Raw genomic sequence first — 56,408 nt, 5'->3', positions numbered from 1 at the left:
TCGCGGGCGAGTCACCGTCCTGCCAACCATGTGCTGGCGCTTTGAGAGGAGAAGGCTCCCCGGGAGATCTTGGCGGGGGTCGCGCGGAGCTCCGCTTCCAACTCGGCGACCAGGTGCTGAATCGTGGCCTTCATCCGGAGGCGGCGTCCGTTCAGTTCCTCGCCGAAGGCGCGGGCCGTTGACCCCACCCACACCGGGTGCCCTCCGAACAGCGCGCAGACCTGGTCAAGCGACGTCTCCAGGACCCGGGCGTGCTCCCGCACCGTGGCGAGCGCAGCCTGGAGATCGTGGTATTCCGGATTTGGCACCAGATCATCGTCCGTGGGCACGTTTCGGGCTCCCATATCAATGGCCGAAAGTGAGATGGTCGCGCAGCGCTGACACCTGAGATTATGTGGTCGCATATGGTCCCGGCCAGACACGGAGGCGGATTCGATGCTCGGCGCGCCCCTTCCCGCATGGATACGCCCCATCGCCGGCGCGCTCCTGCTGGCGCTTCTTGCCCCGGTGGCCTGTTCTCCGCAAGAAACTCCTACGGCAGCGGAAGCGGGTCAAACGCTCAAAGCGCACATTCTGCAACTATTGAAGGAACGCAACGCGCAGAACGTGACCATCACCGACCCCGGCGGCAAAGACATCCCCTGCGGCGACGGCAAAGCCAAACAAACCTTCGCCGCCACAGGAGAAGATCTACCGGCGCGCGGTTCGGATGCGCTGACAGATGCCCTTCTGGGGGCTCTGAAGCGAGTCGCTCCATATGAGCTCGTCGCCTCCGGGAGGCCGGGCGAGCCGATGCGGGTACGGAACTCTGCGTCTCATACCTCTCTGACGCTCGCTTCTTCTGAGAGCGGTCAGTACGTCGTTCGCGGCGAGACCGAGTGCCTCACGAGTCACTAGAGCGATGCGCGAACAGACGTGCACGGCTCCACGCCGCCGTCTTCCGGCCATCGAAACGATCTCCCAGGAACCTGCTCACGTCTCCCAGCGATTTCTTGTCACCGCCCATGCCGTTGGTGATGAACCATTGGTCGAGGGCGCGCAGGCCTTCGGTGCCTGACTGGGCTATGTCGGCGAAGGGGCGGAGGCCGCCCTTGTCGTCGGCGATGGCGACGCCGGGCGGGCAGGTGGCCTGGTAGTCCTTGGGCGACACGGTCGCGGGAAACCCGGCGCCGAGGAGGAGGGCGGCCACCGTGTGCTGACGGCCCAGCGTCTCGGCGTCGTCGTCGCCGCGCAACTCCTCGACGTGCGTCTTCCCGTCCGGACCCGCGTTCTTGTTCAGCTCCCGGCCCTGATCCAGAAGCAGCCACAGCACCTCCAGCTCGGGCACGGCCTTGCCCAGCACCAGTTGGCTGACGTCCCATGCCATGTCATTCGCCAGCTCGTTCCGCTTGTCGAGGTCGTCGAGGGTTTGCAGGTGCTTCTCCGCGGCGGCGAGTTCGAAGCCGCGTACGTTGCCGAGCGCCGCGAAGACGTCGTCCAGACGCGAGGGGTCCCCGGTCTTCAACATCGGCGGCACGTTCACCCCGACGAGGCGCCAGGCGAGGTCGCCCATGCCCCGGTCGAAGGGCCTGCGGTCCCCCGCGTCTCCGGCGAAGGTGAGCAGGAACCGGAAGGTGTCCTCCGGGCTGAGCCGGAACGCCGGCGACAGACCCGGCACCCGCGACTCGACCGGGCCGAACCCGCTCGGCAGCAACTGGTTGGAGTCGCCGAGGTTCGCGCCCTCGGCCATCTCCGTGGCGTACGCGCCGGCGATCTCGGCGAGGTGGACACGCGTGGGCGGGGCGAAGCGGAAGTCCGAGGTGCCGGTGACGACGGCGTACGCGAACCGAGCCGCGACGTCGCTGTGCGCCCCGTCCCTCTCGTCGTACGCGCCGGACGCGGCGGCGAGCAGGCGCCCGAACGCGTCCGCCGACTCCGCGTCCCCGGACGCACGGCGGTTCAGGTTCCGCAGGAACGCCACCAGGCCGGGGCGCCGGTCGCGCCTTCCGCCCACGTGGGCGAGCAGCGCCGCGGTGTCCCGGGGGAGCGGGCTGTCCCCGGTCGCCAGCGCGATCGCGAGCCGCGCCGCCGCGGGGTTCTCGCTCAGCGCCCTGAGGTACGGCGTCAGCGTGGCGCCGTTCGACTCGTCGCCGGGCAGGAACATCTGGGTGACCACCACCTCGGCCAGCCACTCGGTGGGCAGGCGCCCGGTGGACAGCAGGTCGCCGATGCTCCCGCGGTCCTCGTCCCGGTCCGCTCTGGCGCGCACGGCGGCGGTGACGGCCGCGAACCCGGGAACCACCGGCCCGCCACTCACCGCCGAGCCGAACGCCCGGCTCACGGTCCGTACGGCGTCGTCCACGTTCTCCTGCAGGATGTGGCGCAGGCGCCGGGGCAGCTCCACCGTGCGGCGCGCACCGATGCCGGCGAAGAAGGCGGCGGTGAACTCGGCGTCGTCGGCGTGGGCGGCCAGCCTCTCGACGATCTGGCGATACTCGTCGACGAGGTGGAAGTCGAACAGCGCGTCCGGATCGGCGTCCCGGTACGCCGCGGCGAGCGCGCCCCCCAACCGGCGGGCCTCGGCCGCGCCGAGGAAGCTCGTCTCGTCGTACGGGACGAGCGCGGAGGAGGCCGTGAGCCGAGCGGGCGACCAGCCGGGCGTGTTGGCGAGGTCCACCGCCAGGCGGTGCCGGCGGCGCAGCTCCGGCAGGCGGTCGTCGATCCATCGCTCGATCTCGCTGACCGGGCTCAGGGACGCGGCGGGCAGGCCCCTCGCGGCGAACTCCCGCCGGATCGCCTCGGCGCGTTCACCGATGAGCCCGCGGGCGTGCTCCAGGTCCCTGACGAGACGCTCCATGAGCGCGGGGGTGATGCCGGTGAAGTCCGGCGACAGGGGGCCGGTGCCCGGCGCTTCCGCTCCCACGTCCCGGCCTCCCGAAGATCGCGTACCGTCGCCGTCCATCGATCGGTGTCCTCACCGTACCTCCCATCGTGGCGGGCCGTCCGGGATTGGCGGCGGTGCCGCTGGGTAGCCGTCCAGTAACGGCACAAACGGGATGGTGATTTCGAAATGGCGAATATCGTCCAGCGCATCAGGGACTACCTGCAGACCTCCAAGGGCCGCGAGAACATGGAGAAGGCCAAGACGATGGCCCGCGATCCCGAGAAGCAGCAGCGGCTGCGCCGCCTGATGGACCAGGTGCGCGGCCACCGTACGCCGCGCTGAGGCCGTCCGGCCGTCCGGTCGTACGGCGGAGCGGCGGGGGCGGTGGAGCCGAGGGGAGCGCACGACTGGACATCGGCCCACAAGTACCGAAAACATGCGGCACAAGGGGTAGGTTCGCGTATCGGGAAGAGCTGATCGCCGAGATGGAGAAGGCGTCCGCGGCACACCGGCACCGGCGCGTGGCGCCGGGGCGGTGACCGCCGTGACCAGGCCGGACGCGCGCACGCTGATCGCGCGGGTGCTCGACCCGCACTCGTGGAAATCGTGGGACGGGCCGCCGCTCGACCGGGCCGCGCCGGGGTCGGAGTACGCGGCCGAGCTCGCCCGGGTGCGGGCCAGGACGGGATACGACGAGTCGGTCGTCACCGGGGAGGGGACCCTCGACGGCCGCCGCGTCGCCGTGATGGCTTGCGAGTTCTCCTTCCTGGCCGGTTCGATCGGGGTGGCGGCGGCCGAACGGCTCGTGCGGGCCGTCGAGCGGGCCACCTCCGAACGGCTGCCACTGCTCGCCGCCCCGGCCAGTGGGGGCACCCGGATGCAGGAGGGCGCCCTGGCCTTCACCCAGATGGTGAAGATCACTGCCGCGGTCGGCGCGCACCGCGCCGCCGGGTTGCCGTACGTCGTCTACCTGCGGCACCCGACCACGGGCGGGGTGTTCGCGTCGTGGGGCTCGCTCGGGCACGTCACCGCCGCCGAGCCGGGAGCGCTGATCGGCTTCCTCGGGCCGCGGGTGTTCGAGTCGCTGCACGGCTACCCGTTCCCGGAAGGCGTCCAGGTCGCGGAGAACCTCCACGCCCACGGGCTGGTCGACGCCGTTGTCTCGGCCGAGGACGCCCGGGAGATCGCGATCAGGGCGCTGGCCGTGCTCTGCGCGCCCCGCTCGGGGCTGTCGCCCGGCCCGGAGCCCGAGGAGGCGGCCGAGCCGGTCCCGGCGTGGGAGGCGGTGACCCGCTCCCGGCGCGACGACCGGCCCGGCATCCGCGAGCTGCTGAAACACGGGGCGCACGACGTCACCCCGCTGCACGGCACCGGCACCGGCGAGCGCGACCCCGGACTGCTGCTCGCGCTGGCGAGGTTCGGCACGGCGCCCGCCGTCGTCCTCGGTCAGGACCGGCGGCGGCGCGGCGGCAGCGGGCTCGGCCCCGCCGGTCTGCGGGTGGCCCGGCGCGGCATGCGCCTGGCCAGCGAACTGGGCCTTCCCCTGGTCACGGTCGTCGACACGGCCGGAGCGGCGCTGTCCAGGGCGGCCGAGGAGGGCGGCCTCGCCGCCGAGATCGCCCGCTGCCTGGCCGACCTCGTCATGCTCGACGCGCCGACCGTGTGCCTGCTGCTGGGGGAGGGCGCCGGCGGCGCGGCGCTGGCCCTGCTCCCGGCCGACCGGGTCGTCTGCGCGCAGCACGCCTGGTTGTCCCCGCTTCCGCCCGAAGGCGCGTCGGCGCTGCTGTACCGGACCGTCGACTTCGCCCCCGAGATCGCCGCGGCGCAGGGTGTCCGCGCCACCGACCTGCGACGGAACGGGATCGTCGACCGGGTGGTCCCGGAACGTCCCGACGCGGCGTACGAGCCGGAGGCGTTCTGCGGCCGGGTCGCCGGGACGCTGGAGCACGAGATCGCCGGCCTGCTCGCCCGCCCGGCGGAGGAGCGGGCGGCCGTCCGGTCCGCCCGCTACCGCGCCCTCGGTCTCTGACCGGCTTCTGTCCGGCTTCTATCCGGAACGCGGTGTCACCGGTCGCCCGGCTCCCGGCCGTCCGGCCGGTCAGGGCCGAGCGGCACGGGCACCCGTTCCACCCGGACGGCGTGCACCTCGTCGCGGGGCACCACCACCTCGTACGCGCCGTGGTCCACCAGCCAGTAGCCGAGCGTCTCGGCCTTGAGGCCGTTGTGGCCGGTGTAGGCGATGTGGAGGCCGCCCTCCCCGCCGTCGCCTCCGTCGTCCTCGTCCAGCACCAGGCAGGGCTCCCCGCCGAAAGCCCCGACCGTGCGCAGCAGGGTGAGCCGGCCCAGCGCGGACCGCTCCACCCGCAGCCGCCAGTAGCCGCCGGCGGCGGCGAAGCCCTCCTGCGGCGCCTCGCTGAACAGCACCACGTCGTCGCTGCCCGGCCCGAGCGCCGCCGCGTACTCCCGGTCCCGGTAGAGGGCGACGAACCCGAGGCCGACCGGCTCACCGCCGTTCGCCGGGCCGGTCACAGGGGCGCTCATCGGGCCGGCCGCCAGGTCAGGCCGTCGTACGCGGCGAAGGGGCGCGCACCGGCCGGCGTGAGGTGCACGATCTCCGCGCCCGCGGGGATCGGCATCGGCATCGTGTGGAACTGCGGCACCACCTGCTCGCGCGAGGCGGTGAACCCGTTCCCCGTGAAGGGTGGTGCATCGCTCCAATCCCCGCCCATGTGCTGGCCGTACGGGACGACGTAGGTGTCGATGTCCCGGGCGTCCCACCGCATGACGTACAGCTCGGGCACATCCGGCGTGAGCTCCGACCCGTCGAAGCCCAGATCGAGGGCTTCGACGAGCGCGGCGGGCGAGGTGAGGCGGTCGCAGTCCTGCACCCGGTAAACGTACCCGGAGATGATCGTGCGCCGGCCCGACAGGTACGGCACGAGCAGCCGCGGCGGAATCACCTTCTGCATCCGCGTCCTGTGTCCCGGCTCGTTCATGGGGGGTAGTTTACGATCTGCCGACACCCAGCCGTCGATGTTCCAGCGAGGGGACGGTGGCGCGTGCGGTCGCCGTCCAGGCGGGGTCGATCTCCGCGACCAGCACGCCGGGGCCGGGCCCCAGGTCGTGGCGGGCGACGCCCATCGGATCCACGAGCATGCTGCGGCCGACGCCGAACCCGTCCGGTATGGCGGGGTTGGGCGCCTGGCCGACGGCGATCGTGCAGGTGGTGTTCTCGATCGCCCTGGCCCTGACGAGCGTGGTCCAGTGGTCCTCCTTGAGCGGCCCCGAGCCCCAGGCGGCGATCACCGCGAACGTGTCCGCGCCCAGGTCCACCAGTGCTCGCGCCAGTTCGGGAAACCGGACGTCGTAGCAGGTGACCAGGCCGATCCTGAGCCCGGCGAGCTCCACGACCACCGGTTCGTCCCCCGGCGCGACCAGGATCGACTCCTTCGCCCCGAAGGAGTCGAACAGGTGGATCTTCCGGTAGGCGGCGGCGAGCGAGCCGTCCGCCCGCAGGGCGACGGCGGTGTTCCACACCCGGCCGTCCTCGGCGGGTTCGAAGACGCCGGCGATGACGGCGACGCCGTGCTCACGCGCCGCCTCGGCGAGGCCGGTGACGAACGGTCCGTCGAGCGGTTCGGCCGTGTGCGTCACGCCCCGCCCGAACCGGGTGAGCGTGGCCTCGGGGAACACGGCGAGGTCCGCTCCCGGCACCCGGGCGAGGGCGTCACGCACGGTCTCGAGGTTGGTCTTCGGGTCGTGGTCGACGGGGATCTGGCACAGCGCTATGCGGGTCACGGCTCCCAGTCTGCCCGGCGGGCGGCTCTCCCCACCAGGTGAGCGTCCGCCACACCCGCTCCAGCGGGCCGTACCGGTGGCGGGCCAGCCACCACCGGCTGAAGGCGGCCTGCGCGGCCAGGATCACGACGGTGAGCCCCACGACGACGGCGCCGGAACCACCGCCGGACGGCCGCGGCGGCACCACCGCGATCACCAGTGTGCCGGTGACGTAGTTGGTCAGCGCCATCCGTCCCAGGGCTTCGAACAGGGCCGTCCGGCGGGCGAGCAGCAGGAACGCCGCCGCGTAGGCGGCCGCGCCGCTCACCGCCGCCGCCTGGTAGACCCCGCCCCCGGGCGGCGCGTGGTTCCACCACCAGGTCAGCCCGGCCGTGAGCGCCCCCGCCGCCGCGCAGACGGCCGCGAGGACCCACGTCCGGCCCATGCCCCCCACGCCGTCCGCCACGCTCGGGGCGGCGGCCAGGCCGAGCAGGAACAGCGCGGTGATCAGCACGTACGGCTCGGAGCCGAGCAGGGCGGCGGCCAGCGTGCCGCAGCCGAGCAGGAGCACCGTCCACCGGGGGAGCAGGCTCGCCGGGAGCAGGACCGCCACTCCCAGCACCGCGTACGGCAGCAGCACCCCGCCGGGATGGACCACGGTGTGCGCCGCGCCCAGCACGGCCAGCACCGCGAGGCGCCGGAGCAGGACGACCCGGGGACGGGCGGTGCGCTTCCGCGCCGCGCCGAGGAACAGCGCGAAGGACAGACCGAACAGGAACGCGAAGATCGGGTAGAAGCGGCTTTGGACCAGGTTCTCCATCACCCAGCCGAAAGGGGACGGGTCGCGCCCCACCGCCGTCCGCTGCCAGGTGTTCACCAGCATGATCCCGCAGACGGCGAACCCGCGCAGCGCGTCGACCCGCCGGATCCTCTCCACCGTCACGCTCCGGTACGCCGGCGGCTCCGGCCGTTCGAACGGCATCAGGTGCACCCGCCGCGCTACTCTCCACCATCCATCCGGTGCTGGTCTCCCAGGCATTCCCGCACCCCGTTCTCGGCTGCGGTGAAGGACGGATGACTCTCACCCACGACCTGCCGAGCCAGTCTCAGTGACTCTTCGTACAGGTGGAGGGCAGGGGTCGTGTCGCCGAGCAGGCGCATGACCCGGGCGAGGTTGTTCATGGAGACGAGGTTCGCCGGATGAGCCTCGCCCAGAACCTCGCGCCGCAGCGCGAGGACCTTCTGATGGAGAGCACGCGCATCTTCCAAATCGCCTCGCGCGCGCAACACCTCCGCGAGGTTGTTCATCCGCACGAGATTGTCGGGATGCTCCTCTCCCAGCAGTTCGCCCCCGAGCCTCACTGTCTCCGCGGCGAGAGTATGGGCCGTGGAAAGGTCCCCAAGACGGCGGCACGCCTTGCCGAGATTGTTCATGGCGATCAGAGTTTCATTATCGCGTTTACCAAGTGTGCGCAACCGTGTGGAAACGACCTGCTCGTACAGGTGTCTCGCCTGGGGGAGGTGCTCCTCCTGCTCCATGAGGACACCGCCCAAGTTGTTCATCGTCTGGATGGTGTCCGGGTGATCCTCTCCGAAGGCGCGGCGGTAAACAGGGAGAATCTGCTCATAGAGATCTCTCGCTTCGCCCAGATTCCCGAGTCCGTGCGTGACCTGGGCAAGACAGTCCGTCATTCGCAGCAGGCGTGGGTCCGCGTCGGAGAGTTTTCCCTGACCGATGCGCCAGGCTCGGCGGCACAACTCTTCGGCCACCGCGTAGTCGCCGCTCCGGAAGAGTCGAATGCCAAGCTCGCCGAACAGTTGTGCGGCGAGAACCAACTCTCTGCCACGAGATGTCGCCGCTCCGTTCGTGAGGTACGTCCAGACCTTCTCCGCATGAGGAAGGAGGATGGAGGCGCGCCTCCACCCATCCGGGTGCCGTTCGTCTACTTGGGCTCCTGCCCACAGAAGAGCCAAAGCCGCGTTCACCCAGCGTGCGACGCTCCAGGACGAGGACGGGTCTCTCCCCGGTACGACTTTCGCCTGCAAGACGCGTAACCATCGCAAGCCGCGGTTGCCATCGGCTGTGATCCTGTCCCGGAGCACGTCGGAGATCAACTGGTGAACACGGATGTGCTCGGCGGTGGCCGAGGTGAGAAGGGACGCCTGGAGGAGCGTCGCGATGGTCTGATCGAGCCCCACGACATCGGCACAGGCGCGCGCGAGCGCGCGAGGAAGTGCGGACGGGTTCATCGCGGGCAGACCTCGGGGAACCTCCGTCGGCGCCATCACCGAGAGAACGCGAAGGAGCTGAATGGCCGCGGTATCGCGTCGCGCGACCCAGTCGAAGGAGAGCTCTAGCGTCGCCTCCACGCTGACGCGATTGAGACCTGAGCCATGCCGGAGCAGGCGTGCCCGACTGGAGTCGTAGCGCTGCAGGTAGTCACGGAGACCGATGCCGGAGTCGCGGCAGTAGGCGCCCGCCTGCTCCAGTGCGAGAGGCAGGCCGCCAAGCCTCGCCGCCAGTTTCGCGGAGGAGTCCTGGTCGGTGTCGCCGGCGCGGTTGCGCAAGAAACGAGAGGCCTCTTCCTGTGGAAACACCTGTAGGAGCAGCGTCTCGGCGAGGCGATCGAATTGCGGGTTCCTGGACGTTATGAGGACCTGGCCGCCTGACGTGACGGGTACCAGATCCAGCAGGTCCTCGCCGATCCTGGCGTCGTCGAATATGAGTAACCATCCCGCTCGCTCGCTGAGCAATCCAACAACTTCCTTCGCTGTGGACTCGGCGGTCGCGGAGGTCAGGTTCAGTAGGCGGCCGAGCTCTGCCAGGGCAGAGATCGCCGACGTTCGGCTCCCCGCCGGGATCCACCATCCCAAAGATACCGACGAGCGTTGGCGATGTGCGTAAGCGAGAGCGAGCTGTGTTTTCCCGACACCTCCCATGCCGCACAGCAGAAGCGCTCGGCCGCTTCCTCGCATCAATATCGTGCCGATCCTGCGAAACTCCGCTCTCCGGTTGCTGAATTCCTTTGCGGGAGCCGGGATGTTCCAGAGTTGGGCGTCGCCGTTAGGGACAACCGTAACCGGGGGAGATGTATGTCCGGCAGGCATGCCGTGCCGTGTGCGCAACTCCATCACCAGCACGGGAATCGCGAGCAGTATGCAGATGGGCCACGCAAGCCACAGGCTCGATCGCCAGGAGTCGGGAAGAGCATTCGAAGCGACATTCGTCGTCGCCGGCAGCAGCACGACGGCGATGACCGATGTGGTCAGAAGCCAGGAGGTCCGACGAGGTGGCAAGATCGACTCCTTCGAGTGCCCTTCGGGGACGGCCTCCGCTGCCCCTCACAGATTACTTGGGGAGAGCGCCCGTGACGACGTTGCCGGGCAGGTGAAGAGCTACAGATCGGGCAGCGCTGGCGGACGAGTCGGGAGGTGGCCTCTGGGCTGAATGTAGCGATTCAGCCTGTCCGAACGGCGGAACGAACTCTTCATCGTTGTGGCTGCCACCCTCCGGTGCTCTGTGTTGGTCCGTAGGCGGCTGAATGCGCAGAATGAGGGCGTCGTTCCTGGAATGCCTGCTAAGGCGTTAGCCAGGGCTTGCGGGCGTGTGGCGGAGGACTGCTCCAGATGAATTATGATTAGCGGGCTTATGCCCTGACATTGGGCTATTGAGGCTTTCTCACCTTATCGCCTGCATCTTGAGGTTTCAGGTAGGCTCACGGCGTGAGAGAGCCTCTGGTGCGGCGGATGCGGGAGTTCGGCACGACCGTGTTCGCCACGATGACGAAGCTGGCCGTGGAGACGGGCTCGATCAATCTGGGGCAGGGTTTCCCGGACACCGACGGGCCGGAGCGCATGCTGGAGCGGGCGGCCGAGGCCGTCCGGGGCGGCCTCAACCAGTATCCGCCCGGCCCCGGCCTGCCCGAGTTGCGCCAGGCGGTCGCCGAGCATCGCAAGCAGTGGTACGGCCTCGCCTACGACCCCGACGACGAGATCCTCGTGACCGTCGGCGCCACCGAGGCCATCGCCGCGGCGATCCTCGCGCTGTGCGAACCGGGCGACGAGGTGGTCGTCTTCGAGCCCTACTACGACTCCTACGCCGCGGCCGTCGCGCTCGCGGGCGCCGTGCGCAGGGCGGTCACGCTGCGCGTGGACGCGGGGCGGTTCACCTTCGACCCGGCCGAGCTGGAAGCCGCGATCACGCCCCGCACCCGCGCGATCCTGGTCAACTCGCCGCACAACCCCACCGGGACCGTGTTCACCCGGGAGGAGCTGGAGTGCGTCGCCCGCGTGTGCCGCGAGCATGACCTGGTCGCCGTCACCGACGAGGTCTACGAGCATCTCGCCTTCGACGGTGTCGAGCACGTGCCGCTGGCCACCCTGCCCGGCATGCGCGAGCGTACGATCATGATCTCGTCGGCGGGCAAGACCTTCAGCGTCACCGGCTGGAAGACCGGCTGGCTGTGCGCCCCGGCGCCCCTCACCGCCGCCGTGCGGACGGTCAAGCAGTTCCTCACCTACACGGCGAGCGCCCCCTGGCAGGCCGCGACCGCGTACGCGCTGCGCGAGGAGATGGACTGGGTCGAGGCCCAGCGAGTATCCCTGCAGGCCAAGCGTGACCGGCTGATGACCGGGCTGGAGGAGGCGGGATTCGGAGTGCTGCGCCCCGCTGGCACCTACTTCGTGCAGACCGACATCCGGCCGCTCGGCTTCACCGACGGGCTCGACCTCGCCCGGCGGCTGCCCGAGCTGGCGGGAGTCGTCGCGATCCCCACCCAGGTCTTCTACGACCACCCGGATCGTGGCCGGCACTTCCTGCGCTTCGCCTTCTGCAAGCGGGACGAGGTCATCGACGAGGCCGTCACCCGCCTCCGCCGCCTTGGCGGCTGACGGATTTGATGACTTAGCGTTAGTGGCTCTATACTCTCGGCTGATGGTATCACTGTGATACCGACCCGTACTATCGGAGGCATGGCAATGACGCTGCGCCTGAGTGACGAGCAGACCGAGGCCCTCCGCCGGCGCGCAGAAAGGGAAGGGCGGAGCATGCAGCAGATCGCCCTTCACGCGATCGACGACTACCTCGTTCGCGTCGCCGACGACGAGTACACCGACCTGCTGGCCGAGAAGGGGGCGCAGCGTTTCGCGGACCTCCTGCGCAGGCTGGGGGAGTGATCCGCTACATCTCCCTTGAGCAGGGGCTGAGTATCGCCCGCCGGGCGACGGGAGCGCCGATTGAGGTTCGGGACATCGGGCTTCTGGAGGCGGCACTGCTGCGCCCGCAGACATCGGTGTTCGGACGGGACGCCTACCCCGATGTCTTGACGAAGGCGGCCGCCATCCTGCACTCGATCGTGTCCAATCATCCGTTCGTAGACGGCAATAAGCGCGCGGCGTGGCTCACGATGTACGTCTTCTGCGCGAAGAACGGGCTGGAGATCGATCCGCAGGATGACGACGCCGCGTACGAGTTCGTGATCGCGGTGGCTTCGGGGAAGCTCAACGAGGTCGACGAGATCGCGGACGTCCTGCGCGGCTTCATCGCCTCCTGAGGACCCAGACAGTCCCGGCGAGCTGCTCGGTGATGGGATCGGTTGCCGAAGAATGGGCGATCGATAGGCGATTTTCGCCAATGAAGGCCTGCGTGGGGCTGGATAGTTTCCGGATGTGGGCGGACGCGTACTGATCGCACTCGGCGGCAACGCCATGACGGCTCCGGACGGGAGCGCGTCCCCGGCGGACCAGCACCGGGCGGTCGGCGAGGCGATGACCCACGTGGCGGCGCTCATCCGGGCCGGGCACGAGGTGGTGCTGACCCACGGCAACGGCCCCCAGGTCGGCAACATCCTGCTGAAGAACCAGCTCAGCGCGGGCGTCGTGCCGCCCGTGCCGCTCGACTGGTGCGTGGCGCAGACGCAGGGCACGATCGGCGCGCTCGTCATGAACGCCCTGCAGCGGGAGCTGGGCCACGCGCGGGTCGCCGCCGTCGTCACGCGCACGCTGGTGGACGCGGACGACCCGGCGTTCCGGGACCCGGTCAAGCCGATCGGGCGCTACTTCGGCGAGGACGAGGCGCGCCGGTTCGAGGGGGAGGGCCAGGTCTGGCGGCGCTTCGAGCGCGGCTGGCGGCGGGTGGTCGCCTCGCCCCGGCCGGTGGAGATCCTCGACGCCGCCGCGGCCGTCACGCTCATCGAGGCCGGGTTCACGGTCGTCGCCGCCGGAGGCGGGGGAGTGCCGGTCGTACGCCGGCCGGACGGCGTGCTGACCGGGATCGAGGCGGTGGTCGACAAGGACCTCGCCGCCGCCGCGCTCGCCGTCGCCGTCGGCGCCACCGACCTCGTGATCGCGACCGACGTGCCGTACGCCTCGGTGGACTTCGGCACGCCCCGGGCCCGCCCGATCGGGGACGTCGGCGTCGCCGCGCTGCGCGCGTTGCAGGCGGCCGGTCACTTCGCCGGGGGCAGCATGGGCCCCAAGGTCGAGGCCGCCCTGCGCTTCGCCGAAGAGGGCGGCAACCAGGCGGTGATCACCTCGCTGCACCACATCGGTGCCGCGTTGTCGGGAAATATCGGGACCAGGGTGTCCAGAGGGGTGGAGGGATAGTGCCGGATCCGATCGAGGTACGGAAGGTCCCCATCGAGAGCGTCACCGACGCCTCCGGGCTCGCGAAGCTGATCGACGACGGGGTGATCGAGGCGGACCGGGTGCTTGCGGTCGTCGGCAAGACCGAGGGCAACGGCGGGGTGAACGACTACACGCGGATCCTCGCCGACCGGGCCTTCCGCGAGGTGCTGGCCGCGAGGGGCACCCGTACGCCGGAGGAGATCGCGCAGGTGCCGCTGGTGTGGTCCGGCGGGACCGACGGCGTGCTCAGCCCGCACGCGACCGTCTTCGCGACGGTCGACCCCGCAACGGCCGTACGCACCGACGAGCCGAGGGTGAGCGTCGGCGTGGCGATGAGCGAGGTGATCCTCCCCGAGGACATCGGCCGGCCCGCGATGGTCGAGAAGGTCGCCGCCGGGGTCCGGGAGGCCATGAAGCTCGCCGGGATCGACGACCCGGCCGACGTCCACTACGTGCAGACCAAGACCCCGCTGCTCACGCTGTCCACGATCACCGACGCGAAGGAGCGCGGGCGGACGGTCGTCACCGAGGACACGCTCAAGTCGATGGACATCTCCAACTCGACCACGGCGCTCGGCATCGCGGTCGCGCTCGGCGAGATCGGTATGCCGTCGGCCGAGCAGATCCACAAGGACCTGTCGCTGTACTCGTCGGTGGCCTCGTGCTCCAGCGGCGTGGAACTCGACCGGGCCCAGATCGTCGTGGTGGGCAACGTCCGCGGGATCGGCGGGCGCTACCGCGCCGGTCACTCGGTCATGCGGGACGCTCTGGACGGCGACGGCATCTGGGCGGCCATTGCGAACGCCGGGATCGACCTGCCCGAGCGCCCCCGTACGGACGACCTCGGCGGCCGGCTGGTCAACCTGTTCATCAAGTGCGAGGCCGACCCGTCGGGCCGCGTACGCGGGCGGCGCAACATCATGCTCGACGACTCCGACGTCCACTGGCACCGCCAGATCAAGGCGACGGTCGGCGGGGTGGCGGCGAGCGTGACCGGAGACCCGGCCGTGTTCGTCTCCGTGGCGGCCGTCCACCAGGGGCCGTCCGGCGGAGGCCCGGTCATCGCCATCGCGGACCTGGGCTGACATCCGGGGCCCGGCCCGGAAGGTAGGGTCGGGAGACGTGCCATCCATTCCGCAGCCCCTGCGCCCCGACGACGAGGGCGGCGCCGACGCGGCCGTGGCGGCGGCGCTGTCGGCGTTCGAGGCCGGTACGGCGACCGCCGCCGACGTCCTGGCGGCGCTCGCCGGGAGCCGGCTGCTGGTGCCCGTGGTCGCGCTGCTCACCGAGTCGGAGGTCGGCGAGCACGGCCTGCGCCAGGAGAAGGAGAGCGAGATGGCTCTCCCCAAACTGGTGGGAAAGGACGGCCGCGAGGCGGTGCTCGCCTTCACCGGCGCCGAGCCGATGCGCCGGTGGCGGGCGGACGCCCGGCCGGTGCAGGCGACCGCGCCCCAGGTGTGCCAGGCCGCGCGGCACGAGGACGCCGCCGCGGTGGTCGTGGACGTGGCCGGGCCGGTCCCGTTCGTGATCGAGGGCGGCATGCTGCAGGCCCTCGCGACGGTGGAGGAGGCGAGGCGCGACGCCGGCGCCGTCGACCGCCTCACCCGGGAGGTGCCGGACGCGACGGTGGCCCGGTTCGGCGCCGCGGAGGACGCACCCCGCCGCCGCTGGTGGAGCCGCCGCCGCGCGTGACTCCTCAGCGGAAGGGATTGCGCCCGGTGACCGTCAGGTAGAGCGGGAAGAAGACGACCCACAAGATGAGGCATCCTGCGAACCATGCCTCGGGCGTCGCTATCCGTACCGGCCCGAGGGCGAAGACGGCCGGTTCACCCCGCCTGACGTGCTTCCTGGCATCCGCATAAACCCAGCTGTCAACCGCCAGCGCCACCAGCAGCACGAGAAGCGGCACCAGCACGGTGAGGGATGGCCCGGTCATTTCGCCACCCTTCTGGATGAGAAGGTCGGAACCTGTCGCGATCAGCGTACTCATTCCGGCCGCCGCAGGCCGTTTTCCACCGGAGAGCGGTCGTCCACAGGGACGTAGGGGGATCGGGCGGGGGCCGGCGTGCGGGCGTTAGGGTCGGCCGCGTGTCCCTCCCCGTCATCGTCGTCTCCGCCGTCCTCGGCCTGATCGCGGGCGCGTACGCCCGGGCGCTCGCCGCAGGGTTCGACGCGCGGCCCGACGCGCAGTCCGAGGCGCGGCCGGAAGCGCAGACCGACGCTCAGCCCGAGGCGGGGGCGGAAGCGCGGTGCGATGCCAATTCCGAGGCGCGGCCCTGGGAGGAGCCAGACCCGGGCCCTGAGGTGTGGAGTGAAGCGCAGTCCGGCGCGCGGGGCGGGGTGGAGCCGGGCGGCCGCCGGGCCGAGGTGGTCCGCGCGTTCGCGGCGGCGGTGCGCGCGGTGCCCCTGCCCCGCCCGCCGTACCTGCTCGAAGGCGCGACCGCGCTCGCGGCCGCCCTGGCCGCCTGGGGGATCCACGACGGCTGGGTCCTGGCGGCGTGGGCGTACGCCGTGCCGGTGGGCGCGGCGCTCACGGAGATCGACCGGAGGACCTGGCTGCTGCCCGACGCGATCACGCTGCTGTCGTACCCGATCCTGCTGGTCCTGCTCGCGCCGTCGGGCCGTCTGGTGCCGGCCCTGGTGTCGGGGTGCGCGCTCGGGGCCGTCTACGCCGTGCTGTGGCTCATCCGCCCGACCGGTCTCGGGCTCGGCGACGTCAAGCTGGCCGGGCTGATCGGCCTGCTGACCGGCGCGCTCGGCGCGCAGTCCGTGGTCGTCGCCGGGATGGCCGGGCAGGTGCTCGGCGCGCTGTACGCCGTGGGACTGCTCATGACGCACAGGGCCACCCGGACGACCGAGTTCCCGTTCGGCCCGTTCATGATCGCGGGTGCGCTGTTCGCGCTGTGTCTCATCAACTGGGCCTGACGAACCGTGCCTCACGAACCGTGCCTCACGAACCGGGCCTCACGAGCCGGGCCTCACGAACCGGGCCCGACGAGCCGGGCCCGATCAACTGTGTCCGACGTACCGGGCCGGGCGGACCTGGCCTGATGTGGGGGGAGTGCGCACATGGGTGTCGGGGTGACGCCGCAGTCGGGCGCACATGGAAGACTGGTCGTCATGCTGCGCTGGTTGACCGCCGGGGAGTCACACGGCCCCGAGCTTCTCGCGATCCTGGAAGGCCTCCCCGCCGGGGTGTCGGTGACCACCGCCGACCTCGCCGAGGCGCTGCGCCGTCGCCGTCTCGGATACGGCCGCGGGGCACGGATGAAGTTCGAGCAGGACGTGGTGACGATCTCCGGAGGCGTACGGCACGGCCGCACCCTGGGATCACCCGTCGCCATCCGCGTCGGCAACACCGAATGGCCGAAGTGGGAGACCGTGATGGCCGCGGACCCGGTGGACCCGGCCGTCCTGGAGGGCCAGGCGCGCAACGCGCCGCGGTCCCGTCCCCGTCCCGGTCACGCCGACCTCGCGGGCATGCAGAAGTACGGCTTCGACGACGCGCGGCCGGTGCTCGACCGGGCCAGTGCGCGTGAGACGGCCGCCCGGGTGGCGCTGGGTCAGGTCGCGCGCTCCTTCCTCAAGCAGGCACTCGGCGTCGACATCGTCAGCCACGTGGTCGCGATCGGCGAGGCCGTCGCGCCCCGCGACGTGATCCCCGGCCCGGCCGACCTGGAGGCGGTGGACGCCGACCCGGTGCGCTGCCTCGACCCGGGCGGGAGCGCCGCGATGATCGCCGAGATCGACAAGGCGCACAAGGACGGCGACACACTCGGCGGGGTCGTCGAGGTCGTCGCCTACGGCCTGCCGCCGGGCCTCGGCAGCTACACGCACTGGGACCGGCGCCTCGACGCCCGTCTCGCCGCCGCGCTGATGGGCATCCAGGCGATCAAGGGTGTCGCGGTCGGCGACGGCTTCGAGACCGCCCGCCGCCCCGGGTCGCGGGCCCACGACGAGATCGAGAACACGGCCGAGGGCGTCCACCGGATCACCAACCGGGCCGGCGGCGTCGAGGGCGGCATGACCAACGGCGAGCCGCTGCGGGTCAGCGCGGCGATGAAGCCGATCTCCACGGTGCCCCGGGCGCTCGCCACGATCGACGTGCTGACCGGCGAGGCGGCCAAGGCCCACCACGAGCGCTCGGATGTGTGCGCCGTCCCCGCCGCCGGGATCGTGGCCGAGGCCATGGTCGCGCTGGTGCTCGCGGACGCGGCGGTCGAGAAGTTCGGCGGCGACTCCGTCGAAGAGGTGGCGCGCAACCTGGCGGGCTACCTGTCGTCCCTGGTGATCAAGTAATAAGGTCAGTGATCATGCAATCGGCGTCCAACGGCCCGGCCGCGGTCCTCATCGGCCCGCCCGGCTCGGGCAAGTCAACGGCCGGTCGGCTCCTCGCGGACCGTCTCGGCCTGCCGTTCCGCGACACCGACGCCGACGTCGAGGCCGCCGCGGGCAAGAGCGTCAGCGACGTGTTCGTGGAGGACGGCGAGGAGCGGTTCCGCGAGCTGGAGGCGGAGGCGGTGCGGTCCGCGCTGGCCGATCACCCCGGGGTGCTCGCGCTCGGGGGCGGCGCGATCCTGCACGAGGCCACCCAGGAGCTGCTGGCCGGTCACCGGGTCGTCTACCTCCAGGTCGGGCTCGACCAGGCGGTCAGGCGGGTCGGGCTCGCCTCGGCCCGGCCGCTGCTCGTGCTGAACCCCCGCAGCCGCCTGCGGGCGCTGATGGAGGAGCGCCGCCCGATCTACGAGCGGCTCGCCGCGGTCGTCGTGAAGACCGACGACCGCGAGCCGGAGGACGTCGTGGCCGAGATCGAGGCGGCGCTGTGACCGCGACCCGGATCACCGTGCGGGGTGACAACCCCTACGACGTCGTGGTCGGCACCGGCGTGCTGCCGGAGCTCCCGGGCCTGCTCGACCCGAAGGTCCGCACGGTCGCCGTGATCCACCCCGCCGGGCTGCCGGAGATCGCCAGGCCCGTACGCGAGGCCCTGGAGGCCGCGGGGCTGGAGGTCGTCGCGCTGCCCGTGCCGGACGGCGAGGAGGCCAAGACCGTGCACGTCGCGGCCGAGCTGTGGTCGGCCTTCGGCCGGTACGGCATCACCCGGTCCGACGCGGTCGTCGGAGTCGGCGGGGGAGCGACCACCGACCTGGCCGGGTTCGCGGCGGCGACGTGGCTGCGCGGGGTGCAGGTCGTCCAGGTGCCCACCACGCTGCTGGCGATGGTCGACGCGGCCGTCGGCGGCAAGACCGGCATCAACACCCCCGAGGGCAAGAACCTGGTCGGGTCCTTCCACCCGCCCAAGGGCGTGCTGTGCGACCTGGCCACCCTCGCGAGCGTGCCGCGCGACGACTACGTCGCGGGACTCGCGGAGATCATCAAGGGCGGGTTCATCGCCGATCCGACGATCCTGCTGCTCGTCGAGGACGATCCCGCCGCCGCCCGCACCCCCGAGGGCGAGCACACCCGCGAGCTGGTCGAGCGCAAGATCCGGGTGAAGGCCGACGTCGTGGGCGCCGACCTGCGCGAGAGCGGCCTGCGGGAGATCCTCAACTACGGCCACACCCTCGGCCACGCCATCGAGCGGGTCGAGGACTACCACATCAGGCACGGCGAGGCGGTGGCCATCGGGCTCGTCTACGCCGCCGAGCTGTCCCGGCTCGACGGCCGGGTCGGCCGCGACGTGGTGGACCGGACGCGCTCCATCCTGGAGTCGGTCGGGCTCCCCACCACCTACCGGGCCGGGGCCTGGCCCCGCCTGCGCGAGCACATGCGGGTGGACAAGAAGGCCAGGGGAGCCGTGCTGCGGTTCGTCGTGCTCGACGACGTCGCGCGGCCGGCCCGCCTGGAGAACCCCTCCGAGGAGCTCCTGGAGGCGGCGTACCAGGAGGTGGCCCGATGAGGCCGGTGCTCGTCCTGAACGGCCCCAACCTGGGGCGCCTCGGCAGCCGGGAGCCCGACGTCTACGGCGCGCACACCTTCGAGGACCTGTCGGCCCTGTGCCGCGACATCGGCCGCGAGCTGGGCCTGTCGGTCGAGGTCAGGCAGACCGACGACGAGGCCGAGCTGGTCGGCTGGATCCACGAGGCCGCCGACGGCAAGACCCCGGTGGTGCTCAACCCCGCCGCGTTCACGCACTACTCCTACGCCCTGCGCGACGCGATCGCGCAGCGTACGGCGCCGCTCGTGGAGGTGCACATCTCCAACCCGAACGCGCGGGAGGAGTTCCGCCACACCTCGGTCGTGGCGGCGGTGGCGACCGGGACGATCGCGGGGTTCGGCATGCGGTCGTACGAGCTGGCGCTGCGCGCGATCGCCGACATGGGCGAGTGACGAAAGAAGGATCATGGGGTACCGGTCGTACGTGGCGGTCGGAGACAGCTTCACCGAGGGACTGGGCGACCCCCTCCCGGACGCGCCGCCTCCGGCGCCGGGAGAGGTGGTCCGTTACCGGGGGTGGGCCGACCGGGTGGCCGAGCGGCTCGCGTCGGTGGAGCCGGAGCTGCGCTACGCCAACCTGGCCGTGCGGGGCAAGCTGATCGACCAGATCGTCGCCGACCAGGTGCCCCTGGCCGTCGAGATGAAGCCCGACCTGATCAGCTTCTGCGCCGGCGGCAACGACCTCATCCGCCCCGGCAGCGATCCCGACCGGATGGCCAAGAAGGTCGCCGCGGCCGTGCGCGACCTGCGGGCCACCGGCGCGGATGTCGTGCTGTTCACCGGCACCGACCCCCGCGACACGCCCATCATGCGGCGCGTGCGCGGCAGGTTCGCGATCTTCTACCTGCACGTCCGTTCTATCGCCGACCTGTACGGCTGCCACCTGGTGGACATGTGGTCGATGCAGGGGCTGCGCGACTGGCGGGCCTGGAGCGGGGACCGGCTGCACATGAACGAGGAGGGCCACCGCCTGGTCGCGGCCAGGGTCCTGCACGTGCTCGGCCTGCCCGGCGAGGACGACTGGCGCAAGACCTGGCCGTCACGGGAGGCGGTGGGCCCCAGGGCCAAGCGGCAGGAGGACGTCCAGTGGCTCAGGGAGCACTTCGGCCCGTGGATCGGCCGGCGACTCCGCGGCACCTCCTCGGGCGACGGCCTCGCCCCCAAGCGCCCCGATCTCAGCCCCCTGCCCCCGTTCACCACCTGACCGCGACGGCCGGACCATGACATCGAAGTGGCGGCGCTCGGGCTCGCGTGGCGGTACGGCCCGGTGGCGGGTGTGGCTGCTCGCCGCGCTCGCGGCCCTGCCGATCGCGACGGCCGCCGTCGTGGCCGTGGCCTACCCGGCGCTCGCCGCCGCCACCTGCCCCGGCTGTTACGGACTGGAACGGCTGGCGGAGAACGTCTACGCGGAATCGGGCCTGCCGCCGCACCGGAAGCGGCAGGTGGTCTCGGCCGTGGAGGAGGCCGAGCGGCGGGTCCGCGACTTCTACGGCGGCAGGCGGACCTCTCCGCGGATCCTCGCCTGCCTCGGCGACCGCTGCTACCGGCGCATCGGCGGCGGCGGGGAGCGTGGGGTCGCGGTGCTGGACCGCGTGGTGATGCTGTCGCCCTCCGGCGTGGACCCGGTCATCGCCTCGCACGAGATGTCGCACGTCGAACTGCACGACCGGCTGGACACGGGTGCTCAGGTGCCGCAGTGGTTCAACGAGGGCCTGGCCGTCCTGGTCTCCGGCGACCCACGGTATCTCGCGCCGGAAACCGCGCCGGAAACCGCGCCCGACACCGCCGCAGACACCGCGCCGGAAACCGCGCCGGAAACCGCGCCGGACCGCTGCCTCGTGAGCACGGACGCTTCGCTGCCTGTGACGCTGGACGCCTGGTTGCGGGCCGCCGGCGCCGACCGGAACACCTACGCCCGGGCGGCGTGCCGGGTGAGCCGATGGGTCACCGCCAACGGCGGGCCGCACGCCGTGCTCGACCTCGTCCGGCGGCTCAACGAGGGTGAGACGTTCGGCGCCGTCACGGGGATGTGAGGGAGCGCCCGCCGGCGGTCAGAGGTCGGCGGTCAGGCGGCGCAGGGCCTCGCGGACCTTGCCGGGGTCGGTGGTGCGCCAGTAGGGCGGCAGCGAGTTCAGCAGGAACCCGCTGTAACGGGCCGTGGCCAGCCGGGGATCGAGCACCGCGACGACGCCGCGGTCGTCCATCGAGCGCAGCAGGCGGCCCGCCCCCTGGGCCAGTAGCAGCGCGGCGTGGGTGGCCGCGACCGCCATGAAGCCGTTGCCTCCCGAAGCCGCGACGTGCCGCTGCCGCGCCGAGGCGAGCGGGTCGTCGGGGCGCGGGAACGGGATCCTGTCGATGATCACCAGGGTCAGCGACGGCCCCGGGACGTCGACGCCCTGCCACAGGGAGAGCGTGCCGAACAGGCAGGTGGCGGGGTCGCCGGCGAACTGCTTGACCGGCTGCCCGGTCGAGTCGTCGCCCTGGCAGAGCAGAGGCACGTCCAGCCGTTCGCGCAGCGCCTCCGTCGCGGCCTTGGCGGCCCGCATGGAGGAGAACAGGCCGAGCGTGCGCCCGCCGGCCGCCTCGATCAGCTCGGCGATCTCGTCGACGTACGCCTCCGGCAGGCCGTCACGGCCGGGCTGGGGGAGATGCGTGGCGACGTAGAGGATGCCGCGGCGCGGGTGGTCGAACGGGGAGCCGACGTCCAGGCCGGTCCACTCGCCCGGCCGCAGGCCCCACTGCCGGGCCAGGCTGTCGAACGTGCCGCCGAGCGCGAGCGTGGCGCTGGTGAGGACGACGGTCCGCTCGCCGAACAGCTTGTCCCGCAGCATGCCGCCCACCGACAGCGGCGCGACCCGCAGGGTCGGCGGGACGCGGCCGCGCCCCTCCTCCAGCCAGACGACCTCTGCCCGGTGGATCTCCTCGGCCTCCGCGTCGCCGCCCGCGCGGCCCGCCGGCCCCCCGGACGCCGAGGCGCCCGTACCTGAGGACCCCGTGCATGAGGCCCCTGAGTCCGAGGCCCTGGAGTCCGAATCCGCGGTTTCGGGCGCGTCGCGGCCCGAGCCGGTCCCGCCGGCCGCCGGGCCGAACGCGTCGAGCATCCGCTGCGCGGTGTCGTGGACGTCGTCGAGCATGGTGAACGCGGCCTTGCGCAGCCCGGCGTTCTCCGGGTCGTCCTTGTCCTTGTTGCGCGGCCCGAGCGCCGTGATGCAGGCGAACGCGGCGTCCCGCACCAGCGCGAGCGTCATCCCGAGGGACTGCGGCAGCGTGTCGACGCGGCCGGGCGGCGCGGCGGCCAGCAGGGCACGCAGGTCCTCGCCCGCCTCCTGCAGCCGGTCGGCCACCCCCTGCTCGATGAGCCGTCCCGCCCGGCGCACCGCCAGGCTCACCGTGGCCTCGGACAGCTCGCCGGTGACCACGGAGGTGACCCGGTCGGCGAGCTCGTGCGCCTCGTCCACGACGACCACGTCGTGCTCGGGCAGGACGGCGAAGTCCTCCATGGCGTCGATCGCCAGCAGCGCGTGGTTGGTCACCACGACGTCGGCCTCGCCCGCCCGCTCCCGGGCGAGCTCCGCGAAGCAGTCCGCGCCACTGGGGCAGCGCTGGGCGCCCAGACACTCCCGGGCGGTCACCGAGAACTGCCGCCAGGCCTGGTCGCTGACTCCCGGCACGATCTCGTCGCGGTCACCGGTCTCGGTGTCGTCGGCCCAGTCCTGGATCCGCTGCACCATCCGGCCGGTCGCGCTGACCTCGCGCGGGTCGAAGAGCTGGTCGTCCTCGTCCTCGGGCATGCCCGCCGCCATCTTGTGGCGGCACAGGTAGTTGCGGCGCCCCTTGAGGATCGCGAACTCGGGGCGGTTCGGCAGCAGGCCCTCCAGGGCGTCGGCCAGCCGGGGCAGGTCGCGGTCGACGAGCTGGCGTTGCAGCGCGATGGTGGCGGTGGACACCACCACGGCCTCCCCGCTCTCGGCCGCGTGCCTGATCGCGGGCACCAGGTAGGCCAGGGACTTTCCGGTGCCCGTGCCGGCCTGCACGGCCAGGTGCTCCTCGCTCTCGACGGCGTCGCGCACCGCCTGCGCCATCTTGACCTGGCCCGGGCGCTCGACGCCTCCCACCGCGGTCACCGCGGCGGTGAGGAGTTCTTCGACGGGCGGAAGCTCGGGACGGTCCTTTGGCACGGCAGAACGCTACCCCCTGGCACCGACATCTCGTGCGTGACGCGTTCACCACATCCTGGCGTTCCAGGAACTCCCTCCCGGCCCGCATGGCACACTGGATACCAGTGCTCTCAAGATCAACGGCGATCTTCCCAGTGAGGTCAAAGAGGACGAAACGGATATTGCGCCAGGGTTCCCGGGATCGAGTGGACGAAAAAGGGCTGGTAAAGGCACTATGACTGCCATGTCGGAAGTTGTCCCATTGCCATCGTTCGGCGAGGTGTTCTTCGACGCACGGGGTCAGGACCGCGTGCTCAGGGTCACCTGGCACGACGGCACGCTGGTGCTGAGTCTGTGGCGGGGCGAGATGTGCACGGCCAGTTTCCGTATGCCCATGGACGACGTGGGACGTCTGATCGACACCCTGGACGACGGGTACGCCGAGGACGACGTTCCGGACCAGGACGCCGGCACCGGGCCCTTCCCCCGGCAGGCGCCCGACCAGGACGGCTACGCCGCCGCCGGCCGGGAGGGATACCCGCCGCACGCCGCCCAGCGCCAGGAACACGGCCAGGAACACGGGCAGGAGATCGCGCAGGAGGCCCGGGGCCGGGACGCCTATCCCGCCCAGGACCCTTACGCCGCCCCGGATCCGTACGCCGCCCCGGACCCTTACGCCGCCCCGGACCCTTACGGCGCGCAGGCGCAGGACGCCTATCCCGCCCACGACCCGTACGCCGCCCCGGTCAGGGGCGCGTACGGCACGCAGGCGCAGGACGCCTATCCCGCTCAGGACCCGTACGCCGCCCCGGCGCGGGAGGCCTACCCGGCGCAGGCCGCGGACCCCTACGGCGCCCGGGCGCAGGACGCCTACCCGGCGGCCCAGACCCAGGACGCCTACCCGGCGGCCCAGGCCCAGGACGGCTACGCCACGCCGCCCGACGGGTACGCCGCCGGCCAGGCCGCGGACGGCTACGCCCCGCGCGACCCGTACACCGCCGACGATCCCTACGCCGCGCCGCAGCACTCCTACGGCCAGGCCCAGGACGGTTACGGCGCCGCCCGCGACGCGTACGCGCGGGGCGAGAACGGGTACGCCGCGCCGGACACCCACCGGGGACACGAGGCCGGCTACCCCGAGCAGCCCGCGCGTGGCGACTACCGGAGCGGTTACCAGAGCACCTACGAAGGTGACTACCAGGGCGACTACGAGTATCCCGACTTTCCCGGCACAGGGCAGTATGCCCGCCCGCCGGTGCCGCCGCCCGCTCCGGCCGCCGAGGCCCACCCGGCTCCGGTCGCGCTCGGCCCCAACGACGTGCTCGTCGCCCGGGGAACCCCCACGCAGGACCGCCTCGTCGCGTCCTCCGCGACCCAGACCGGGCCCCTGGCGGACCCGCGCCGGCAGCCTCCGGCGGTCGACCCGAACGATCCCCTCGGCCTCGGCGCCGTCCGGCCGTACGTGAACGAACCGCCGCCCTATCACACGGGCGAGCGACTGCGGCCGGACCAGCGGCCGGCGGGCCAGACTCCCGACCCGCAGGCGGAGCACGAGCGTCAGGGAAGACGGCGTTCCGGGCGGGCCACCGGAGAGAGCCAGGCCCAGTGGCCGGACGACGGCCAGGAGGCGTGGGAGGACACGCGGGGCTGGTAGACCGATATATGGGCCGGTGGTCAGCGGGGGTTCCAGCGGTAAGTAATCTCGTCGTCTGATGGACACCTCAACGGCACTGCAGTTCCTCCTCCTCCCCGCCGGCGCTCTCGCCGTCGCCGCCCTGGCCCGGTGGCGGGACTGGTCCTCCCCGCTGCTCCTGGTCTTCGCCGGGCTGGCCGTCTCGTACCTGCCCGGCGTCCCCGACTACAGCCTCGATCCCCATATCGTCCTGCTGGTCTTCCTGCCGCCGATGCTCTACTCGGCGGCGCTGGACAGCTCCTATCTGCGGCTGCGCGACGCCGCCCGGCCCGTCGGGCTCCTCGCGGTCGGGCTCGTCCTGATGACCACCGTGGTGGTCGGGTTCGTCACGCACGCCATGGTGCCCCAGCTTCCCCTGGCCGCGGCCTTCGCGCTCGGCGCGATCATCGCGCCGCCCGACGCGGTGTCCGCGGTCGCCATCGGGCGCCGGCTCGGCCTGCCGCGGCGGGCGCTGACCATCCTGGTCGGCGAGAGCCTGTTCAACGACGCCACCGCGTTGACCGCCTACCGGGTCGCGATCGGCGCCGTGGCCGGCACGGCCGGGGGAGTGCTCGACATCGGCGGGCAGTTCCTCCTGGCCGCCGGGCTCGGCCTGGTCATCGGCCTCGCCATCGCGCGGATCGCGGGCCTCGTGCTGCGGCGGCTCGGCGACGCGCTGATCGCCAACGGCGTCTCGCTGCTCGTGCCGTACGCCGCCTATCTCGCGGCCGAGGCCGTGCACGCCTCCGGCGTGATCGCCGTGGTGATCGTCGGAATCTACCTGGGACACCAGCTCAGCCGCAGCTCGTACGGCACGCGCCTGCTGTCCGGGGCGGTCTGGCGGGTGGCCGACCTGGTGCTGGAGTCGATCGTGTTCGCGCTGATCGGCCTGCAGCTGCGCCCGATCCTCGCCGGGCTGGGCGGCCAGCGGCCCGCGCAGCTCGTGACGTACGCCGTCGTGCTGTTCCTGGTGGTCGTCCTCGTCCGGGCCGCCTGGGTGCCGCCCAGCACCTACCTCCCGCGGATGCTGTCGAAGCGGGTGCGCGCCCGGGAACCGAAGACCCCGGCATGGCAGAACGTGGTGGTGACGAGCTGGGCGGGGATGCGGGGGGTGGTGTCGCTGGCCGCGGCCTTCGCTCTGCCCGAGGACTTCCCCCAGCGCAACCTGCTGCTGTTCCTGACGTTCGCCGTCGTGGTCGGCACCCTGATCGTGCAGGGCCTGTCGTTCCCCTGGCTGATCAGGAAGCTCGGCGTCTCCACGGCCAGGGAGCGGTACGCCGACGACCTGGCGGAGGCGGGCGCCCAGCAGGCCGCCGCGTCGGCGGCGCTGTCCCGGCTGGAGGAGCTCACCTCCGACGGCGTGCGCGACGTTCACGAGGAGGTCGTCGACCAGTTGCGCACCCGCGCCGAGCGCCGGGCCATGCACGCCTGGGAGCGGCTCGGCGGCGGCACCGGCCAGGAGGGCGAGGAGACGCCCGCCGCGCTCTACCGGCGGCTGCGCCGGGAGATGCTCGCCGCCGAGCGCGACGTGTTCGTACGGCTGCGCGACGAGCGCCGTATCGACGACGAGGTGCTCCACCGGGTGATGCAGGAGCTCGACTTCGAGGAGGCGACGCTCGAACGCGGCTGAGTGGAGCCGGGACGGCTACCGGCTCACTGACCGAGACGCTGGTCCGGGTAGCACCAGCGCCAGTTCTCGCCCGGTTCGTAGGAGCGGACCACCGGGTGGTCCGTCTCCTTGTGGTGGGCGGTGGCGTGCTTTCCGGGAGAGGAGTCGCAGCAGCCGATGTGGCCGCAGGTCAGGCACTTGCGGAGGTGGACCCAGTGCATGCCGAGGTCCAGGCACTCCTGACAGCCTTGCGGCGTGAGCGCCCCGGGCTCGGCGGCTTCGGCCGCCGCGAGCAGATGTTCACACGTTCCCATGCCGCAGATGCTATGACCCCTGTTCGACCGGCCCGGCCGTGTCCTCCACCAAACCACTACAAACCCGCCCTCGGAATCTGCACCCCCGGCCCGTAGGTTCCCGGCCATGACGGTCGACATCGGTGACTTCACGGCTGACCCCACGGGTGACTTCACGGGCTGGTTGCGCGACTTCGAGGGCGCCGCGCTGCTCCGCCGTACGTGGGGCGACCCCGACTGGAGCCGGGGCGCGCGGCTGGACCCCGCCCTGGTCCGCAGCCTCCAGCGGTTCCAGGTGGGCGAGGACGGCGACGGAGCCTTTCTCACGGGCAAGGCCGGCTGGGCCGGAGACCCGGTGTACGCGGCTGCGGTCCGCCTGTTCGTCGCGGAAGAGTGCGAGCACGCCCGCCTGCTGGCCCGGCTGCTCGAGGCGGCGGGCGCGGCGACCCTGCGGGGCCACTGGACCGACGCCGTCTTCGTCCGGCTTCGGCGGCTTCTCGGGCTGCGCCTGGAGTTGATGGTCCTCATGCTGGCCGAGGTGGTCGCGCTGGCCTACTACCGGGCCGTGCGCGACGGCGCCGGTGATCCACTGGCCTCCGAGGTCGCCGGGCGGATCCTCGCCGACGAGCTTCGGCACGTGCCGTTCCATCGCGACCGGCTGCGATTGTCCTTCCGGAGGTCGTCCCGGCTGACGCGGGCCGTGGCCGCGGGCCTGTGGTGGGCCCTGCTGGCCGGCGTGGTCGCCGTGGTCGTGGCCGACCACGGCGGGGCGCTGCGCGCGGTGGGGGTGCCGGGCGCCGCCTTCGTCCGCGAGGTGGCGGCGCGCTTCCACGGCGTCGTCGCCGGCGTCATGTGGCCGGCCGGGCGGAGGGCCGGGGCCCGGACAACTGGGGCCCGGACGGCCGGGGCTCGGACGGCCGGGGCTCGGACGGCCGGGGTACCGGCGGCGGGTGAGGGAACGGGCGCCGCGCGGAGCCGCGGCGATCGGGGCACGGTTGGGTAGGGTGATCGGCATGCGACTCCTCCCGCTCGCCGCCGCCTGCGCCGCCGCCGTCCTGTTCGCCTCGGGCTGCGCGACCGCGGACAAGGCCCAGTCGTGCGCCGAGGCGACGAAGGTGATCAGCCGCACCGTCAGCGAGATCGGCAAGGTCGCCGACGACCCCGCCGCGATGCGCAAGAAGATCGAGGACGGCGCCGCCGACCTGGAGGACATGGCGAACAAGGCGGCCGACACCAGCCTCAGGGACGCCCTGCGGGGGCTGGCCGAGAGCCTCCAGAAGCTGAACGTCGACGACGCCAACGCCGCGGTGGACGCGGCGCAGAGGGTGGCGACCGACGGCGCGCGCTACCTCCGCAAGGTCAGCGAGGCCTGCATCTGACCCGGCCGCCGGAGGCCGGCGCCGTCAAGGGTCCGCACGGCAACCCGGGAAATCTGCCGGAAAAGGGGCAAAGTTAGCGTTCTCCCATGAGAGGGAACGAGAACGAGCCAGACCCCCGCTTCGTGCTCGCCAACGAGCGGACGTTCCTCACCTGGATCAGCACCGCCCTCGCGCTGAGCGCGGGCGGCATCGCCATGGCGGTCGTCCCCGAGGACGTCTTCGTCCCGTGGGTGCGCACGCTGCTCGCCCTCGTGCTCGTGCTGCTGTCCGCCCTGGCGGCGGGCTCGGCCTACCCACGCTGGCGGCACATCGACCGCGCGCTGCGCGAGGACCGCGCGCTCCCGCCGCCCGCCCTGGCCCCCATGTTCGGGTACGGCGTCGCCGGGGTGGCCGTCCTCGCCCTGCTCCTCATCCTCGTGCCGAGGTGATCGCGTGACCACGTCCGGGGACGACGACCCCAGGCCGGGCCTGCACGGCGAGCGGACCCGGCTGGCCTGGGTGCGGACGGCGGTCCTGATGTCGGGGTCCGGCATCGGGGCGGCGGGGGCGGCGGTGCGGGACGACCTGCCCGGCCTCGCCGTTCCCTTCGGGGTGGTGGCGCTCGCCGGCGCCGTCCTGCTCCTGCGCACCGGGCTGCGGCACCGCGCCCTGGAACTGGCGCTGCGGCACGGGCGCCCGCTCGGCTCCGGGCCGGACGCCCGCGTCGCCTGGGCCGGGGCGCTCGCCGCCGCGGCCGGAGCACTGGTCCTGGTGCTCCGCCTCGCCTGACGCGAGACCCCGGCCCGGGCGCCGGTGTCAGTCCAGCCGGTGTCAATACCAGTTGTGGGACCGGAAGTGGCCCCACGCGCCGCACGGCGAGCCGTAACGGCCCTTGATGTACCGCAGCCCCCACCTGATCTGGGTCTGCGGGTTGAACCGCCAGTCGCGGGCGACGTAGCCCATCTTGTCGCCGGGCAGCGCCTGCGGGATGCCGTAGGCGCCGGATCCGGAGTTGTAGGCCCGGTGGTCCCAGTTGCTCTCCCTGGTCCAGAGGCTGTCCAGGCACTGGAACTGCTCGCCCGACCACGTGCGGCGGGTGACGAGCCGGAAGGCGTAGGCTTTGCTGATCACCTTCGCCGGCGCCCGGAACCTGGGCGCCTCGGGCGCCGCCCGCATGGTCCACACCCCGAGGTGCGTGACCTGGCGGGCGTTCTGCCCGGCCGACTCGTCCGCCGACTCGCCGGCCATCTCGCCGGCCATCTCGCCGGCCCATGCGACGCCGCCCACGCCACCGGTCAGGGCGGCCGCGATGACGGCGGCGACTGTGCTGCGTAGAACGCTGTTGCTGTCCAAATCGGTCCTTGTCATCGGGTCGCGTGCGGAAGGGGCGCGCGCTGGCGCCCTTCGCGGCCGTACGCCCATGACGTGGGCGTCCGCCGTCCGCTCGGCCCGCACCGGATCACGAAGAGCTTCCGGCGGGCACCGCGACGGGTCCTCACGCGGATTGAAATACGGCGGCCCGCCCCGGCGGCGGCATTCGCGACACGCCGCGGACGGTTCTTTGCCCATCCGCCGCAGAACGCCGACCTTTCCCGGGGGCGCAGGTTAACCAGCGGCACAGGGTAAAGGGGGCAGGGCTCAACAGGGGCGACACGGCGCGCTCCCGGTGGCCCCGCGCGGCGCGGCGGGGGAGACGGGACGTATGGTGCGGACATGAGCGTTCTCGAGATCCCCGTGAACACGATCGACGGCGCGGGCACGACCGTCGGCGGCCTGCTCGGCGGGCGGGCCGCGCTGGTGGTCAACGTCGCGTCCAGGTGCGGCCTCACCCCGCAGTACGGCGGCCTGGTCGCGCTCCAGCGAGCCTACGCCGACCGCGACTTCACCGTCGTCGGCGTGCCCTGCAACCAGTTCATGGGCCAGGAGCCCGGCTCGGCCGAGGAGATCGTGGAGTTCTGCTCCACCACCTACGGCGTGGACTTCCCGCTGCTGGAGAAGACCGAGGTCAACGGCCCGGGACAGCACCCCCTCTACGCCGCGCTCACGGCCGTCCCCGACACCTCGGGGTCGGCGGGCGACGTGGAGTGGAACTTCGAGAAGTTCCTCGTCTCCGCCGACGGCGAGGTGGTCGCCCGGTTCCGGCCCCGCGTCGCCCCCGAGTCGCCGGAGATCGCCGAGGCGATCGAGAAGGTCGTCTCCTGACGGACGTCAGGACGACCGGCGCGGCGCGACCCTGGGCCCGCAGCTCGCCCGTACGACGAGCCGCGTCGGCAGCGTGACCGTGGGAGGCCGGCGGCCCTGCCGCAGCACCAGTTCGGCGGCGCGGTACCCGATGTCCTGGGCGGGCTGGGCGATCACCGTCAGCGGCGGGGAGCACAGCTCCGCCCAGGGCACGTCGTCGAACATGATGAGCGACACGTCCCGGGGGATGCGCACGTCCAGCTCCCGGGCGGCCAGCACGGCCGCCTCGCCGAGCACGTTGCCGCCCGCGATGAGCGCCGTGACGTCCGAGTGGTGCTGCAGCAGCCCGGCGGCGGCCGCGTAGGCCGAGTCGCGGCTCGCGCGCGCGTGCACGACCAGGTCGCGGTCGACCGGCAGCCCCAGCGACGCCGTCGCGCCCAGGAACGCGGTCACACGCTGTGACTGCCCGTGCCGGGCGAGGAAGGCGATCCTGCGGTGGCCCAGCCCGGCGAGGTACTCCACCGCCGTGAGGACGCCCGCCCGGTCGTCGGGCACCACACTCGGCACGTCGGTCCGCACCCGCCGGTCGGCGAACACGACGTTGAGCCCCGCCCGCAACGCGGGCGCCCACATGTCGCCGTCCCCCGACGGCACCGCGATGAGCCGGTCCATGCTCTGCTCGATCAGCGCGCCGATCAGCTCGGCCTCGCGCTCGGGGTCGTCGCCGGTGACCCCGATCGTCACGGGTTCGCCGTACGAGCGGGCGCACGACAGCACGCCGTCGGTCAGGCGCGCGTAGAAGCTGTCGGTGATGTCGGGGACCAGCAGGCCGACGCCGCCGGTCCGCTGGCGCCGCAGGTTGCGCCCCAGCGCGCTCGGCCGGTAGTCGAGCCTCGCCGCGGCGGCGTACACCTTCTCCCGTGTCTCGGGGCTCGCCGATCCTCCTGACAGGACGCGTGACACGGTGGCCACCCCGACCCCCGCCGCCTCCGCCACTTCCTTGATCGTTATTCGCCGCTGCACTGGACCACTCATGGAAACGATTCCATCATGGTTCCATCCGGCAAGTAACCGAAATCTTGACAATAGGCGGCATTTCACGGGACAGTCATGAAAACGTATCCACTTGCTCTTGACTCGCAAGCGCGAAGGACTGGCATGGCTTCTATCGTTCTGAACAGTGTCGACAAGATCTACGCGGGCGGGGTGAAGGCCGTGAACGGCCTCAACCTCGAGATCAAGGACGGCGAGTTCATGGTGCTGGTCGGCCCGTCGGGATGTGGCAAGTCCACCGCCCTGCGGATGATCGCCGGCCTGGAGGACATCAGCGGCGGCGAGATCGTCATCGGCGACCGCGTGGTGAACCACCTCCCGCCGAAGGACCGCGACATCGCGATGGTCTTCCAGAACTACGCGCTGTACCCTCACATGACGGTCGAGGAGAACCTCGCCTTCGGCCTCAAGCTGCGCAAGATGCCCAAGTCGGAGATCCAGAAGCGGGTCAACGACGCCGCCCGCATGCTCGGCCTGGAGCAGTACCTCAAGCGCAAGCCCGCCGCCCTGTCCGGTGGTCAGCGCCAGCGCGTCGCGATGGGCCGCGCCATCGTCCGCGAGCCCCAGGCCTTCCTCATGGACGAGCCGCTGTCGAACCTCGACGCCAAGCTCCGCGTCTCGATGCGCGCCTCGCTCAACCAGATGCACGAGCGCCTCGGCGTCACCACGGTGTACGTCACCCACGACCAGGTCGAGGCCATGACCCTCGGCGACCGTGTCTGCGTCCTGCGCGACGGCGTGCTCCAGCAGGTCGACACCCCGCAGAACCTGTTCGACAGCCCGGTCAACCTGTTCGTCGCCGGCTTCATGGGCTCCCCGGCCATGAACTTCGCCTACGCCGAGCTGGTCCGTGACAACGGCGGCGCCTCGGTCGCCTTCGCCGACTACCGACTGCCCGTCCCCGACTCGACCTTCGCCGAGAAGCCGGGCCTCGACCGCTACATCGGCCGCAAGATCATCCTCGGCATCCGGCCCTCGGACTTCGAGGACTCCGGCTCCGCCAGTGGCAACGGCGCCGGCTGGGCGCGCGTCCCGGTCCGCGCGACCGTCACCGAGGAGCTCGGCTCGGAGATCAACGTCCTGTTCACGATCGACGCCCCGCCGGTCGAGCACAAGGACACCGTCGCCGCCGCGAACGACGGTGACGACGAGGAGACCTCGATGCCGCTCACCGGCGACAAGTCGCTGTGGACCGCCCGCGTCAACGCCCGCAGCCACGTCCGTCCGGGCCAGGAGATCGAGCTCGTCGTCGACACCCACAACCTGCACTTCTTCGACGTCGACTCGGGTCTGTCGATCGGCCACGAGGCCAACATCGGCCGCTGAGCCCCGGGCGCCGGTCTCTCAGGCGCCGCGGCGCACACCCTGACGCCCGCCCTGGCGCACACCGCGGCGGGCGTCCCCTGACACGCCCCCGGGCACGCCCCGCCGTCCGCCCCCGGCCCACCGCCGGGGGCGGACGCCGTAGAGCCTGGCTCCCAGCACGAGCGCCAGCGCGGGAGCCAGCATCCCGGCCGTCATCGCGGCCGGGCCGCGTCCCGCCGCGAGCGCGACCGGGAGGCAGGTCAGGGCGAATCCGGCGAACAGCGCGGCGGATGGCCCGAGACGCACCCTGCCTCGCCTCCTCCCGTACGGGAGGAACCCCAGGCAGGCGCCGGACAGGACGGCCGCGGACACCGCGAGGGCCGGGTCGGCGAGCAGGAGCGCCGCGCCCGCGATACCCGCGCCGGTGACGGCGGCGAACCCGGCGAGCGCGCCGCCGAGCCGGTCGAGCAGCGCGTGGGCGCCGGTCATCGCGACGATCCACATCACGCTGACCGGGCCGTCCGGCCAGTCGCCCGTCAGCGTGACCTGCACGCCGCACAGCACGACCCCGCCCGCCGCGACCGACTCCACGATCAGGCGCGTGGCGAGCGGCAGCGCGCCCACATCCTCGATCAGGCCGAGCAGCGCCACGGCCGCGGCGGCCAGCAGGACCGCGCTCACCCGCCGGTCCGGCGGGCCGAGGGCGGCCACGGTGGCCGCCACCGTGGCGCCCGCCGTCACCGCCGCGAGCGTCATCCCGCCCAGATAGGGGATCGTACGGCGGACCGGGCGCAGCGCCGCGGCGGCGAGCAGGCAGCCGGCGGCCCCGGCGAGCGCGGCGGTCAGAAGGGGTGTCACCGGCTGCCCACCTCCGACCGCGCCGCGCCGCGCAGCGTGCGGTAGAGCGCCTCGGTGTCGGCCACCAGCCGGTCCACGCCGAACGCCCGGCAGGTCCATGCGCGGGCCGCCTCGCCCATCCGCCGGGTCAGGCCGGGATCCACCAGGAGCCGCACGAGGTGGTCGGCCATCTCGTCCGCGTCGGGTTCGGTGAGGAACCCCGTGCGGCGGTCCATCACGATCTCGGGCACGCTGCCCACCCGCGTGGCCACGGCGGGCAGACCCGCCATGCCGGCCTCCACGAGCGAGAGCGGCGTACCCTCGCTGTCGGAGGTGAGCAGCATCACGTCCGCCGCCGCGTACACCGTCTCGACGTCGCGGCGCCAGCCGAGCAGGCGGAAGGAGTCCCACATCGGCATGACGGCCCGCTCCAGCTCCTCCTTGAGCTCGCCGCCGCCGCACACGAGGAACCGCGCGCCGGGCAGCCGCGCGAGGACCGCCTGGGCGACCTCCGCGAGCCGGTCCGGCCGCTTGGCCTTCTTCAGCCGCCCGACGTACGCCACGACCGGCGCGTCGAGCGGGACCCCCAGCGCGGCCCTCGCTTGCCCGCGGTCGGGAAGCGGGCCGAGACGGGTGCCCGGAGGGATGACCACGTACTGCTCGGGCCGGCCGATCCCGGCGGTGAGGAGGTCGTCGCGCACCCGGGCGCCGACGGTGACGATGCGGTCGGTCATCGACGCGAGGCGGCGCTCGGTGCGGGTGTAGACCGCCCGGCGCAGGCGTGAGAGCCGGCCGTCCAGGAGATGGCCGTGGTAGGTGTGCACGCGGGCCGCGCCCACGCCCGACAGGTGGGCCGCGAGGCGGCCCAGCGCGCCGGCCTTGGTGGTCCGGGTGTGCACGATGTGCGGCCGGAACTCGCGCATCGCGTTGGCCAGCCCGAACAGGGCGCGGTAGTCGTCGGCCGGTTTGATCGCCCGGCCGAGGCCCGGCACCCGGTGGACCGGGATCGTCACGTCGCGAAGCAGCAGATGGTCGCCCTCGCCGCCGTCCACGTAGCCGGTGTAGAGCCGGTGGTCGAACTCCACCGGGCTCAGCCGCTCGCACAGCCCTGTGACCTGGGTGGCGGGCCCGCTCACGTTCATCCGGGCGATTATCTCCATGACCCGAATCCGGTCGTCCGGTTTCATGTCGGCTGCTCCCTGATCATGTCGGAGAAGCTAGCCCGCCCGTCCCGCCGCGACCGGACACCCAGACGGCGCCGGAAGAGACTTTTCCGTATCCGTACCCAAGCCTTACAGCGGTCCGTCCGGCAATCGCGGGGCGGGCGGCGCGGCCGCTCCTACAGTCGTCCCATGGCGGAGAAGCTGGTGGTCGTGGGCCAGGGCCCGGCCGGCCTGCCCCTCGCGACGCGCGCCGCGGAGGCCGGGTTCCGCGTGGTCGGCCTCGACGAGGACGAGTGGCGGGTCAAGCGGCTGAACGCGGGGGAGCCCTGCGTGGAGGGCGTCGGCGCGGGCGAGCTCGCCGCCGCGCACGCCTCCGGCCGCTACACCGCCAGCGCTGACGCCGCCGACGCGTCCGGGTTCGACTTCTGCGTGCTCACCGTCGCCGTGCGGATGCGGGACGGTGCGCCCGACCTCGGCCCGCTCGGCACGGCCGCCGGTCGCGTCGCCCCCTTCGTACGCCCGGAGGCGACCGTCGTGGTGGAGACCGCCGCCTACCCCGGCACCACCGAGGAGTTCGTCGGGCCGATCCTGGAACGCGGGTCGGGGCTGCGGGCGGGGGAGGACTTCCACCTCGGCCACAGCCCGCGCCGCGCCGAGCCCGGCAACCCCCGCTGGCGGATCGGGAACACGCCGAAGGTCGTGTCGGGCGTCGGCCCGGCCTCGCTGCGGGCCGTGACCTACCTCTACGGGCGGCTGGTGCGCGAGACCGTGCCGGTGTCCTCGCCCCGTGTCGCCGAGTTGTGCGCGCTGCTGGAAGGCGCCCGCGCGCACCTGGACGCCGCCCTGGCCAACGAGCTGGCGATCTTCGCCGGGCAGCTCGGCGTCGACGTGTGGGAGGCCGCCGAGGCCGCGGCCACCACCCCGTACGGCCGGTCGGGCGCCCGGCCCGGGCCGGGCCTGCCCGACTCCTGCCTGCCGGTCGACGTGGCGTACGTGCCGTGGGCGGTGAGGGGCCGCGCCGGGCGCGGCTTCCGGCTGGTCGAGGCGGCCAACGACGTCAACGCGCACATGCCGGCGTACGTGGTGGACCGGATCGGCCTCGCGCTCAACCGGCGGTGCCGCGCGGTCCGGGGCAGCCGGATCCTGCTGCTCGGCCTGACGCCCGTCGAGGTGGCCAAGTCGCTGTGCCGGCTCGGCGCCCGGGTGCGGGCCGCCGATCCCCGGGCCGCCGACTCCCGCGCCGGCGACCTGCTCGTGCCCGCGGGCGTCGAGGTCGTCGAGCCGGACGCCGCCGAACTGGCGCGCGCGGACGTGGTCGTGGTGCTCGGCGCGCCCGACTGCTACGACTACGACCTGGTCCAGCGGGCGAGCCGGTTCGTCTTCGACACCCGGGGCCGCTGCCGCGGCCCGAACGTCGAGCGGCTCTGACTCAGCGGTAGCGCACCCGCGCTATCCGGCCGAGCAGGTTGAGCGGCAGCAGCCGCAGGATCGCCACGACCGCCTTGTAGCGGGCCGACGGAATGCTCACCCACGCCCCCCGGGCGAGGTCGCGCATCGCGTCGGCGGCGACGCGGTCGGCCGACAGCCACGCGAAGGACGGCAGATGGGACATGTCGAGCCGGGCCCGGCCGTGGAACTCCGTCCGCACGAACCCCGGGCACAGCGCCATCACCCGCACGCCTCGGCGGCCGACCAGGGCGGCCGCCGAGGTGCTGTAGTTCACCACCCACGCCTTCGACGCGCTGTAGGTGCCTCCGGGCAGGAACGCCGCGACCGAGGCCACGTTGACGACCCCGCCGCGGCCCTTGGAGATCATGTACGGCAGGGCCGCCCGGGTCAGCCGCAGCACCGCCTCGCAGTGCAGCCGCAGCATCCGGGCCTCGTCGTCCATGGGGGTGTCGAGGAATCCCCCCGGATGCCCGAACCCGGCGTTGTTGACCAGCAGGTCCACGCCCGAGCGCAGTCGCTCCTCGGCGGCCGCCAGCCCCTCCTCGGTGGTCAGGTCGGCGCGTAGCGTCTCGGCCGTCACGCCGTACCTCTTGTGCAGCGCCTCGGCGGAGGCGGTCAGCCGCTCCTCGTCGCGGGCCACCAGGACCAGGGAGAACCCGTCGGCTGCCAGGCGCCGGGCGAAGGCGGCGCCGATCCCGGCGGTCGCGCCGGTGATGAGTGCGGTGGGCATGACGGCAGCGTACCCATCCCGCCGCCGCGCCGGGTCACGCGCGGGCGGTGCGGCGGATCAGCCTCTCCACCTGGGCGCTGAGCCGGGCCGCCCGGGGCCATCCGGCGTACAGGGTCAGGAACACGACGGTCTCGCGCAGCTCGGCCGGGGTCAGCTCGCCCGACCGCAGGGCGGTGTCGAGGTGGCGCTCCAGCGCCTCGTCCATGCCCTGGCCCACGAGGAGGCCCACCAGCAGCAGGCGGCGGTCCCGGTCCGAGAGGACCGGCCGGGACCACACCTCCGCGAACATGCGTTCCGCCATCGCGCCGAAGACGCCGTCCGGCCCTTCGGCGACGCCGTCCTCTCCGTGGGCCTGCTCCATGGCATCCGGTCCCTCCGCGGTGAATCTGACGGCATGCACTCAGGTTGTCGTGTTCCGGCCGCCGAGGCGTTACACCTTCCGCCGAAGAGTTCTCGCGTCCGGACGGACGTCTCATGGCCGCGGACCGCTTCCGGCCGCTCTCCGGTGGGTATCGCCATCCGTGACGCGCCGCCTTGCCGGCAGGCCGGTACGGTGCCGTGCAACCTCCATGTAACAGGAGGACGGTGAATCCGGACAAGATTCGGTCTAGTTTTCCGAGGCGTCGCGGATCTACCGTGAGAAGAACGATTTGAGCACGGGCACTACTACCTCGTAGACCCGCAAAGCGGAGGTTGGGCCCTGGTGGAAAGACCGAGGGTAAGGACAGGGGTGGTGGGAACGGTCGCAGGGGCGGCGCTGGCCGCCTCCGTGCTGTCCGGCTGTGCCGGCCCCCAGTACACCTACGTACACGACGACGCGGGCGACACCTACTTCAAGGTCCCCGTCTCATGGCGTCAGATCGACCAGAAGGCGATCGACCGGCAGCTCTTCGGCGGCACGGGATCGGCCACCGCCCAGCTCGCGAAACAGGCATTCTGGACGGCCGCGTTCGACGCCCACGACCAGCCGTCGATCCTGCACCTCATCCGGGGCGCGGTGAGCGGCGAGGACAAACCCTTCGTGTTCGCCAAGGTGGAGAAGCTCAGCGAGGACAAGCAGAACGCGGCGTCGCTCAACCTGCTGCGCGTGTCCCCGCCGATGCCGGTGCCGCTGACGGAGGACCAGCAGAAGGAACTGGAGACCGAGGGTCTGTCCGGCTTCGAACTGCTGGACGACGAGGTGCTGCCCATCGTGGACGGGGTCAAGGGCGTCCACACCGTCTACAACTACCGGGTGGGGGAGGGGCCGGTGCAGACGTTCGACAAGACCGCCTATCTGTCGGCCGACGGGGCCACGGCCTCCACCCTTCTCATCCGCTGCTCGCCCGCGTGCTACCGCCAGCGGGCGGCGGAGATCGCCGCGATCGTCAAGTCCTTCAAGGTCAAGCGCATTATCAATCCGTGAAGGAGCCCCTCATATGAGCACGGCCCTCCCACCCAAGCACCACGAGGGGCTTCGCGAACCGGGGTCGGGTCCCGAGGACCGCGACCCGCGCACCCGGAAACGACTGCCGCTGTGGGACAGGAGCAAGTTCCTGATCCTGCTCGCCGTCGCGTTCGGCGTACTGCTCTGGAACGAGATCGCCACCTACGAGGGCATCATCTCCTTCACCGACGCCTTCCTGCTGACGGTGCGGAACGCGTCCTGGGTCCTGTGGCTGGCGGGCCTCGAAGTGCTCCGGCAGATCCACTTCCTGATCAGTGAGCGCTCGGCCGGATACCACCGGTTCTGGACGCGCGGCGTCTTCGGCGGCTGGAACCGCTGGACGCACCGCAGGTTCAACGACTGGAACCGCTACCGCATCGCACGGGCGATCAAGTGGGTCGTCTGGATCGTGGTCATCGCGCTGGTGCTCGCCAAGGTGCAGCAGACCTCGCCGCTGCAGGCGCTGTTCAACGTGCCGGCCACGGTGTGGGGCTTCCTCCCCATGGTCCTGCAGGTCATGCTGTTGATGGTGCTCGCCGTCGGGCAGTTCGTCGCGATCTTCTGGTTCCTGTCCCGCGGCGGCGTGGACGTCTACTACCCCGACGACATCAAGACGCGGTTCGCCGACGTCTGGGGCCAGGACCACGTGGTCGAGCGCGTCAAGGAGAACATCGTCTTCCTGGAGAAGCCGGACGAGATCGAGGCCAGGGGCGGCTACGTGCCGAGCGGCATCCTGCTGTGGGGCCCGCCCGGCACCGGCAAGACCCTGATGGCCGAGGCGGTCGCCGGCTCCACCGGCAAGCCGTACGTCTTCGTGGACCCGGGCGCGTTCATCAACATGTTCTTCGGCGTCGGCGTGCTCAAGGTCAAGTCGCTCTTCCGCAAGCTGCGCAAGCTGGCCCTGCGGTACGGCGGCGTCATCGTCTTCTTCGACGAGGCCGACTCGCTCGGCAACCGCGGCGCGCTCGCCCAGGGCGGGCCGGGCGGCTGGGGCCGCTCGGTTCCCGCTCCCTTCGGCTCTGCTTCCTTTGAGGGGGCCGGCTGCCACGGCTTCGCCTACCTCGACCCGCACACCCGCACCGTGCTCGGCCGGGGCGCCGCCGGTCCGGCCGGTCCGGCCGAGCCCGCGCGGATGCCGCGCACCGGCGCCTTCGTCAACCGCCTGATGTACGGCGGGGGCATGGGCGGCGGTGGCGGGATGGGCACCCTGGAGGCGCTGCTCACCGAGATCTCCGGCCTGAAGAAGCCGCGCGGCTTCGTCAACCGGCATGTGCGCAGGCTGCTCGGCATGCGGCCCAAGCCGCCGCCGAAATACCGCATCCTCATCATGATGGCGACCAACCTGCCCGAGGCGCTGGACGAGGCGCTGCTGCGCCCCGGCCGAATCGACCGCATCTACAAGGTCGGCTACCCCTCCAAGGCGGGCCGGATCCGCACCTACCACGGCTACTTCGACAAGGTCAGCCACCAGCTCACCGACGCGCAGATCGACAAGCTCGCCACGATCACCCCGTACGCCACCGGCGCGACGATCAAGGACCTGGTCAACGAGTCGCTGATCACCGCGATCCGGGACGGCCGGGAGACCATCAGCTGGTCGGACGTGATGCGGGCCAAACGGCTCAAGCAGCTCGGGCCGCCGGAGGACGTTGAGTACATCGAGCGCGAGCGGCACGCCGTGGCGGTGCACGAGGCCTGCCACGCCGTCGCCGCCTACCGTACGCGCCACCACCTGGAGATCGACCTGGCGACGATCGAGAAGGGCGCCGACTACCTCGGCATGGTGGCCAGCATCAAGCCGGAGGACCAGTTCACCCGGTGGAAGTCGGAGTACGAGGCCGACATCATGGTGTCGCTCGCCTCGCTCGCCGGGGAGCGCATGTTCTTCGGGGAGGACAACTCCTCCGGCGTCTCCGGCGACCTGCAGTCCGCCACCGCCATCACCGGCATGATGGAGGCCCACTGGGGCATGGGCATCGGGGTCGCCTCGCTGCCCGCGCTGCAGGAGCTCGGCCTGCGCGAGGGCAAGGCGACGCAGCCGCAGCCCGGGGCAGGCGGCACGGGCGCTGCGGCGGGCCCGCGCGAGGAGATGGTGCCCGACATGCTCCCCGAGCGGATCGAGTTCAACCTCAGCCGGTTGCTGGAGAAGACGGCCGAGCTGCTGCATGAGAACCGCCGCGAGGTGCTGTCGGTCGCGCACGCGCTGGAACAGCACAAGACGCTCAACGGTGACGACGTGGTCGCGGTCATCCAGAACAGGATGGGGCCGCTGATCGACGGCACCGCCTACGCCTCGGACGAGTTCTACGAGGAGATCGAGACCTATCACAGGGCCGCGGTGGAGGCGCATCGCGGCCACAGCGAGGTCCCGGTCGAGCTGCCGCTTCCGCGGACGCGGACGCTGGAGGCGTCGGTCGTCGTGACCTCCTCCGGTGTGGCAACCTCCGGCGGGGGCACGCCGGTGCTCGTCCCGCAGCCGAACGGCGTGGCCGGCGGCAACGGGCATCTGCCGCAGCCGTTGCAGCCGCCCCAGCCGGACTTCGTGCCGTGGAACGGCGCGCCGCCTCCGGCGTCCGCGACGCCGTTGCCGGGGCAGGCGCCGTTCGGTCAGGCGCCGTCCGCGCCGCGGCGCCGGTCGTACGGCGCGTTGTGGGCGGTGATCGGCCTCGCCGTGGCGGTGGTGCTCTTCGTGCTGCTCGGCGCGCTGCTGTTCGCCTCGCCGCAGGGCGCGCGGGGCGCCGCGTTCGCCGGTGGCGTCCCGGCGGGCACGGCGGTGCTGCTGACGGTCGCGCTGGTCGCGGTGGTCGGCGGCATCGCGGTGGCGATCCTGCTGGTCCGCACGCAGCAGGCGGGACGGCGCCGGGCCGAGGAGGCCAGGGACCGGGCGGCCGAGCGGGCCCAGCTTCTCGCGGCGGCCATGGACCCGGAGGTCGCCATGCGGCTGCTCGGCTACGACGGCCGGCGGAGCCCCGAGGCCTGACCCCGCGATCTTCCGTACGGCGATCCCCGGTGGTCCACGTGCCCGGCGACGTGCTCTGGCGACCTGCGCCGCACCTTCCGCGGCCTGCGGTAGGACGCGGGGGTCAGAGCCGGAAACCCAGGTCGGGGGTGATCTCGGCGACGTCCATCTGGGCCTTCTGCAGGCGGCCCGAGTAGTCCCAGTTCATCGCCTGCCAGCGGGTGAACTGGTCGAGCACCCACATGCCGCTCTGCCGGCTGCCGTTGCCCGACTTGCCGTTCCCGCCGAACGGCAGGTGCGCCTCCGCCCCGGACGTCGAGTTGTTGACGCTGACCATCCCGGCCGACACGCCCTCGCGGAAGCGGAACACCGCCTTCGGGTCGGAGGTGTAGATGGACGACGACAGGCCGTATCCCGGGCGGTTGGCGAGGCCGATCGCCTCGTCCAGGGTGGAGAACGTGGTCACACCCACGATCGGGCCGAACGTCTCCTCCAGGAACAGCCGGTCGCCGGGGCGGACGCCGTCCACGACGACCGGGTGGTAGTACAGGCCCTCGCCGTCGATCCGGCCCACCGGGCCGGGCAGCACGGTGTGGTGCGGCTGGATCCAGCCCAGGTATTCCTCGTACCGTTCGGCGAACCGGTGGTCGAGCAGCGGGCCGTACAGCACGTCGCCGTTCGGGTCGCCGATCTTCGCGCTGCGCACGGCGTCGGTGAACCGGCGCAGGAACGCGTCGTGCACGTCCTCGTGGACGATGACCGTGCCCAGGGAGGTGCACCGCTGCCCGGCCGTGCCGAACCCGGAGAACAACGCGCCCTCGGCGGCGAGGTCGAGGTCGGCGTCCGGCATCACGACCATCGGGTTCTTGCCGCCGAGCTCCAGGCAGGGCGACTGCAGGTGGCGCCCGCACAGTTCGCCGACGCGGCGGCCGACCGCGCTGGAGCCGGTGAACCCGACCTTCTGCACCAGGCCCTCGCCGAGCGCGCGGTCGAGCCCGGCGTAGGTCTGCTCGCCGCCCGCGAACACGATGCCGAGCACGCCGCGCGGCAGCCCGGCCGCGGCGAACAGGCGGTAGAGGGCGTGCGCGGACGCCGCGGCGTACTCGGCGGGCTTCCAGACCACCGCGTTGCCGCACAGCAGCGCCGGCACCAGATACCAGGAGGGCACCGCGACCGGGAAGTTGCCCGCCGTCACCACCGCCGCGACGCCGACCGGCACCCGGAAGGTGAACAGGCTCTTGTCCGGCATCTCCGACGGGATGGTCTGCCCGTAGAGGCGGCGGCCCTCCCCGAGGAAGAAGTCGCAGGTGTCGACGATCTCACGGACCTCGCCGAGCGCCTCGGCGTACGGCTTGCCGATCTCCTCGGTCACCAGGCGGGCCAGCGCCTCGGTGTTGGCCTCGACGAGGCGGCCGATCGAGGCGATCACCCGTCCGCGCACCGGAGCCGGGACGCGCGCCCACTCCCGCTGGGCGGCCGACGCGGCGTGGCAGGCGTCCGCGAAACCCGCCGCGTCCGTGAGCGTCACGTCCGCCACGATCTGCGAGGGCCGCGCCGGGTTGACGGACGCGTACGGCGTGCCCGAGGTGACCTCGTCACCCCCGACGACGGAAACGATCTGCCGAGTCACCGCAACCTCCGCGACTGTTTCTGCTCCCACGCCTCGATTACACAGTATTTCCGTCTCGGGTGCCCGCCAGGCCCTCCTGGAGGGCGACCGCGGCGGCCTGGGTGCGGCTGGACACGCCAAACTTGGCGAGGATGTTCGAGACGTGCACGCTGACCGTCTTCTGGGAGATGAACAGCCGCTCGCCGATCTCACGGTTGGGCAGGCCGTCCGCGACGTGGGCCAGCACCTCCCGCTCGCGCGCGGTGAGCGCGGCGAGCCGCCCGGGCTCCCGGCCCGGCGCGGGGGTGGCCGCGGCCGGGTCCCGGAACCCGGCGCGCGCCCCGGACTCCCGCAGGGCGGCCAGGAGAGGCGCGGCTCCCAGCGCGGCGGCGACGGTCACCGCCCGCTCCCACTCGGTGTGGGCCGCCGCGCGGTCACCCGTCCGCAGCAGGCTCTCGGCCAGCCGGCGACGCGACCGCGCCTCCTCGTAGACGAAGCCGAAGCCGAAGGCCTCGGTCGCGCGCCGCCACACCTCCGGGCCTGCCGTGCCGTGCGCGCGGTGCCACTCGGCCTCCGCCCGGGCAAGCCAGGCGAGACCCTCCGGGCCGAGGCGCGCCCGCGGGCCGTTGGGCCCGTTCGCCGCGGCGTGCCTGGCCCGTCGCAGCAGGTCGTCGCAGTGCTCGCCGGTCTGGCCGAGGTCGGCGAGCGCCTGCAGACCGGTCGCCGCGATCCGGATCAGGCCGGGGTCGAACGGTTCGAGCGTCGCGAGGATCGCGTCGACGTGTTCGAGCGCCGCCTTCGGGTCGCCGTGCCACAGGGCGTGCTCGGCGGCAATCCCGCGCGCCATGTAGCTCACCAGGTCGTCGGACCAGAACCGGGACAGCCACCGCAGCCTCTCGTCGGCTCCCGCGCGTCCCCGGCCCACCTCCACGAAGAGGGCGAACGACGACAGATGGGCCTCCGCCCGGGTGCCGACCCGCACGCCGAAGGCGCCGGCCAGCCGCTCGGCGGCGTCCCAGTCGCCGTCCGCGTAGTGGATGAGGTAGTGCAGGAACCGCAGGTCGGTGCCGAAGGCGCTCCAGGTCAGCCCGTTCTCGGCGGCCAGCCGTACGCCCGACTCGGCGATGCGGGCGGCGTCCGTGAGATGGCCGTGCTCGTAGTGGATGCGCGCGTGGTTGAACCGTGCCCGCAGGTCGATGGACAGGTCGCCCGAGGGGCGGCGGGTGGCGCGCGTGAGCAGGTCGACGGCGCGCTCGACGTCGGCGGACTCCTCCGACAGCGCCAGCACGACCAGGGCGCTGGCCTCGGCGTCGCGGGCGCCGGTCGCCTGCGCGACCTCCAGGGCCCTGGCCGCCGTCGCGGTCGCCTCCTCGACCCGGTAGTTCCACCACAGCGTGCGCGCGTACGTGGCCAGGGCCCTGGCCAGCAGCGCGCTGTGCGGCGCGAGGTCCACCGCCTCCCGGGCCGACGCGGTCGCCTCATCGCGGGCGTCGTCCCCGTCGGCCAGGTAGTAGGCGAGCCGCTCGCCGATCTCGGCGACGAGGACGGGGTCGTCCGCCTCCCGGCGCAGCCGCCGCAACTGCCCCGCGGCCCTGTGGGAGTCACCGGCGGCCGCCGCCGCGGCGGCGCTCGCCAGCGCGATCCGCGGCCGGCTGTCCCCGGTGGGGCGCCCGGAGTCCGGCACCTGGTCCCACAGCTCCAGCGCCCGCTCGAGGTGCCGGTGCGCCTCCGCCGGAGCGCCCAGGCGGGAGGCCAGCCGCCCGGCCTCCACCGACGCCCGCAGCGCCGCCGGCGTGTCGTGCGCGGCGAGGTGATGGTGGGCCAGCTCGGCGGGGGAGCCGCCGCGCTCCGCGAGCAGCGCGGCGAACGTGGCGTGCAGGCGGGTCCGCTCGCCCGGCAGCAGGTCGTCGTACACCGCCTCCTGGAGGAGCGCGTGCCGGAACGCGTATCCGTCGCTGCCCGCGGTGAGCAGCCGCCGCGAGACGATCTCACGCAGCGCGTCCTCCAGCGGCAGGTCCCCGAGCCCGGCGGCATCGCGCAGCAGGTCGTGGCCGACCCGCCGCCCGGCCACGGCCGCGATCCGCAGCACCTGGCGGGCCGTGTCCGAGAGGGCCTCCACCCGCGCGAGCATCAGGTCGGCGAGGGTCCCCGGCAGCCGGCTGTGGTCGGCGCTGGCGGCCAGCAGCTCCTCGGCGAAGAAGGGGTTGCCCCCGGCCCGCTCGATCAGGGCGCCGAAGCCGCGTTCCCGCTCCGCGCCCGCCGGGCCGTCGCCGTCCCGGCCGAGGCTGGCGAGGTACGCCGCCATGTCGTCGTCGCCCAGCGGCGGCAGTTCGACCGCGGTGACCAGTGGCAGACGCCGCAGCTCGGCCAGGACCGGGCGCAGCGGGTGGCGGCGGTGCAGGTCGTCGGTGCGGTAGGTGCCGACGAGGCACACCCGCTCCCGCTGTAGCATCCGGGTGAGGAAGACGAGCAGGTCACGCGTCGAGCGGTCGGCCCAGTGCAGGTCCTCGAAGACGAACAGCACCGGATGGCGCCCGGCCACCTCCGACAGCATGTCGAGGACGGACCCGAACAGACGCTGCTGGGCGAGCCCGCCGGTGGCCGTCTCCTCGGCGGGGCCCGTGTCGTCGCCGGGCAGCAGCCGCCGCAGGGCGGTGCGGGCGGCGACGGCCGGGCCGACCGGCCCCCCAGGCTCGCCGGCGGCGGTGCGCAGCGCGTCGGCCAGCGGAAGGTAGGGCAGGGCGTCGCCGAGCTCGGCGCACTGCCCGGCCAGCGTCACGAACCCCCGCCGCTGCGCGAGATCGCACAGCTCGGTCACGATCCGCGTCTTGCCGATCCCCGCGTCGCCGCCCACCAGGGCGACTCCCGCGAGCCCGGCCGCGGCGCCGTCGAGCACGCCCAGAAGCCGATCGAGCTCGGCGGAACGCCCGATCAGCACCCTTTGCGGCGTACGCGTGACCACGTTCGCGAGTATGACACGCGGCTCCGACAGAACCGGGACGACGACGTCGGCCCCCGCCCGGCGACGGGAACACTTCCTCTCGCGGCCCGGTTCGTCCACGCTGTCGTACACGCGGGGGCGCGGCGCCCGCGTCACCGGAACTCCTATCGACCACCCCATCGACCCGTGAAGGCACACATTGATGCGACTCGTACGTGGCCATCTCCCCGACGACACCGGCGTCCCCGGGCCGGCACGCTGGGCCGTCCGTGACGAGGAGGGCGACCGGCCGCTGCCGGAGGGCTTCTCGCTGGGGGAGGCGCTCTCGTCCGGCCTCGACCACTTCCGCCGGTCCCTCGCGGTGGCGACCGGCCCGGCCGTGACCCTGGCCGCGCTCGCCGCGCCCGTGGACCGGTGGACGGAGGTGTGGGCCGCGGGCGTCACCTACCGGAGATCGCGGGAGGCGCGCAAGGAGGAGAGCCACGAGCCCGACATCTACGAGCGCGTGTACGACGCCCCCCGCCCCGAGTTGTTCTTCAAGTCACTCGGCTGGCGCGTCCGGGGACACGGGCAGGCCATCGCCGTACGGCCCGACTCGTCCTGGGACGTCCCGGAGCCCGAACTGGCCGTGGTGGTCTGCGCCAACGGGGAGATCGCCGGATACACCGTCTGCGACGACGTGAGCTCCCGCTCCATCGAGGGCGAGAACCCGCTGTATCTTCCGCAGGCGAAGATGTATCTCGGCGCCACCGCGCTGGGTCCGGGGATCCGTCCCGCCTGGGAGGTTCCCGACCCCTACGACCTCGGCATCCGGCTGAGCATCTCGCGCGGCTCCAGCGAGATCTGGGCGGGCTCGGCGAGCACCCGCCGGCTCCACCGGCGGATCGACGGCCTCGTCGAGCACCTCCTGCGCGCCGACCGCTACCCGTACGGGGTGATCCTGACGACCGGCACCTGCCTCGTGCCGGAGTCGGACTTCACGCTGACGCCCGGCGACGAGGTGACCATCGAGATCGACGGCCTCGGCCGTCTGGTCACCCCCGTGAGCGCGGTGGACGGCATCGATCTGTGGCGGGAGCCGCCCGGCCAGTGACCTTTCCGGGCCCGGCCCGGCCGTGCTCGGCCGCGGAGCGTCAGTGGCCGGTCGCGCCGTCGATCCGCTCGCGGAGGAGGTCGGCGTGCCCGTTGTGGCGCGCGTACTCCGCGATCATGTCGACCAGGACGCGGCGCAGCGCGATCGGCCGGCCGGTGGAGCGCTGGACGCCGGTCTCGTCCAGCGACCGGGCCGCGGCCACGATCTCGCGGGAGCGCTCACACTCCGCGCGCCACACGGCGAACGCCTCGCCGGCGTCCCCGCCCAGATCCTCGAAGTCCTGGTCGGGATCATCGTCCGAGTAGTAGAGGAGCGGGACGTCCTCACCGGTGAACTGGATGCGGAACCACCACCGCTCGACGCCGGCGAGATGCCGGAGGATGCCGTGGAGGCTCAGCACGGACGGCGGCACCCCCTTGTCGGAGAGCCGTTCCTTCGGCACGCCGGAGCACTTGAGCGCGAACGTCTCGCGGTGCCAGTCCAGGGAGGCGGTGAGGATCTCTCGCTCGTCGCCGACGAGGACGGGAGCGGACCGGGAGTCGCCGTCCCACTTCTTCGAGTAGTTCGCCTCGGGGATCTCGTTCACGACCCGACCCTGCCAGACGGCGCCGACAGTTCCCGGAAGCGCGGCCGGAGCGGCGTTCGGCCTCGCCCGGGACGATCCGGGCCCCGGCCGGGGACGGACACGTCGAGTCGGGACGCTCGCGGTTATGGTCGTAACATGCCTGACGCGATCTTCGCTCATCCTCGCCTCGCGGCCGTCTACGACGCCTTCGACGGCGCCCGCGACGATCTGACGGCCTACCTCGGCGTCGCCGTTGAGCTGGGCGCGGAGCGAGTGCTCGACATCGGATGCGGCACGGGGTGCCTGGCGGTCCTGCTCGCGGACAGCGGCCGTACGGTCGCCGGGGTCGATCCGGCCGAGGCGTCGCTTGAGGTGGCGAGATCGAAGGACCCCGCCGGACGAGTCACCTGGGTCCACGGCGACGCCGCGGCGGTGCCCGCTCTCGGCTTCGACCTCGCGGTGATGACGGGAAACGTGGCGCAGGTCTTCCTCACCGACGACGACTGGACGCGGACCCTCCAGGGGATCCGGTCCGCGCTCCGCCCGGCTGGTCACCTCGTGTTCGAGACGAGGCGTCCGGGATTCCGGGCCTGGGAGGAGTGGGCCGCCGACTCCGCTCCGGTCACCCTCGAGATCGCGGGGATCGGACCGGTGCGGCGCCGTCGGGAGGTCACCGCGGTCAGCCTGCCGCTGGTCTCCTTCCGTTACACCTTCGAGTTCCTCGCAGACGGCACGGTCGTCACCTCCGACTCCACGCTGCGGTTCCGGGACCGCGACGAGGTGGAGACGAGCCTGCTCGGCAACGGCTACCGGGTGCTGGACGTGCGGGAGGCCCCCGACCGTCCGGGCCGTCAGTTCGTGTTCCTCGCGTGGCGCACGTCCTGAGGCCACCGGGACAGACCGCGCCGCGGCCTCTGTTCCCCTCCGGCGCCGGAACAGGAGGTCCGGTGCCGTTCGCGCCGTGCCGGGCCGGGGCCCGACACCCATCCCGCGACGCGGACGTTTTTGTCGGCGGCGCTGGCTAGTCTGCGGCGCGTGACGCGAGGACGGAGCCGGGACCAGGCGATCGAGACGCCCTGCGCCCGCACCGGCGCCCGCACCGGCGCCGGTGACAGTGCCGGTGACACTGCCGGGGTAGCGGCCGGTGGGCGGGCGGCGGCCAAGCGCGGGCAGGCCGAGCAGCGGGAGGGCAGGGTCGCCGCGGGCCTGTCGGAGCTGGAGCGGTGGCTGGCCGACCAGATCGGGCAGGGAATCGCGCAGGCGCGACAGACGGGCCCGGCCGGCTGGGACGACCTCGCCAGGCGGCTGGTCGACGCGCAGGCGCCGGGTGTGGCGGGCATGGTCACCCGGCTGCCCCGGGTGCTCGGCGCCGAGGACTGGCCGGGTCTCCTCCTGGGGGAGTACGCGCTGCTGCATCTGCTCGCCGTCGCCCACCGCCGCGCCGACGCGCTGCCCGGGCCGCTGCGGCAGACCGTACGGACCCGGGTCGGCTTCCCCGTCACGAGGGAGTCGGTGCTGGCCGGCCCGGTGGTGCGGGACCACTGGGACGTCGTCGGCTGCCGGGACGAGGAGCAGGAGCGGCTGGTCGCCCGGCGCGTCTGGCTGGCGGGCCGGGCTACCGGCCGCCCGGCGATGGTGCTGTCGTTCTCGCCGGTTGGGCAGCCGCCGGAGTCGTTCCCGCCGCCGGGCACGACGATCGACGCCGACCTCGCCTTCTATCCGGGCGCGTCGCCGCTGCGCGCGCTGGTGGCCGTGCGGCACGGCGACGTCGAGGCGGGTCCGCCGCCGGGGACGGAGATCTCGCGGGTGCCCGCACTGATCGCGGAGGTGCTCGCGGCCGACCCCTGGGCCGACTCCTGGCCTCTGGTGCTCGCCGGAGTCGTCCCCTGCCCGGACGGCCTCGCCGACGGCGCGGGGGCCGACACGGAGGGGGGCGGCGATGCGGGGGCCGACGGTTTGAGGGCCGTGGTTCCGGGGGCCGACAGCGAGGAGCCCGGCGGTGCGGGGCCCGGCGGTGCGGGGGACGCGCTGCCGCTGCACCTGCCGCTGCACCTGCCGCTGCACCCTGCCGCAGGCGTCCCGTGGCGGCTGCTGGCCGTCTCCGGTGGGCGGCCGGTGACGGTCGCCGCCGAGTGGACGCCACGGGGGCTGCTCCCGCTGACGGTATGGGACGAGGAGGGCGAGGTGGTGAGCCTTATGACGCCGGGGCCGATCGTGGCCGCGCCGTCGCCGGCCCCGATGACCGGCTCGTGGGAGGAACTGGTGTCCACCGCGCTGGTGGGCGCCGGCCGCCGCGCCGTCCCGCCCGAGAGCCTGCTGGAGCGGGCGGCCGAGCAGGTGGTCCGGATGCGCGCGGGGCGGCGGCCGGGGAGGGGCACGCGGCCGGTCCCGGCCGCGGCGGAGACGCTGCCGCCCGTGCCCCGCGCCGCCGCGGACCGGCTGGGCCGGATGCTCGCCGGTGAGCAGAGCAGGCTGCTGAGCGAGTGGCTGGAGGCGGCGGCCGCGCGGCGGGTGCGGGTGCCGGCCGCCACGATCCCGGGGCTGCTCGACCTCGGAGCGCGGGACCGGTCGATCCGCGCGCACCTGGGGGCGGTCACCGGGGCCCGGGGCCGCTGGCTCGCCGGTCTCAACTCCGCCTGGGCGTACCTGCTGGCCGAACCGGCGCACGTGCCGCCGGACGAGGTGTGGGAGCTCGGCACGAGCGGAGACAGGCGCGCCTTCCTGGCCGCCTTGCGCCGGCGTGATCCGGCGGCCGCGCGGGAACTGCTGGAACGCGGGTGGAGCGCGGAGACGCCGGAGGACCGGGCCGTCTTCGTGGCGATCCTCGCCGACGGCCTCGGCATGGCCGACGAGCCGTTCCTGGAGGCGGCGCTCGACGACCGGCGCCGCGAGGTGCGGCAGGCCGCCGCCGACCTCCTCACCCGCCTGCCGCGGTCGCGGCTGGCCCACCGGATGACCGCACGGGCGTCCCGGTTCGTGACCGGGAACGGTCCCGGGCTCCGGGCGGAGCCGCCGGCGGACTGCGACGGCGCGATGGAGCGCGACGGCGTCAGGGCCCGGCCGCCCGCCGGCATGGAGGCGCGGGGCTGGTGGCTGCAGCAGGTGGTGGCGCACACTCCGCTGTCGTTCTGGCCGGGTCGTCTCGGCATGCCGCCGGACGAGATCGCCCGGGCGAGGATCGGCGACTGGGAGCGCGAGGTGCGCATGGGCTGGATCCGGGCCGCCATCCTGCAGCGGGACGTGGCGTGGGCACGCGCCCTGTTCGAGGCCGAGCCGCTGACCGACCTGCTGGCCGTGCTCCCGCCCGAGGAGCGGTCCCACCGGGCGGCCGAGCTGGTGGCGGGCCATCCGGTGGACGGCCGGCTGGTCATGATGCTGGGCGGCGTGCCGCGGCCGTGGGGCTCCCGGCTCGCGAGGGCCGTGCTCAAGAAGATCGTGGAGACCACGCGGACCCAGCCGTGGAACGCCGGAGAGCTGATCCGGCTTGCGGGCGAGCGGTTCGACCCCGCGGCGTGCGCCCACGCGGCAGAGGTGCCCGAGCTGGCCGCGACCCTGCGGTTCCGCTTCGACATGCTGAAGGAGCTTTAGTGACCACCGTTCTGCGCCCGCACGCGGAGGACCAGTTCGCCGAAGAGCTGGCGATCCTCGCGAAGACCGACGACCGGCCGCGCCCGCCGGGCTGGCGGCTCTCGCCCTGGGCGGTGACGACCTACGTGCTGGGAGACGGCGGCCAGATCACGCCGAAGTACGTCGGCCCGCGCAGGATCGTCGAGGTCGCGGTGGCGACGCTCGCCACCGACCGGGCGCTGCTGCTGCTCGGCGTGCCGGGCACGGCCAAGACCTGGCTGTCGGAGCACCTCGCCGCGGCGATCTGCGGTGACTCGACCCTGCTCGTGCAGGGCACGGCCGGCACGGCGGAGGAGGCGGTCCGCTACGGGTGGAACTACGCGCGGCTGCTCTCGGAGGGTCCCTCCCGCCAGGCGCTGACGCCGAGCCCGGTCATGCGTGCGATGGCGGAGGGACGGCTGGCCCGGGTCGAGGAACTCACCCGCATGCCGTCCGACGTGCAGGACGCGCTGATCACCGTGCTGTCGGAGAAGACGCTGCCGATCCCGGAGCTGGGGGAGGAGGTGCAGGCGGCCAAGGGCTTCAACGTCATCGCCACCGCCAACGACCGCGACCGCGGGGTCAACGACCTGTCGAGCGCGCTGCGCAGGCGGTTCAACACGGTCGTGCTGCCGGTCCCGGCCAGCCTGGAGGAGGAGGTCGACATCGTGGCCCGTCGGGTGGCGCAGCTCGGCCGCTCCCTGGAGCTGCCGGAGACCGTCACCGGGCCGGCGGAGATCCGCCGGGTGGTGACGGTCTTCCGCGAGCTGCGCGCGGGAGTGACCGCCGACGGGCGGACCAAGGTCAAGTCACCCACCGGCACGCTCAGCACGGCGGAGGCCATCTCGGTCGTCACCGGCGGGATCGTGCTCGCCGCCCACTTCGGCGACGGCGTGCTGCGCCCGGCCGACGTCGCGGGCGGCATCCTGGGAGCCGTGGTGCAGGACCCGGTGTCCGACCGCGTGGTGTGGCAGGAATACCTGGAGACCGTCGTCCGCGACCGCGACGACTGGCGCGACTTCTACCGGGCCTGCCGCGATGCCGGCTGAGACGAGTGCGGGCCGGGGCGGGCCGCGGGTGTGGGTGCTCGGGGTGCGGCACCACGGGCCGGGATCGGCCAGGGCGGTGCGTGACGAGCTGACCAGGATCGGGCCCGATCTCGTGCTGGTCGAGGGCCCCCCCGAGGCCGACGGCCTGGTGGCGCTCGCCGCCGACCCGGGCATGCGCCCGCCCGTCGCGCTCCTGGCGTACGTGCCGGGGCAGCCGTCGCGGGCCGCCTTCTGGCCGTTCGCGGAGTTCTCACCCGAGTGGCAGGCCGTCGTCTACGCCACCGGGGCGGGCGCCGAGGTGCGGTTCTGCGACCTTCCCGCCGGCTGCGCCCTCGCGCTCGACGCCGACCCCGTGCGCCGCGACCCCATCGGCGAGCTGGCCCGCGCGGCGGGATACGACGACCCGGAGCGGTGGTGGGAGGACCTGGTCGAGCACCGGGGCGAGGCCGGGACGCTCGACGTCGTCGCCGAGGCGATGCGGGCCGTACGCGACGGGCACGTCGCGGAGGGCACGGAGGCCCGGCGCGAGGCGTACATGCGCAGGACGCTGCGGAAGGCGGCGCGGGAGGGTTTCGCCCGGATCGCGGTGGTCTGCGGGGCCTGGCACCTGCCCGCGCTGACCCTGCCCGAGCTGACACCGCCCGATTCGGCCCTGCCGGGACGTCGCGCCGGCGGGTCCACTCCGCCGCCCGGGACCGGCCCGGCCGCGGCAGGCGGGCCCGGCCGCCTGCCCTCGGCGGCGGAGGACGAGCGGCTGCTGCGCGGCCTGCCCAGGGTCAGGGTCGAGATGACGTGGGTGCCGTGGACCCACGGACGGCTCGCGGCGGGCGCCGGCTACGGCGCGGGCGTCGCCGCGCCCGGGTGGTACGAGCACCTGTTCACGGCGCCCGACCGGCCGGTGGAGCGCTGGCTCGCCCGCGCGGCCGCGGTCCTGCGCGAGGAGGACCTGCCCGTCTCGTCCGCGCACGTCATCGAGGCCGTACGGCTGGCCGATGGGCTGGCCGCGCTGCGCGGCAGGCCGCTCGCCGGGCTGTCGGAGGTCACCGAGGCGGTCAGGGCGGTGCTGTGCGGCGGCGACGAACTGCCGGTCGAGCTGGTCCAGCGGCGCATGGTCGTGGGGGAGCGGCTCGGCCGGGTTCCGGACTCCACGCCGATGGTGCCGCTGCGGCGGGACCTGCGCGACGAGCAGCGGCGGCTGCGCATGAAGCCGGCGGCCCTGACCGGGGAGCACGACCTCGACCTGCGCAAACCGCTCGACCTCGGCCGCAGCCGGCTGCTGCACCGGCTCACCCTGCTGGACGTGCCCTGGGGAACCCCGCGGCGGGCGCGCGGCAAGGGGACGTTCAAGGAGACCTGGTCGCTGGAGTGGCGCCCGGAGCTCGATGTGGCCCTCGTCGAGGCCGCCGTCTGGGGGATCACGGTCGAGGCGGCGGCGACGGCCCGCGTCCGCGACCTCGCGGGCGGCGCGGGCCTGCCCGAACTGGCCGCGCTGGTCGAGCGCTGCCTGCCGGCCCATCTCCCCGGCGCGCTGCCGCACGTGCTCAGGATGATCGAGGACCGGGCGGCGATCGACGGCGAGGTGCGCCATCTCATGGGTGCGCTGCCCGCGCTCGTGCGGACCCGCCGCTACGGGGACGTGCGCGGCACCGAGGGCCTCGCGGGCGTCACGGAGGCGATGCTGGCGCGGATCCGCGCCGGGCTGTCCCCCGCCCTAACGGGGCTGGACGAGGACGCGGCCCGCGAGATGGCCGCGCTGGTGGACGGCGTCCACGCCGCGGCCGGGCTGATGGGAGACGGCCGGTGGCTCACGGCGTTGTCCGGGATCGCCCGGCGGGACGACCTGCCGGGGCTGCTCGACGGCCGGATCGTGCGGATCCTGTTCGACGCCGGGGCGCTGGAGGACGACGTGGCCGCCCGCATGGCGCGGTCGATGTCGCCCGGCAACGCCCCGGCCCGGTCCGCGGCCTGGATGGAGGGCTTCCTGTCCGGGGGCGGCCTGCTGCTCGTCCACGACGCGCGCCTGCTCGCCGTCGTGGACGCCTGGCTCACCGGGCTGTCGCCTGACGAGTTCGTGAACGTGCTGCCGCTGCTGCGGCGCACGTTCGGCGCCTTCCCGGTGCCGGAGCGGCGCATGATCGGCCGGCGGGTCCGCTCCGGCTCATCGCCGGGCTCCGCATCCGGCGCCGCACCCGGAGACGGGGCGGACCACGACGACCGGCTGGCGGCGGCGGCCGTCCGGACGGTGCGGCAGATCCTGGGCGGGAGGGCCTGATGGGCGGCGAGGAGGAGCGGCTGCGCCGCTGGCGGCTGGCGCTGGGCGGCGCGGCGGCGGAGGGGGCCGTGGAAGGGGGCCTGGAGACGGTGCTGGGGGGCGCCGACGCGCGGATGGACGCCGCGCTCTCGGCCCTCTACGACGAGCAGGAGCGGCGGGGAGCCGGTCTCGGCGCGTCGGCGCCGCGCGTGGCCCGCTGGCTGGGGGACATCAGGGAGCATTTCCCCGCCGGTGTCGTGCGGGTCATGCAGAAGGACGCCATCGAACGGCTCGACCTGACCCGGCTGCTGCTGGAGCCCGAGATGCTGGAGGCGGTCGAGCCCGACGTTCATCTCGTGGGCACCCTGCTGTCGCTGAACCGGCTGATGCCGGAGCGGGCCCGCGAGTCGGCCAGGGCCGTCGTGCGCACGGTCGTGCGCGATCTGGAGGCGCGCCTGACGCGCCGCACCCTGGCGGCCGTCAGCGGCGCGCTCGACCGCTCCGCGAGGACTCATCGGCCCAGGAGGGCGGCCGAGGTCGACTGGAACCGTACGATCCGGGCGAACCTCGGCAACTACCTGCCCGAGCGCGGGACCGTCGTGCCGTCCCGGCTCGTCGGTTACGCCCGGGGGCAGCGGGGTGTTGGGCGGGACGTCGTGCTGGCCGTCGACCAGAGCGGTTCGATGGCCGCCTCGGTGGTGTACGCGGGCGTCTTCGCCGCGGTGCTCGCCTCGATGCGCGCGCTCAGGACCTCGCTCGTGGTCTTCGACACGGCCGTGGTGGACCTCACCGACCAGCTGCGTGACCCCGTCGAGGTGCTCTTCGGCACCCAGCTCGGCGGCGGCACCGACGTCAACCGGGCCGTGGCCTACTGCCAGAACCTGGTGACCCGGCCGGCGGACACGATTCTCCTGCTGGTCAGCGACCTCTACGAGGGAGGGCCGAGGGAGGAGATGCTGCGCCGGATCGCCGCCATGACCGCCGCCGGGGTCCAGGTGATCGTGCTGCTCGCGCTGTCGGACGAGGGGGCGCCGCAGTACGACCGCGAGAACGCGGCGGCGCTGGCCGCGATGGGCGTGCCGGCCTTCGCCTGCACCCCGGACGCCTTCCCCGAGCTGATGGCGGCCGCCATCGAGCGCCGGTCCTACGACCAATGCCGGATGCCGCGACCCGGGCACTGATTTGTAAGGTCCGTATCATGAATTCGGTAATGTCCGCTCCACCCGTCTTCAGTCGGCGTTACCGCTCCCTGAGCGTCGGGATCGTGGCCCTGGTGATGCTCGTGGCGTTCGAGTATCTGGCGGTGGCCACCGCGATGCCGCTGATCGGCCGGGAGCTGAACGGTTACCGCCTCTACGGCCTCGCGTTCAGCGGCGGCATGGCGGCCAACGTCATCGCCACGGTGGTCGGTGGTCGCTTGAGCGACGCGCGGGGGCCGTTCCCCGCCCTGTGGACGGGGGTCGGGGGGTTCGTCGCCGGGCTGGCCGTCTCGGGGTTCGCGCCCGCCATGGAGGTCTTCCTCGCCGGCCGGTTCCTCCAGGGACTCGGCGGCGGCCTGTTCAACGTGGCGTTGTACGTCCTCGTCGCCCAGGCCTATCCCTCCGCCATGCACCCGAGGGTGTTCTCGGCGCTGGCCGCGGCCTGGGTGCTGCCGTCGGTGGTCGGCCCGGCGATCACCGGCTTCGTGGCGGAGTCCTGGAGCTGGCGCTGGATCTTCCTGGGCGTGGCGGTGCTGTCGGCCCCCGCCGCGCTGGTGATGTGGCGCGGCCTGCCCGCGCCGGCCGGGCGGCCGAAGGAGGCGATGGGCCGGGCCTTCCTGCCCCGGTTCGCCTGGGGCGTGTGCGCCGCCGTCGGCGCGGCCCTGCTGCAGTACGGCAGCGGCGCGGCGGGCGCGGGGGTCC

At 73.0% G+C, this 56,408-nt stretch carries 53 protein-coding genes (1 of these 53 running past the window's edge); 34 read left to right on the top strand and 19 right to left on the bottom strand.

All coding sequences use genetic code 11. The features are described from left to right. Positions 1-11 precede the first annotated feature (11 nt). Positions 12-329: a hypothetical protein gene (locus OG344_RS30620; protein WP_405086066.1), complete on the bottom strand. Its 318-nt coding sequence runs from the start codon at positions 327-329 to the stop codon at positions 12-14. Between the two features lie 106 nt (positions 330-435). On the opposite strand from OG344_RS30620, the gene OG344_RS30615 reads away from it, so the two are divergent. After that, the gene (locus OG344_RS30615) at positions 436-897 is read left to right on the top strand and encodes a hypothetical protein (protein ID WP_405086065.1); all 462 of its coding nucleotides are present in this window, start codon (positions 436-438) and stop codon (positions 895-897) included. Here OG344_RS30615 and OG344_RS30610 read toward each other — a convergent pair. Beyond that, positions 884-2,902 carry a hypothetical protein gene (locus tag OG344_RS30610; protein WP_405086064.1) on the bottom strand — a complete coding sequence of 673 codons (2,019 nt, stop codon included), beginning with the start codon at positions 2,900-2,902 and terminating at the stop codon, positions 884-886. The genes OG344_RS30615 and OG344_RS30610 overlap by 14 nt on opposite strands. 147 nt (positions 2,903-3,049) lie before the next feature. Here OG344_RS30610 and OG344_RS30605 point away from each other — a divergent pair, with 147 nt between their 5' ends. Together OG344_RS30605 and OG344_RS30600 are read left to right on the top strand one after the other, a co-directional pair. Beyond that, on the top strand, positions 3,050-3,205 hold the full coding sequence (locus OG344_RS30605; protein ID WP_405086063.1) for a hypothetical protein: 156 nt from the start codon (positions 3,050-3,052) through the stop codon (positions 3,203-3,205). A gap of 202 nt (positions 3,206-3,407) precedes the next feature. Continuing rightward, positions 3,408-4,892, top strand: a complete 1,485-nt coding sequence (locus OG344_RS30600) for a carboxyl transferase domain-containing protein (RefSeq protein ID WP_405086062.1) — start codon at positions 3,408-3,410, stop codon at positions 4,890-4,892. A gap of 35 nt (positions 4,893-4,927) precedes the next feature. On the opposite strand, the gene OG344_RS30595 is transcribed toward OG344_RS30600, so the two are convergent. Genes OG344_RS30595 through OG344_RS30575 form a run of 5 tightly spaced genes read right to left on the bottom strand, consistent with a single transcriptional unit; the run spans position 4,928 to position 9,886 of the window. After that, positions 4,928-5,404 (bottom strand): hypothetical protein, encoded by a 477-nt coding sequence (locus tag OG344_RS30595; protein ID WP_327046675.1) that lies wholly within the window; start codon positions 5,402-5,404, stop codon positions 4,928-4,930. Continuing rightward, positions 5,401-5,859, bottom strand: coding sequence for a hypothetical protein (locus OG344_RS30590; RefSeq protein ID WP_225311188.1), 459 nt, complete (start codon positions 5,857-5,859; stop codon positions 5,401-5,403). The genes OG344_RS30595 and OG344_RS30590 overlap by 4 nt, the downstream gene beginning before the upstream one ends. A 10-nt stretch (positions 5,860-5,869) precedes the next feature. Continuing rightward, a complete protein-coding gene (locus tag OG344_RS30585) occupies positions 5,870-6,661 on the bottom strand; it encodes a carbon-nitrogen hydrolase family protein (protein WP_405086061.1) in 792 nt (263 codons plus the stop codon). Further along, complete coding sequence (locus OG344_RS30580) at positions 6,591-7,622, bottom strand: DUF418 domain-containing protein (protein WP_405086060.1); 1,032 nt, start codon at positions 7,620-7,622, stop codon at positions 6,591-6,593. Before OG344_RS30580 ends, OG344_RS30585 begins: the two co-directional genes overlap by 71 nt. 17 nt (positions 7,623-7,639) lie before the next feature. Continuing rightward, a complete protein-coding gene (locus OG344_RS30575; RefSeq protein WP_405086059.1) occupies positions 7,640-9,886 on the bottom strand; it encodes a tetratricopeptide repeat protein in 2,247 nt (748 codons plus the stop codon). A gap of 477 nt (positions 9,887-10,363) precedes the next feature. Here OG344_RS30575 and OG344_RS30570 point away from each other — a divergent pair, with 477 nt between their 5' ends. The 6 genes from OG344_RS30570 (at position 10,364) to OG344_RS30545 (ending at position 14,956) form a co-directional block, all read left to right on the top strand. Beyond that, positions 10,364-11,530, top strand: coding sequence for a pyridoxal phosphate-dependent aminotransferase (locus OG344_RS30570; protein WP_405086057.1), 1,167 nt, complete (start codon positions 10,364-10,366; stop codon positions 11,528-11,530). An 81-nt stretch (positions 11,531-11,611) separates the two neighbouring features. Further along, a complete protein-coding gene (locus OG344_RS30565; RefSeq protein WP_405086055.1) occupies positions 11,612-11,815 on the top strand; it encodes a CopG family transcriptional regulator in 204 nt (67 codons plus the stop codon). After that, complete coding sequence (locus OG344_RS30560) at positions 11,812-12,192, top strand: type II toxin-antitoxin system death-on-curing family toxin (RefSeq protein ID WP_405086054.1); 381 nt, start codon at positions 11,812-11,814, stop codon at positions 12,190-12,192. The genes OG344_RS30565 and OG344_RS30560 overlap by 4 nt, the downstream gene beginning before the upstream one ends. A 115-nt stretch (positions 12,193-12,307) precedes the next feature. Further along, positions 12,308-13,243, top strand: a complete 936-nt coding sequence (locus OG344_RS30555) for a carbamate kinase (protein ID WP_405086053.1) — start codon at positions 12,308-12,310, stop codon at positions 13,241-13,243. Continuing rightward, on the top strand, positions 13,243-14,349 hold the full coding sequence (locus OG344_RS30550; protein ID WP_405086052.1) for a ring-opening amidohydrolase: 1,107 nt from the start codon (positions 13,243-13,245) through the stop codon (positions 14,347-14,349). Before OG344_RS30555 ends, OG344_RS30550 begins: the two co-directional genes overlap by 1 nt. A 37-nt stretch (positions 14,350-14,386) precedes the next feature. Then, positions 14,387-14,956: an SseB family protein gene (locus OG344_RS30545; protein WP_405086051.1), complete on the top strand. Its 570-nt coding sequence runs from the start codon at positions 14,387-14,389 to the stop codon at positions 14,954-14,956. 4 nt (positions 14,957-14,960) lie between these two features. On the opposite strand, the gene OG344_RS30540 is transcribed toward OG344_RS30545, so the two are convergent. Continuing rightward, positions 14,961-15,254 (bottom strand): hypothetical protein, encoded by a 294-nt coding sequence (locus OG344_RS30540; protein WP_405086050.1) that lies wholly within the window; start codon positions 15,252-15,254, stop codon positions 14,961-14,963. Between the two features lie 98 nt (positions 15,255-15,352). On the opposite strand from OG344_RS30540, the gene OG344_RS30535 reads away from it, so the two are divergent. The 7 genes from OG344_RS30535 (at position 15,353) to OG344_RS30505 (ending at position 21,234) form a co-directional block, all read left to right on the top strand. Beyond that, positions 15,353-16,189 (top strand): prepilin peptidase, encoded by an 837-nt coding sequence (locus OG344_RS30535; RefSeq protein WP_405086049.1) that lies wholly within the window; start codon positions 15,353-15,355, stop codon positions 16,187-16,189. 195 nt (positions 16,190-16,384) lie between these two features. Further along, positions 16,385-17,563 carry a chorismate synthase gene (gene aroC / locus OG344_RS30530; protein ID WP_405089204.1) on the top strand — a complete coding sequence of 393 codons (1,179 nt, stop codon included), beginning with the start codon at positions 16,385-16,387 and terminating at the stop codon, positions 17,561-17,563. A 14-nt stretch (positions 17,564-17,577) separates the two neighbouring features. Further along, positions 17,578-18,090, top strand: coding sequence for a shikimate kinase (locus OG344_RS30525; protein WP_327046663.1), 513 nt, complete (start codon positions 17,578-17,580; stop codon positions 18,088-18,090). Next, positions 18,087-19,163, top strand: a complete 1,077-nt coding sequence (gene aroB / locus OG344_RS30520; RefSeq protein ID WP_150931680.1) for a 3-dehydroquinate synthase — start codon at positions 18,087-18,089, stop codon at positions 19,161-19,163. The genes OG344_RS30525 and aroB overlap by 4 nt, the downstream gene beginning before the upstream one ends. Then, positions 19,160-19,594: a type II 3-dehydroquinate dehydratase gene (aroQ, locus tag OG344_RS30515; protein ID WP_327046661.1), complete on the top strand. Its 435-nt coding sequence runs from the start codon at positions 19,160-19,162 to the stop codon at positions 19,592-19,594. The genes aroB and aroQ overlap by 4 nt, the downstream gene beginning before the upstream one ends. Positions 19,595-19,607: 13 nt before the next feature. Further along, entirely contained in the window at positions 19,608-20,405 is a 798-nt protein-coding gene (locus tag OG344_RS30510) for an SGNH/GDSL hydrolase family protein (protein WP_327046660.1), read from the top strand. A 16-nt stretch (positions 20,406-20,421) separates the two neighbouring features. Next, complete coding sequence (locus OG344_RS30505; protein WP_405086048.1) at positions 20,422-21,234, top strand: hypothetical protein; 813 nt, start codon at positions 20,422-20,424, stop codon at positions 21,232-21,234. Between the two features lie 18 nt (positions 21,235-21,252). On the opposite strand, the gene OG344_RS30500 is transcribed toward OG344_RS30505, so the two are convergent. Further along, positions 21,253-23,379: an ATP-dependent DNA helicase gene (locus OG344_RS30500; RefSeq protein ID WP_405086047.1), complete on the bottom strand. Its 2,127-nt coding sequence runs from the start codon at positions 23,377-23,379 to the stop codon at positions 21,253-21,255. A 223-nt stretch (positions 23,380-23,602) separates the two neighbouring features. On the opposite strand from OG344_RS30500, the gene OG344_RS30495 reads away from it, so the two are divergent. Beyond that, positions 23,603-25,012, top strand: a complete 1,410-nt coding sequence (locus OG344_RS30495) for a hypothetical protein (protein ID WP_405086046.1) — start codon at positions 23,603-23,605, stop codon at positions 25,010-25,012. A 58-nt stretch (positions 25,013-25,070) separates the two neighbouring features. Continuing rightward, positions 25,071-26,660, top strand: a complete 1,590-nt coding sequence (locus OG344_RS30490) for a Na+/H+ antiporter (RefSeq protein ID WP_405086045.1) — start codon at positions 25,071-25,073, stop codon at positions 26,658-26,660. Positions 26,661-26,683: 23 nt separating this feature from the next. On the opposite strand, the gene OG344_RS30485 is transcribed toward OG344_RS30490, so the two are convergent. Then, positions 26,684-26,953, bottom strand: coding sequence for a UBP-type zinc finger domain-containing protein (locus OG344_RS30485; RefSeq protein ID WP_327046655.1), 270 nt, complete (start codon positions 26,951-26,953; stop codon positions 26,684-26,686). Positions 26,954-27,059: 106 nt separating this feature from the next. Here OG344_RS30485 and OG344_RS30480 point away from each other — a divergent pair, with 106 nt between their 5' ends. The 4 genes from OG344_RS30480 (at position 27,060) to OG344_RS30465 (ending at position 29,079) form a co-directional block, all read left to right on the top strand. After that, positions 27,060-27,935, top strand: a complete 876-nt coding sequence (locus tag OG344_RS30480; RefSeq protein WP_405086044.1) for a ferritin-like domain-containing protein — start codon at positions 27,060-27,062, stop codon at positions 27,933-27,935. A 10-nt stretch (positions 27,936-27,945) separates the two neighbouring features. Continuing rightward, positions 27,946-28,311: a hypothetical protein gene (locus OG344_RS30475; RefSeq protein WP_405086043.1), complete on the top strand. Its 366-nt coding sequence runs from the start codon at positions 27,946-27,948 to the stop codon at positions 28,309-28,311. 86 nt (positions 28,312-28,397) lie between these two features. Further along, positions 28,398-28,739 carry a YidH family protein gene (locus OG344_RS30470; protein WP_150931662.1) on the top strand — a complete coding sequence of 114 codons (342 nt, stop codon included), beginning with the start codon at positions 28,398-28,400 and terminating at the stop codon, positions 28,737-28,739. Positions 28,740-28,743: 4 nt separating this feature from the next. Beyond that, positions 28,744-29,079 carry a DUF202 domain-containing protein gene (locus tag OG344_RS30465; RefSeq protein WP_405086042.1) on the top strand — a complete coding sequence of 112 codons (336 nt, stop codon included), beginning with the start codon at positions 28,744-28,746 and terminating at the stop codon, positions 29,077-29,079. Between the two features lie 42 nt (positions 29,080-29,121). On the opposite strand, the gene OG344_RS30460 is transcribed toward OG344_RS30465, so the two are convergent. Further along, positions 29,122-29,658, bottom strand: coding sequence for a lytic transglycosylase domain-containing protein (locus OG344_RS30460; protein WP_405086041.1), 537 nt, complete (start codon positions 29,656-29,658; stop codon positions 29,122-29,124). A 345-nt stretch (positions 29,659-30,003) separates the two neighbouring features. On the opposite strand from OG344_RS30460, the gene OG344_RS30455 reads away from it, so the two are divergent. After that, positions 30,004-30,492, top strand: a complete 489-nt coding sequence (locus OG344_RS30455; protein ID WP_327046648.1) for a glutathione peroxidase — start codon at positions 30,004-30,006, stop codon at positions 30,490-30,492. 6 nt (positions 30,493-30,498) lie between these two features. Here the strand turns inward: OG344_RS30455 and OG344_RS30450 are convergent, their stop codons facing one another. Continuing rightward, positions 30,499-31,506 (bottom strand): LacI family DNA-binding transcriptional regulator, encoded by a 1,008-nt coding sequence (locus OG344_RS30450; protein ID WP_405086040.1) that lies wholly within the window; start codon positions 31,504-31,506, stop codon positions 30,499-30,501. A gap of 123 nt (positions 31,507-31,629) precedes the next feature. On the opposite strand from OG344_RS30450, the gene OG344_RS30445 reads away from it, so the two are divergent. Next, positions 31,630-32,850 carry a sn-glycerol-3-phosphate ABC transporter ATP-binding protein UgpC gene (locus OG344_RS30445; protein ID WP_327046646.1) on the top strand — a complete coding sequence of 407 codons (1,221 nt, stop codon included), beginning with the start codon at positions 31,630-31,632 and terminating at the stop codon, positions 32,848-32,850. An 18-nt stretch (positions 32,851-32,868) separates the two neighbouring features. Here OG344_RS30445 and OG344_RS30440 read toward each other — a convergent pair whose 3' ends face one another. Together OG344_RS30440 and OG344_RS30435 are read right to left on the bottom strand one after the other, a co-directional pair. Continuing rightward, the gene (locus OG344_RS30440) at positions 32,869-33,687 is read right to left on the bottom strand and encodes a hypothetical protein (protein ID WP_405086039.1); all 819 of its coding nucleotides are present in this window, start codon (positions 33,685-33,687) and stop codon (positions 32,869-32,871) included. After that, entirely contained in the window at positions 33,684-34,853 is a 1,170-nt protein-coding gene (locus tag OG344_RS30435; protein WP_405086038.1) for a glycosyltransferase, read from the bottom strand. Before OG344_RS30435 ends, OG344_RS30440 begins: the two co-directional genes overlap by 4 nt. A 165-nt stretch (positions 34,854-35,018) precedes the next feature. Between OG344_RS30435 and OG344_RS30430 the strand changes: the two genes are divergently transcribed. Then, positions 35,019-36,257, top strand: coding sequence for a nucleotide sugar dehydrogenase (locus OG344_RS30430; protein WP_405086037.1), 1,239 nt, complete (start codon positions 35,019-35,021; stop codon positions 36,255-36,257). Position 36,258: 1 nt separating this feature from the next. Here OG344_RS30430 and OG344_RS30425 read toward each other — a convergent pair whose 3' ends face one another. Both OG344_RS30425 and OG344_RS30420 read right to left on the bottom strand, forming a co-directional pair. Next, complete coding sequence (locus OG344_RS30425) at positions 36,259-37,008, bottom strand: SDR family NAD(P)-dependent oxidoreductase (protein ID WP_405086036.1); 750 nt, start codon at positions 37,006-37,008, stop codon at positions 36,259-36,261. A 34-nt stretch (positions 37,009-37,042) separates the two neighbouring features. Further along, on the bottom strand, positions 37,043-37,369 hold the full coding sequence (locus OG344_RS30420; RefSeq protein ID WP_405086035.1) for a carboxymuconolactone decarboxylase family protein: 327 nt from the start codon (positions 37,367-37,369) through the stop codon (positions 37,043-37,045). A 372-nt stretch (positions 37,370-37,741) separates the two neighbouring features. On the opposite strand from OG344_RS30420, the gene OG344_RS30415 reads away from it, so the two are divergent. Then, positions 37,742-38,413, top strand: a complete 672-nt coding sequence (locus OG344_RS30415; RefSeq protein ID WP_405086034.1) for a hypothetical protein — start codon at positions 37,742-37,744, stop codon at positions 38,411-38,413. 13 nt (positions 38,414-38,426) lie between these two features. Then, a complete protein-coding gene (locus OG344_RS30410) occupies positions 38,427-41,414 on the top strand; it encodes an AAA family ATPase (RefSeq protein ID WP_405086033.1) in 2,988 nt (995 codons plus the stop codon). A gap of 103 nt (positions 41,415-41,517) precedes the next feature. Here OG344_RS30410 and OG344_RS30405 read toward each other — a convergent pair whose 3' ends face one another. Together OG344_RS30405 and OG344_RS30400 are read right to left on the bottom strand one after the other, a co-directional pair. After that, positions 41,518-43,023, bottom strand: a complete 1,506-nt coding sequence (locus OG344_RS30405) for an aldehyde dehydrogenase family protein (protein ID WP_405086032.1) — start codon at positions 43,021-43,023, stop codon at positions 41,518-41,520. Between the two features lie 37 nt (positions 43,024-43,060). Then, positions 43,061-45,964, bottom strand: a complete 2,904-nt coding sequence (locus tag OG344_RS30400; protein ID WP_405086031.1) for a helix-turn-helix transcriptional regulator — start codon at positions 45,962-45,964, stop codon at positions 43,061-43,063. A gap of 181 nt (positions 45,965-46,145) precedes the next feature. On the opposite strand from OG344_RS30400, the gene OG344_RS30395 reads away from it, so the two are divergent. Further along, the gene (locus tag OG344_RS30395) at positions 46,146-47,036 is read left to right on the top strand and encodes a fumarylacetoacetate hydrolase family protein (protein WP_405086030.1); all 891 of its coding nucleotides are present in this window, start codon (positions 46,146-46,148) and stop codon (positions 47,034-47,036) included. 40 nt (positions 47,037-47,076) lie between these two features. Here OG344_RS30395 and OG344_RS30390 read toward each other — a convergent pair whose 3' ends face one another. Continuing rightward, positions 47,077-47,622: a DinB family protein gene (locus OG344_RS30390; RefSeq protein WP_405086029.1), complete on the bottom strand. Its 546-nt coding sequence runs from the start codon at positions 47,620-47,622 to the stop codon at positions 47,077-47,079. Between the two features lie 135 nt (positions 47,623-47,757). On the opposite strand from OG344_RS30390, the gene OG344_RS30385 reads away from it, so the two are divergent. The 6 genes from OG344_RS30385 to OG344_RS30360 form a co-directional block, all read left to right on the top strand. Further along, positions 47,758-48,486, top strand: coding sequence for a class I SAM-dependent methyltransferase (locus OG344_RS30385; protein WP_405086028.1), 729 nt, complete (start codon positions 47,758-47,760; stop codon positions 48,484-48,486). Positions 48,487-48,636: 150 nt separating this feature from the next. Next, entirely contained in the window at positions 48,637-51,189 is a 2,553-nt protein-coding gene (locus OG344_RS30380; RefSeq protein WP_405086027.1) for a DUF5691 domain-containing protein, read from the top strand. Further along, a complete protein-coding gene (locus tag OG344_RS30375) occupies positions 51,189-52,256 on the top strand; it encodes an AAA family ATPase (protein ID WP_405086026.1) in 1,068 nt (355 codons plus the stop codon). The genes OG344_RS30380 and OG344_RS30375 overlap by 1 nt, the downstream gene beginning before the upstream one ends. Continuing rightward, a complete protein-coding gene (locus OG344_RS30370) occupies positions 52,246-54,528 on the top strand; it encodes a DUF5682 family protein (RefSeq protein WP_405086025.1) in 2,283 nt (760 codons plus the stop codon). The genes OG344_RS30375 and OG344_RS30370 overlap by 11 nt, the downstream gene beginning before the upstream one ends. Next, positions 54,528-55,688 (top strand): VWA domain-containing protein, encoded by a 1,161-nt coding sequence (locus OG344_RS30365; protein ID WP_405086024.1) that lies wholly within the window; start codon positions 54,528-54,530, stop codon positions 55,686-55,688. The genes OG344_RS30370 and OG344_RS30365 overlap by 1 nt, the downstream gene beginning before the upstream one ends. Positions 55,689-55,717: 29 nt before the next feature. Continuing rightward, positions 55,718-56,408 carry the 5' portion of an MFS transporter gene (locus tag OG344_RS30360; protein ID WP_405086023.1) on the top strand. It continues 662 nt past the right edge of the window, so 691 of the gene's 1,353 nt are visible here — the first part of the coding sequence; its start codon is at positions 55,718-55,720; its stop codon lies off the right edge, out of view.

It is taken from the genome of Microbispora sp. NBC_01389, from assembly GCF_045040095.1.
Classification (GTDB): domain Bacteria; phylum Actinomycetota; class Actinomycetes; order Streptosporangiales; family Streptosporangiaceae; genus Microbispora.
This window is presented reverse-complemented; position numbering and strand designations above follow the sequence as displayed.

Excerpts from the sequence above, each read along its gene's own strand:
- OG344_RS30365 (WP_405086024.1), top strand. The coding sequence starts at position 54,528 with ATGGGCGGCGAGGAGGAGCGGCTGCGCCGCTGGCGGCTGGCGCTGGGC.
- OG344_RS30470 (WP_150931662.1), top strand. The coding sequence starts at position 28,398 with ATGAGAGGGAACGAGAACGAGCCAGACCCCCGCTTCGTGCTCGCCAAC.
- OG344_RS30370 (WP_405086025.1), top strand. The coding sequence starts at position 52,246 with ATGCCGGCTGAGACGAGTGCGGGCCGGGGCGGGCCGCGGGTGTGGGTG.
- OG344_RS30475 (WP_405086043.1), top strand. The coding sequence starts at position 27,946 with ATGCGACTCCTCCCGCTCGCCGCCGCCTGCGCCGCCGCCGTCCTGTTC.
- OG344_RS30505 (WP_405086048.1), top strand. The coding sequence starts at position 20,422 with ATGACATCGAAGTGGCGGCGCTCGGGCTCGCGTGGCGGTACGGCCCGG.
- OG344_RS30460 (WP_405086041.1), bottom strand. The coding sequence starts at position 29,658 with ATGACAAGGACCGATTTGGACAGCAACAGCGTTCTACGCAGCACAGTC.
- OG344_RS30445 (WP_327046646.1), top strand. The coding sequence starts at position 31,630 with ATGGCTTCTATCGTTCTGAACAGTGTCGACAAGATCTACGCGGGCGGG.
- OG344_RS30510 (WP_327046660.1), top strand. The coding sequence starts at position 19,608 with ATGGGGTACCGGTCGTACGTGGCGGTCGGAGACAGCTTCACCGAGGGA.
- OG344_RS30385 (WP_405086028.1), top strand. The coding sequence starts at position 47,758 with ATGCCTGACGCGATCTTCGCTCATCCTCGCCTCGCGGCCGTCTACGAC.
- OG344_RS30425 (WP_405086036.1), bottom strand. The coding sequence starts at position 37,008 with ATGCCCACCGCACTCATCACCGGCGCGACCGCCGGGATCGGCGCCGCC.
- OG344_RS30495 (WP_405086046.1), top strand. The coding sequence starts at position 23,603 with ATGTCGGAAGTTGTCCCATTGCCATCGTTCGGCGAGGTGTTCTTCGAC.
- OG344_RS30605 (WP_405086063.1), top strand. The coding sequence starts at position 3,050 with ATGGCGAATATCGTCCAGCGCATCAGGGACTACCTGCAGACCTCCAAG.
- OG344_RS30420 (WP_405086035.1), bottom strand. The coding sequence starts at position 37,369 with ATGGAGCAGGCCCACGGAGAGGACGGCGTCGCCGAAGGGCCGGACGGC.
- aroQ (WP_327046661.1), top strand. The coding sequence starts at position 19,160 with ATGAGGCCGGTGCTCGTCCTGAACGGCCCCAACCTGGGGCGCCTCGGC.
- OG344_RS30450 (WP_405086040.1), bottom strand. The coding sequence starts at position 31,506 with ATGAGTGGTCCAGTGCAGCGGCGAATAACGATCAAGGAAGTGGCGGAG.
- OG344_RS30430 (WP_405086037.1), top strand. The coding sequence starts at position 35,019 with ATGGCGGAGAAGCTGGTGGTCGTGGGCCAGGGCCCGGCCGGCCTGCCC.
- OG344_RS30480 (WP_405086044.1), top strand. The coding sequence starts at position 27,060 with ATGACGGTCGACATCGGTGACTTCACGGCTGACCCCACGGGTGACTTC.
- OG344_RS30485 (WP_327046655.1), bottom strand. The coding sequence starts at position 26,953 with ATGGGAACGTGTGAACATCTGCTCGCGGCGGCCGAAGCCGCCGAGCCC.
- OG344_RS30540 (WP_405086050.1), bottom strand. The coding sequence starts at position 15,254 with ATGAGTACGCTGATCGCGACAGGTTCCGACCTTCTCATCCAGAAGGGT.
- OG344_RS30615 (WP_405086065.1), top strand. The coding sequence starts at position 436 with ATGCTCGGCGCGCCCCTTCCCGCATGGATACGCCCCATCGCCGGCGCG.
- OG344_RS30410 (WP_405086033.1), top strand. The coding sequence starts at position 38,427 with ATGAGCACGGCCCTCCCACCCAAGCACCACGAGGGGCTTCGCGAACCG.
- aroC (WP_405089204.1), top strand. The coding sequence starts at position 16,385 with ATGCTGCGCTGGTTGACCGCCGGGGAGTCACACGGCCCCGAGCTTCTC.
- OG344_RS30595 (WP_327046675.1), bottom strand. The coding sequence starts at position 5,404 with ATGAGCGCCCCTGTGACCGGCCCGGCGAACGGCGGTGAGCCGGTCGGC.
- OG344_RS30525 (WP_327046663.1), top strand. The coding sequence starts at position 17,578 with ATGCAATCGGCGTCCAACGGCCCGGCCGCGGTCCTCATCGGCCCGCCC.
- OG344_RS30490 (WP_405086045.1), top strand. The coding sequence starts at position 25,071 with ATGGACACCTCAACGGCACTGCAGTTCCTCCTCCTCCCCGCCGGCGCT.
- OG344_RS30565 (WP_405086055.1), top strand. The coding sequence starts at position 11,612 with ATGGCAATGACGCTGCGCCTGAGTGACGAGCAGACCGAGGCCCTCCGC.
- OG344_RS30435 (WP_405086038.1), bottom strand. The coding sequence starts at position 34,853 with ATGAAACCGGACGACCGGATTCGGGTCATGGAGATAATCGCCCGGATG.
- OG344_RS30395 (WP_405086030.1), top strand. The coding sequence starts at position 46,146 with ATGCGACTCGTACGTGGCCATCTCCCCGACGACACCGGCGTCCCCGGG.
- OG344_RS30455 (WP_327046648.1), top strand. The coding sequence starts at position 30,004 with ATGAGCGTTCTCGAGATCCCCGTGAACACGATCGACGGCGCGGGCACG.
- OG344_RS30580 (WP_405086060.1), bottom strand. The coding sequence starts at position 7,622 with ATGCCGTTCGAACGGCCGGAGCCGCCGGCGTACCGGAGCGTGACGGTG.
- OG344_RS30590 (WP_225311188.1), bottom strand. The coding sequence starts at position 5,859 with ATGAACGAGCCGGGACACAGGACGCGGATGCAGAAGGTGATTCCGCCG.